The sequence below is a fragment of the Pseudomonas sp. GD03875 genome, from assembly GCF_029840585.1.
Lineage (GTDB): Bacteria > Pseudomonadota > Gammaproteobacteria > Pseudomonadales > Pseudomonadaceae > Aquipseudomonas > Aquipseudomonas paralcaligenes.
The window spans coordinates 55,530-111,006 of sequence record NZ_JAOCCV010000015.1 but is presented as its reverse complement, the minus strand read 5'-3'; the positions used below and the strand labels follow the sequence as shown (position 1 = coordinate 111,006).

General features: G+C 57.0%; 55 protein-coding genes and 8 pseudogenes (2 of these 63 only partly in view). 43 read left to right on the top strand and 20 right to left on the bottom strand.

The features are described 5' to 3' along the window. From N5D30_RS15065 to N5D30_RS15055, 3 genes are all read left to right on the top strand, one after another. Nucleotides 1-779: the 3' portion of an ABC transporter permease gene (locus N5D30_RS15065; protein WP_279909611.1), read on the top strand. Its footprint begins 25 nt before the window's first position; 779 of the gene's 804 nt are visible here — the last part of the coding sequence; its start codon lies beyond the left edge, outside the window; its stop codon occupies nt 777-779. A 17-nt stretch (nt 780-796) separates the two neighbouring features. Continuing rightward, on the top strand, nt 797-1,600 hold the full coding sequence (locus N5D30_RS15060) for an ABC transporter ATP-binding protein (RefSeq protein WP_279909619.1): 804 nt from the start codon (nt 797-799) through the stop codon (nt 1,598-1,600). A 115-nt stretch (nt 1,601-1,715) separates the two neighbouring features. After that, on the top strand, nt 1,716-3,353 hold the full coding sequence (locus tag N5D30_RS15055) for a GMC family oxidoreductase N-terminal domain-containing protein (RefSeq protein WP_279909610.1): 1,638 nt from the start codon (nt 1,716-1,718) through the stop codon (nt 3,351-3,353). Here N5D30_RS15055 and N5D30_RS15050 read toward each other — a convergent pair. The 3 genes from N5D30_RS15050 to phoB form a co-directional block, all read right to left on the bottom strand. Further along, nucleotides 3,340-4,680: a hemolysin family protein gene (locus tag N5D30_RS15050; protein ID WP_220812561.1), complete on the bottom strand. Its 1,341-nt coding sequence runs from the start codon at nt 4,678-4,680 to the stop codon at nt 3,340-3,342. The genes N5D30_RS15055 and N5D30_RS15050 overlap by 14 nt on opposite strands. Nucleotides 4,681-4,752: 72 nt before the next feature. Continuing rightward, on the bottom strand, nt 4,753-6,006 hold the full coding sequence (phoR, locus tag N5D30_RS15045; RefSeq protein WP_262880311.1) for a phosphate regulon sensor histidine kinase PhoR: 1,254 nt from the start codon (nt 6,004-6,006) through the stop codon (nt 4,753-4,755). A 72-nt stretch (nt 6,007-6,078) separates the two neighbouring features. Next, nucleotides 6,079-6,768, bottom strand: coding sequence for a phosphate regulon transcriptional regulator PhoB (gene phoB / locus N5D30_RS15040; protein ID WP_043307681.1), 690 nt, complete (start codon nt 6,766-6,768; stop codon nt 6,079-6,081). Between the two features lie 293 nt (nt 6,769-7,061). Here phoB and N5D30_RS15035 point away from each other — a divergent pair, with 293 nt between their 5' ends. After that, nucleotides 7,062-7,361, top strand: coding sequence for a hypothetical protein (locus N5D30_RS15035; protein ID WP_279909609.1), 300 nt, complete (start codon nt 7,062-7,064; stop codon nt 7,359-7,361). Here N5D30_RS15035 and ubiA read toward each other — a convergent pair. Both ubiA and N5D30_RS15025 read right to left on the bottom strand, forming a co-directional pair. After that, on the bottom strand, nt 7,358-8,251 hold the full coding sequence (ubiA, locus tag N5D30_RS15030) for a 4-hydroxybenzoate octaprenyltransferase (RefSeq protein WP_279909608.1): 894 nt from the start codon (nt 8,249-8,251) through the stop codon (nt 7,358-7,360). The two genes, N5D30_RS15035 and ubiA, sit on opposite strands and share 4 nt — an antisense overlap. A 235-nt stretch (nt 8,252-8,486) precedes the next feature. Then, nucleotides 8,487-9,038, bottom strand: coding sequence for a chorismate lyase (locus N5D30_RS15025; protein ID WP_279909607.1), 552 nt, complete (start codon nt 9,036-9,038; stop codon nt 8,487-8,489). A 299-nt stretch (nt 9,039-9,337) separates the two neighbouring features. Between N5D30_RS15025 and N5D30_RS15020 the strand changes: the two genes are divergently transcribed. From N5D30_RS15020 to N5D30_RS14995, 6 genes are all read left to right on the top strand, one after another. Beyond that, nucleotides 9,338-9,505, top strand: coding sequence for a rubredoxin (locus N5D30_RS15020; RefSeq protein ID WP_220812555.1), 168 nt, complete (start codon nt 9,338-9,340; stop codon nt 9,503-9,505). 277 nt (nt 9,506-9,782) lie between these two features. Further along, complete coding sequence (locus N5D30_RS15015) at nt 9,783-10,055, top strand: HU family DNA-binding protein (protein ID WP_043307679.1); 273 nt, start codon at nt 9,783-9,785, stop codon at nt 10,053-10,055. Between the two features lie 278 nt (nt 10,056-10,333). Continuing rightward, nucleotides 10,334-11,485, top strand: a complete 1,152-nt coding sequence (locus N5D30_RS15010; protein WP_143481290.1) for a tyrosine-type recombinase/integrase — start codon at nt 10,334-10,336, stop codon at nt 11,483-11,485. Next, entirely contained in the window at nt 11,482-13,086 is a 1,605-nt protein-coding gene (locus N5D30_RS15005) for a hypothetical protein (RefSeq protein ID WP_021702154.1), read from the top strand. Before N5D30_RS15010 ends, N5D30_RS15005 begins: the two co-directional genes overlap by 4 nt. Beyond that, a complete protein-coding gene (locus tag N5D30_RS15000) occupies nt 13,086-15,743 on the top strand; it encodes a hypothetical protein (protein WP_052716963.1) in 2,658 nt (885 codons plus the stop codon). Before N5D30_RS15005 ends, N5D30_RS15000 begins: the two co-directional genes overlap by 1 nt. A gap of 98 nt (nt 15,744-15,841) precedes the next feature. Continuing rightward, complete coding sequence (locus N5D30_RS14995) at nt 15,842-16,201, top strand: hypothetical protein (protein ID WP_021218871.1); 360 nt, start codon at nt 15,842-15,844, stop codon at nt 16,199-16,201. A 30-nt stretch (nt 16,202-16,231) separates the two neighbouring features. On the opposite strand, the gene N5D30_RS14990 is transcribed toward N5D30_RS14995, so the two are convergent. Further along, a complete protein-coding gene (locus tag N5D30_RS14990) occupies nt 16,232-16,447 on the bottom strand; it encodes a helix-turn-helix transcriptional regulator (RefSeq protein ID WP_021702156.1) in 216 nt (71 codons plus the stop codon). A 110-nt stretch (nt 16,448-16,557) separates the two neighbouring features. Between N5D30_RS14990 and N5D30_RS14985 the strand changes: the two genes are divergently transcribed. The 4 genes from N5D30_RS14985 to N5D30_RS14970 all read left to right on the top strand — a co-directional run bounded on the left by N5D30_RS14985 (nt 16,558) and on the right by N5D30_RS14970 (nt 19,873). After that, nucleotides 16,558-17,142, top strand: coding sequence for a hypothetical protein (locus N5D30_RS14985; protein WP_021218872.1), 585 nt, complete (start codon nt 16,558-16,560; stop codon nt 17,140-17,142). Further along, nucleotides 17,139-18,527, top strand: coding sequence for a DEAD/DEAH box helicase family protein (locus N5D30_RS14980; protein ID WP_031287506.1), 1,389 nt, complete (start codon nt 17,139-17,141; stop codon nt 18,525-18,527). Before N5D30_RS14985 ends, N5D30_RS14980 begins: the two co-directional genes overlap by 4 nt. A gap of 51 nt (nt 18,528-18,578) precedes the next feature. Then, on the top strand, nt 18,579-19,379 hold the full coding sequence (locus N5D30_RS14975) for an inositol monophosphatase family protein (RefSeq protein ID WP_081672160.1): 801 nt from the start codon (nt 18,579-18,581) through the stop codon (nt 19,377-19,379). 128 nt (nt 19,380-19,507) lie between these two features. Continuing rightward, entirely contained in the window at nt 19,508-19,873 is a 366-nt protein-coding gene (locus tag N5D30_RS14970; RefSeq protein ID WP_021703201.1) for a histone-like nucleoid-structuring protein, MvaT/MvaU family, read from the top strand. 149 nt (nt 19,874-20,022) lie between these two features. Here N5D30_RS14970 and N5D30_RS14965 read toward each other — a convergent pair whose 3' ends face one another. From N5D30_RS14965 to N5D30_RS14955, 3 genes are all read right to left on the bottom strand, one after another. Further along, nucleotides 20,023-20,511, bottom strand: a complete 489-nt coding sequence (locus N5D30_RS14965) for a hypothetical protein (protein WP_021703200.1) — start codon at nt 20,509-20,511, stop codon at nt 20,023-20,025. Then, nucleotides 20,486-20,971, bottom strand: coding sequence for a type II toxin-antitoxin system antitoxin SocA domain-containing protein (locus N5D30_RS14960; RefSeq protein ID WP_021218875.1), 486 nt, complete (start codon nt 20,969-20,971; stop codon nt 20,486-20,488). The genes N5D30_RS14965 and N5D30_RS14960 overlap by 26 nt, the downstream gene beginning before the upstream one ends. A gap of 560 nt (nt 20,972-21,531) precedes the next feature. Beyond that, on the bottom strand, nt 21,532-21,966 hold the full coding sequence (locus tag N5D30_RS14955; RefSeq protein WP_021218876.1) for a hypothetical protein: 435 nt from the start codon (nt 21,964-21,966) through the stop codon (nt 21,532-21,534). 105 nt (nt 21,967-22,071) lie between these two features. Between N5D30_RS14955 and N5D30_RS14950 the strand changes: the two genes are divergently transcribed. After that, nucleotides 22,072-22,281, top strand: a complete 210-nt coding sequence (locus N5D30_RS14950; RefSeq protein ID WP_021218877.1) for a carbon storage regulator — start codon at nt 22,072-22,074, stop codon at nt 22,279-22,281. A gap of 134 nt (nt 22,282-22,415) precedes the next feature. After that, a pseudogene (locus N5D30_RS14945) lies at nt 22,416-23,473 on the top strand (IS3 family transposase); the annotation flags it as partial. A 21-nt stretch (nt 23,474-23,494) separates the two neighbouring features. Here N5D30_RS14945 and N5D30_RS14940 read toward each other — a convergent pair. From N5D30_RS14940 to N5D30_RS14925, 4 genes and pseudogenes are all read right to left on the bottom strand, one after another. Beyond that, a pseudogene (locus tag N5D30_RS14940) lies at nt 23,495-23,899 on the bottom strand (IS66 family transposase); the annotation flags it as partial. Nucleotides 23,900-23,960: 61 nt separating this feature from the next. Beyond that, entirely contained in the window at nt 23,961-24,296 is a 336-nt protein-coding gene (gene tnpB / locus N5D30_RS14935) for an IS66 family insertion sequence element accessory protein TnpB (protein ID WP_003282984.1), read from the bottom strand. Continuing rightward, on the bottom strand, nt 24,293-24,610 hold the full coding sequence (locus N5D30_RS14930) for a transposase (RefSeq protein ID WP_003282986.1): 318 nt from the start codon (nt 24,608-24,610) through the stop codon (nt 24,293-24,295). The genes tnpB and N5D30_RS14930 overlap by 4 nt, the downstream gene beginning before the upstream one ends. A 199-nt stretch (nt 24,611-24,809) precedes the next feature. Further along, entirely contained in the window at nt 24,810-26,414 is a 1,605-nt protein-coding gene (locus N5D30_RS14925; protein ID WP_031287511.1) for a phosphoethanolamine--lipid A transferase, read from the bottom strand. A 650-nt stretch (nt 26,415-27,064) separates the two neighbouring features. Between N5D30_RS14925 and N5D30_RS14920 the strand changes: the two genes are divergently transcribed. The 5 genes and pseudogenes from N5D30_RS14920 (at nt 27,065) to N5D30_RS14900 (ending at nt 31,141) form a co-directional block, all read left to right on the top strand. Further along, the gene (locus tag N5D30_RS14920; protein WP_021218881.1) at nt 27,065-28,342 is read left to right on the top strand and encodes a HAMP domain-containing sensor histidine kinase; all 1,278 of its coding nucleotides are present in this window, start codon (nt 27,065-27,067) and stop codon (nt 28,340-28,342) included. Nucleotides 28,343-28,426: 84 nt separating this feature from the next. After that, nucleotides 28,427-29,098, top strand: coding sequence for a methyltransferase domain-containing protein (locus N5D30_RS14915; RefSeq protein ID WP_021703120.1), 672 nt, complete (start codon nt 28,427-28,429; stop codon nt 29,096-29,098). Nucleotides 29,099-29,399: 301 nt separating this feature from the next. Continuing rightward, the gene (locus N5D30_RS14910) at nt 29,400-30,086 is read left to right on the top strand and encodes a hypothetical protein (protein ID WP_255209949.1); all 687 of its coding nucleotides are present in this window, start codon (nt 29,400-29,402) and stop codon (nt 30,084-30,086) included. Nucleotides 30,087-30,246: 160 nt separating this feature from the next. After that, nucleotides 30,247-30,696: pseudogene (locus tag N5D30_RS14905) on the top strand (EamA family transporter). Nucleotides 30,697-30,868: 172 nt separating this feature from the next. Beyond that, nucleotides 30,869-31,141 carry a response regulator gene (locus tag N5D30_RS14900; RefSeq protein WP_021703118.1) on the top strand — a complete coding sequence of 91 codons (273 nt, stop codon included), beginning with the start codon at nt 30,869-30,871 and terminating at the stop codon, nt 31,139-31,141. Here N5D30_RS14900 and N5D30_RS14895 read toward each other — a convergent pair. Both N5D30_RS14895 and N5D30_RS14890 read right to left on the bottom strand, forming a co-directional pair. After that, nucleotides 31,138-34,104: a Tn3-like element ISPa40 family transposase gene (locus N5D30_RS14895; protein ID WP_003117273.1), complete on the bottom strand. Its 2,967-nt coding sequence runs from the start codon at nt 34,102-34,104 to the stop codon at nt 31,138-31,140. The two genes, N5D30_RS14900 and N5D30_RS14895, sit on opposite strands and share 4 nt — an antisense overlap. Nucleotides 34,105-34,107: 3 nt before the next feature. Then, entirely contained in the window at nt 34,108-34,668 is a 561-nt protein-coding gene (locus N5D30_RS14890) for a recombinase family protein (RefSeq protein ID WP_003117272.1), read from the bottom strand. Between the two features lie 316 nt (nt 34,669-34,984). Between N5D30_RS14890 and N5D30_RS14885 the strand changes: the two genes are divergently transcribed. The 10 genes and pseudogenes from N5D30_RS14885 (at nt 34,985) to N5D30_RS14840 (ending at nt 43,488) form a co-directional block, all read left to right on the top strand. Further along, nucleotides 34,985-36,289, top strand: a complete 1,305-nt coding sequence (locus N5D30_RS14885) for a PAS domain-containing methyl-accepting chemotaxis protein (protein WP_016486921.1) — start codon at nt 34,985-34,987, stop codon at nt 36,287-36,289. Nucleotides 36,290-36,303: 14 nt separating this feature from the next. Further along, nucleotides 36,304-36,568: pseudogene (locus tag N5D30_RS14880) on the top strand (Tn3 family transposase); the annotation flags it as partial. A 68-nt stretch (nt 36,569-36,636) separates the two neighbouring features. Next, a pseudogene (locus N5D30_RS14875) lies at nt 36,637-37,179 on the top strand (cation transporter); the annotation flags it as partial. A gap of 476 nt (nt 37,180-37,655) precedes the next feature. Next, nucleotides 37,656-37,976 (top strand): annotated as a pseudogene (locus N5D30_RS14870) (DNA polymerase V subunit UmuC); the annotation flags it as partial. 168 nt (nt 37,977-38,144) lie between these two features. Then, nucleotides 38,145-39,377 (top strand): annotated as a pseudogene (istA, locus tag N5D30_RS14865) (IS21 family transposase); the annotation flags it as partial. Then, on the top strand, nt 39,370-40,173 hold the full coding sequence (istB, locus tag N5D30_RS14860) for an IS21-like element ISPst3 family helper ATPase IstB (protein WP_011911830.1): 804 nt from the start codon (nt 39,370-39,372) through the stop codon (nt 40,171-40,173). The pseudogene istA and the gene istB, both read left to right, overlap by 8 nt. Nucleotides 40,174-40,693: 520 nt before the next feature. Continuing rightward, the gene (gene msrB / locus N5D30_RS14855; protein WP_003464965.1) at nt 40,694-41,137 is read left to right on the top strand and encodes a peptide-methionine (R)-S-oxide reductase MsrB; all 444 of its coding nucleotides are present in this window, start codon (nt 40,694-40,696) and stop codon (nt 41,135-41,137) included. Nucleotide 41,138: 1 nt separating this feature from the next. After that, entirely contained in the window at nt 41,139-41,678 is a 540-nt protein-coding gene (msrA, locus tag N5D30_RS14850; RefSeq protein ID WP_003464967.1) for a peptide-methionine (S)-S-oxide reductase MsrA, read from the top strand. A 140-nt stretch (nt 41,679-41,818) separates the two neighbouring features. Continuing rightward, nucleotides 41,819-42,523: a glutathione S-transferase N-terminal domain-containing protein gene (locus N5D30_RS14845; protein ID WP_003464969.1), complete on the top strand. Its 705-nt coding sequence runs from the start codon at nt 41,819-41,821 to the stop codon at nt 42,521-42,523. After that, nucleotides 42,520-43,488: a magnesium and cobalt transport protein CorA gene (locus N5D30_RS14840; RefSeq protein WP_011979111.1), complete on the top strand. Its 969-nt coding sequence runs from the start codon at nt 42,520-42,522 to the stop codon at nt 43,486-43,488. The genes N5D30_RS14845 and N5D30_RS14840 overlap by 4 nt, the downstream gene beginning before the upstream one ends. 204 nt (nt 43,489-43,692) lie before the next feature. On the opposite strand, the gene N5D30_RS14835 is transcribed toward N5D30_RS14840, so the two are convergent. Continuing rightward, complete coding sequence (locus tag N5D30_RS14835; protein WP_016487060.1) at nt 43,693-43,860, bottom strand: hypothetical protein; 168 nt, start codon at nt 43,858-43,860, stop codon at nt 43,693-43,695. Between the two features lie 75 nt (nt 43,861-43,935). Between N5D30_RS14835 and N5D30_RS14830 the strand changes: the two genes are divergently transcribed. The 3 genes from N5D30_RS14830 to N5D30_RS14820 all read left to right on the top strand — a co-directional run bounded on the left by N5D30_RS14830 (nt 43,936) and on the right by N5D30_RS14820 (nt 45,805). Continuing rightward, complete coding sequence (locus tag N5D30_RS14830) at nt 43,936-44,949, top strand: zinc-binding alcohol dehydrogenase family protein (protein ID WP_263101885.1); 1,014 nt, start codon at nt 43,936-43,938, stop codon at nt 44,947-44,949. Nucleotides 44,950-45,021: 72 nt separating this feature from the next. Beyond that, nucleotides 45,022-45,453, top strand: coding sequence for a heme-binding protein (locus tag N5D30_RS14825; RefSeq protein WP_005006001.1), 432 nt, complete (start codon nt 45,022-45,024; stop codon nt 45,451-45,453). Nucleotides 45,454-45,511: 58 nt separating this feature from the next. Then, entirely contained in the window at nt 45,512-45,805 is a 294-nt protein-coding gene (locus N5D30_RS14820; RefSeq protein ID WP_003464978.1) for a DUF1330 domain-containing protein, read from the top strand. A 325-nt stretch (nt 45,806-46,130) separates the two neighbouring features. Here the strand turns inward: N5D30_RS14820 and N5D30_RS14815 are convergent, their stop codons facing one another. Then, on the bottom strand, nt 46,131-46,601 hold the full coding sequence (locus N5D30_RS14815) for a hypothetical protein (RefSeq protein ID WP_003464979.1): 471 nt from the start codon (nt 46,599-46,601) through the stop codon (nt 46,131-46,133). A gap of 467 nt (nt 46,602-47,068) precedes the next feature. On the opposite strand from N5D30_RS14815, the gene N5D30_RS14810 reads away from it, so the two are divergent. From N5D30_RS14810 to N5D30_RS14790, 5 genes are all read left to right on the top strand, one after another. Then, on the top strand, nt 47,069-47,671 hold the full coding sequence (locus N5D30_RS14810; RefSeq protein ID WP_003464980.1) for a sulfite oxidase-like oxidoreductase: 603 nt from the start codon (nt 47,069-47,071) through the stop codon (nt 47,669-47,671). Then, nucleotides 47,664-48,410, top strand: coding sequence for a ferredoxin reductase (locus tag N5D30_RS14805; protein ID WP_002118292.1), 747 nt, complete (start codon nt 47,664-47,666; stop codon nt 48,408-48,410). The genes N5D30_RS14810 and N5D30_RS14805 overlap by 8 nt, the downstream gene beginning before the upstream one ends. Before the next feature lie 453 nt (nt 48,411-48,863). Further along, entirely contained in the window at nt 48,864-49,136 is a 273-nt protein-coding gene (gene grxC, locus N5D30_RS14800; protein ID WP_005005995.1) for a glutaredoxin 3, read from the top strand. Between the two features lie 67 nt (nt 49,137-49,203). Further along, the gene (locus N5D30_RS14795; RefSeq protein WP_003464986.1) at nt 49,204-49,485 is read left to right on the top strand and encodes a DUF427 domain-containing protein; all 282 of its coding nucleotides are present in this window, start codon (nt 49,204-49,206) and stop codon (nt 49,483-49,485) included. A gap of 169 nt (nt 49,486-49,654) precedes the next feature. Beyond that, on the top strand, nt 49,655-49,921 hold the full coding sequence (locus N5D30_RS14790; RefSeq protein WP_003464988.1) for a hypothetical protein: 267 nt from the start codon (nt 49,655-49,657) through the stop codon (nt 49,919-49,921). Between the two features lie 860 nt (nt 49,922-50,781). Here N5D30_RS14790 and sdhC read toward each other — a convergent pair. Continuing rightward, complete coding sequence (gene sdhC, locus N5D30_RS14785; protein WP_005005993.1) at nt 50,782-51,156, bottom strand: succinate dehydrogenase, cytochrome b556 subunit; 375 nt, start codon at nt 51,154-51,156, stop codon at nt 50,782-50,784. A 730-nt stretch (nt 51,157-51,886) separates the two neighbouring features. Here sdhC and N5D30_RS14780 point away from each other — a divergent pair. Continuing rightward, nucleotides 51,887-52,405, top strand: coding sequence for a DUF417 family protein (locus tag N5D30_RS14780; RefSeq protein ID WP_003464991.1), 519 nt, complete (start codon nt 51,887-51,889; stop codon nt 52,403-52,405). 29 nt (nt 52,406-52,434) lie between these two features. Here the strand turns inward: N5D30_RS14780 and N5D30_RS14775 are convergent, their stop codons facing one another. After that, complete coding sequence (locus N5D30_RS14775; RefSeq protein WP_003464995.1) at nt 52,435-53,280, bottom strand: AraC family transcriptional regulator; 846 nt, start codon at nt 53,278-53,280, stop codon at nt 52,435-52,437. Nucleotides 53,281-53,531: 251 nt separating this feature from the next. Further along, nucleotides 53,532-54,461, bottom strand: a complete 930-nt coding sequence (locus N5D30_RS14770; protein WP_003150544.1) for a recombinase family protein — start codon at nt 54,459-54,461, stop codon at nt 53,532-53,534. 201 nt (nt 54,462-54,662) lie between these two features. Between N5D30_RS14770 and N5D30_RS14765 the strand changes: the two genes are divergently transcribed. The 3 genes and pseudogenes from N5D30_RS14765 to N5D30_RS14755 form a co-directional block, all read left to right on the top strand. After that, nucleotides 54,663-54,902, top strand: a complete 240-nt coding sequence (locus tag N5D30_RS14765; protein WP_003089107.1) for a ribbon-helix-helix domain-containing protein — start codon at nt 54,663-54,665, stop codon at nt 54,900-54,902. Beyond that, nucleotides 54,902-55,312: a putative toxin-antitoxin system toxin component, PIN family gene (locus N5D30_RS14760; protein WP_003150546.1), complete on the top strand. Its 411-nt coding sequence runs from the start codon at nt 54,902-54,904 to the stop codon at nt 55,310-55,312. The genes N5D30_RS14765 and N5D30_RS14760 overlap by 1 nt, the downstream gene beginning before the upstream one ends. 3 nt (nt 55,313-55,315) lie before the next feature. Then, nucleotides 55,316-55,477, top strand: a pseudogene (locus tag N5D30_RS14755) (Tn3 family transposase) (it continues 2,832 nt past the right edge of the window).

Genomic DNA, 55,477 nt, shown 5'->3' with positions numbered 1-55,477 from the left:
AGCGCTGCCTGACCCCCAAGGTCGAGCTGCCCGGCCGACTCATTGTGGGCGCCAGCACCCTGTGCTGGCTGCTGGTGATCGGCCTGTGGGCCGGTCTGTCCTACGGCGGCGTGGTGCAGTCGATGTTCCTGCCGACGCCCGGCGCGGTGGTCGACGCCGCCGTGCGCCTGGGCTCCGATGGCACCCTGGGCAAACACGTGTGGGCAAGCATCGAGGTGGTGATGATCGGCTTCATCGTCTCCTCCCTGGTGTCGGTGCCGCTGGGCCTGCTGATGGGCAGCTTCCGCATCGTCCAGGCCTTCATCGAACCGCTGGTGAACTTCATCCGCTACCTGCCGGTGACCAGCTTCGTGCCGCTGTTCATCCTGTGGATCGGCATCGGCCTGGAACAGCGCGTGGCGGTGATCATCTTCGGCGTGTTCTTCCAGCAACTGGTGATGATCGCCGACGTCTCCAAGGGCGTGTCCAAGGACCTGATCAACGCCAGCTACACCCTCGGCGCCAGCCGCCGCGACGTGGTCCTCCATGTGCTCGGCCCGGCCTCGCTGCCCGGCGTGCTCGACACCCTGCGCGTGACCATGGGCTGGGCCTGGACCTACCTGGTGGTGGCCGAGCTGGTCGCCGCCAGCAGCGGCCTGGGTTACATCAGCCTGAAGGCCATGCGCGGCTTCCAGGTCGACGTGATCTTCCTCGCCATCGCCATCATCGGCCTGCTCGGGCTGATCACCGACCAGCTGTTCCGTCTGCTTCGACTGAGGATTGCCGCATGGGCGCAGTAGCCACCAAACCCTACATCATGCCGGCGCTGGACCAGTACGCCGACGTCACCGCGCGGCTCAAGGTCGAGAACGTCAGCCTGCGTTACCAGTCGCCCAAGGGCGAGACCTTCACCGCGCTGGACAACGTGTCCTTCGAGGTGCCGGACCAGCAGTTCGCGGTCATCGTCGGCCCGTCCGGCTGTGGCAAGTCGAGCCTGCTGTACCTCACCGCCGGGCTCGCCGAGCCGAGTGACGGCGCCATCTACGTCGGCGGGCAGAAGGTCGACGGCCCCGGTGCCGATCGCGGCATGGTGTTCCAGAGCTACACCCTGTTCCCCTGGCTGACGGTGCGGCAGAACATCGAGTTCGGCCTCAAGCGCCGTGGCCTGCCGCAGGACGAGATCCGCACCATCGTCGAGTTCTATCTGGGTGAAGTGGGTCTGGCCAAGTTCGCCGAGCATTATCCCAAGCAGCTCTCCGGCGGCATGATGCAGCGCGTGGCGATTGCCCGTGCGCTGGCCAACGACCCGCAGATCCTGCTGATGGACGAGCCGTTCGGCGCGCTGGACAGTCAGACCCGCCTGCAGATGCAGCAGCTGCTGTTGCAGGTGTGGGGCAACAGCAAGAAGACCGTGGTGTTCGTCACCCACGACATCGACGAGGCCATCCTGCTGGCCGACCGCATCTACGTGATGGGCGCGCGCCCGGGGCGAATCAAGGAAATCCTCCAGGTGCCGATCGAGCGTCCGCGCAGCCTGGAGGTGGTGATGGAGCCGGAATTCATCCGCATGAAGCGGCACATCCTCGAACTGCTCCACGACGACCTCGAAGAGGTGCACTGAGGGGCCACGCAGCGCGTAGGGCGGGTGAAACCCGCGTCGGGGCCCTCCGGTGCACGCGGGTTTCACCCGCCCTACCTTGATCCCCGCGCAGACGGGAGCGTCCATGGAGGTTGCCATGACAGAAAACCAATACGACTACCTGATCGTCGGCGCCGGCTCGGCCGGCTGCGTGCTGGCCAACCGCCTGAGCGCCGACCCCGCCGTGCGCGTGTGCCTGATCGAGGCCGGCGGCAGCGACGCCAGCCCGCGGGTGCAGGTGCCGGCCGGCACCATCACCCTGTACAAGAGCAAGGTGTTCAGCTGGAACTATTTCTCCGCGCCGCAGAAGCACCTGGCCGGGCGCCGTCTGCATACCCCGCGCGGGCGGGCGCTGGGCGGCTCCAGCTCGATGAACAGCATGATCTACATCCGCGGCGACGCCAGCGACTACGACCGCTGGGAGGCCGCCGGCTGCCCCGGCTGGGGCTGGAGCGACGTGCTGCCTTATTTCAAAAAGTCCGAAGGCAACCGCCTCGGCCAGTCGCTGCAGTACCACGGCACTCAGGGCGAGCTGCTGGTGGACAGGCCGCGCGACCCCAACCCGCTGTCCGAGCGCTATATCCGCGCCGCCGAGCACATCGGCCTCAGGCGCAACGACGACTTCAACGGCGGCACCCTGGAAGGCGTGGGCCTGTACAACGTCACCCAGAAGGACGCCAGACGCCTGTCCAGCTACCGCGCCTTCGTCGCGCCAGTGCGTCAGCGTGAGAACCTCACCGTGCTGACCGGCTGCGAGGTGGAGCGCCTGCTGCTCGACGGCGGGCGCGTCACCGGCGTGGAACTGCGCGAGAACGGCCAGTGGCGCACCCTGCGGTGCGGCCGCGAGACCATCCTCTGCGCGGGCTCGCTGGGCTCGCCGCACCTCCTGCTCAAGTCCGGCATCGGCCCCAGGGCCGAGCTGGAGGCCGCCGGCGTGGCCTGCAAGGTCGACTTGCCCGGGGTGGGCAAGAACCTCCAGGACCACATCGACGGGCTGGTCACCGTGCGCTCGAAGAGTCCGCTGTCGCTGGGCTTCTCCCTCGGCGCGCTGCCGAAGATCATCGCCTCGCCGTTCAAGTACCTGGCGCAGAAGATGGGCTGGCTGACCACCAACTACGTCGAGGCCGGCGGCTTCGCCCGCACGCCGCTGGCCGACGGCCTGCCCGACGTGCAGATGCACTTCGTACCCGGCTATCGCAGCCATCGCGGACGCCTGTTCGAGTGGGGCCACGGCTACGCCATCCACACCTGCGTGCTGCGGCCGAAGAGCATCGGCGAGGTGCGCCTGGGCGAGGGCAGGAGCCTGGCCATCGACTTCAACTTCTTCAGCGACGAGGCCGATGCCCGGGTGCTGGTGGAGGGGGTCAAGCTGGCGCGCAGCATCCTCGCCCAGCCGGAGTTCGACGCCATTCGCGGCGAGGAAATGCTGCCGGGGCCGCAGGTGCGCAGCGACGAGCAGCTGCTGGCGCACCTGCGCGACTGCGCCGCCACCGTGTTCCACCCGGTGGGCACCTGCAAGATGGGCACGGACGACGCGGCGGTGGTGACGCCGGAGCTGAAGGTGCGCGGCCTGGACAACCTGCGCGTGGCGGACGCCTCGATCATGCCGACGCTGATCAGCGGCAACACCAACGCGCCGTGCATCATGATCGGCGAGAAGGCCGCCGACCTCATCCGCGCCACTGCCGCGCCGCGCGAGGCGGCGGGTCGGGTGGCCGTGCTCAGTCCAGCTTGAGCACCTTGGCCAGGACGATCTTGGGCCCCTTCATCTTCTTCACTGTGATGCGCAGGCCCTCGGTCTCCAGTACCTCGTCCTCTTCCGGGACGCGGCTCAGGCTCTCGTAGACCAGGCCGGCCAGGGTCTCGGCCTCGATATGGTCGAGGTCGATGCCCAGCAGGCGCTCGATCTTGAACAGCGGGGTGTCGCCGCGCACCAGCAGCTTGCCCGGCTGGTAGGCGAGCAGGCCGCGCTCGGCCTTGTGGTGCTCGTCCTGGATGTCGCCGACCAGCACCTCCAGCACGTCTTCCATGGTCAGGAAACCGACCACCTTGCCGTCGGCCTCCTCGACCAGGGCGAAGTGCGCGCCGCCCTTGCGGAACTGCTCCAGCAGGGCGGACAGCGGCATGTGCTTGGTGACCCGCTCCAGCGGGCGCATCAGTTCGGCCAGGTTGAACTTCGACGGCAGCATCTCGAACAGCGACAGCTGCAGCAGCAGGTCCTTGATGTGCAGCACGCCGACGAAGCTGGCGCTGTCCTCGTCGTACACCGGGTAGCGGCTGAACTTGTGCCGGCGGAACAGGGTGAACACCTCGTCCAGCCGGGCGCCCAGGTCGAGGTAGACCAGGTCCTCGCGGGAGTTGGCCCAGTCCACCACCTCCAGCTCGCCCATCTCCACGGCCGAGGCCAGCACGCGCATGTCCTGGTCGCTGGGGTCGCGGGCGCGGCTGGAGTGGAGGATCAGCTTCAGCTCGTCACGGCTGTAGTGGTGCTCGTGGTGCGGTCCCGGCTCGCCCTGGCCGGCGACGCGCAGGATGGCGTTGGCGCTGGCGTTGAGCAGGTAGATGGCCGGGTACATCAGCCAGTAGAAGGTGTACAGCGGCGCGGCGGTCCACAGCGACAGCAGCTCCGGCTTGCGGATCGCCCAGGACTTGGGCGCCAGCTCGCCGACCACGATGTGCAGGTAGGAAATGATGAAGAAGGCGATGAAGAAGGCGATGCCGTGGATCAGCTTCTCCGACTCGATGCCGATCATGCCCAGCAGCGGCGTGAGCAGCTCGGCGAAGGCCGGCTCGCCGACCCAGCCCAGGCCCAGGGAGGCCAGGGTGATGCCCAGCTGGCAGGCGGAGAGGTAGGCGTCCAGCTGGTTGTGCACGGTGCGCAGGATGTTGCCGCGCCAGCCGTGCTGCTCGGCGATGGCTTCCACCTTGGTCGCGCGCAGCTTGACCATGGCGAACTCGGCGGCCACGAAGAAGCCGTTGAGCAGAACGAGGAAGAGGGCGAACAGGACGAGGCCGATGTCGGCGAACAACGCGGAGGTGGAAAGACTCGAGGAAGGGTCCATGGTGGTCGGGGCTGGCGGAAGATCGCTACAGGTTGGCGGCTGGCAAGGGCGATTGCAAGCCGCCGCCGAGCATCAGCCGCGTCGGCTTACCTGCTGGGCCGGGAAATGGCAGGTGAAGGTGCTGCCCTTGCCCGGCACGCTGGCGATGTCCAGCCGGGCCCGGTGGCGCAGCAGCACGTGCTTGACGATGGCCAGGCCGAGGCCGGTGCCGCCGGTGTTGGAGGCGCGGCTGGAGTCGACCCGGTAGAAGCGCTCGGTCAGGCGCGGCAGGTGCTTGGCCTCGATGCCGATGCCGCTGTCGGCCACGCTGAAGTGGGCGCCCTGTTCGTCGCCCCACCAGCGGATGCGGATCTCGCTCTCGTCGGGGCTGTACTTCACCGCGTTGAAGATCAGGTTGGAGAAGGCGCTGCGCAGTTCCGCCTCGCTGCCCTTGAGGCGGATCTGGTTGTCCGCCTCCAGGCTGATCCGGTGGCTGCGCGCGCCGGAGAGCGCCTGGGCGTCGTTGCGGATGCTCAGCAGCAGCAGGTCGACGGCCACCGGCTGGTTGTCCGACGGGTAGTCGGTGGCCTCCAGCTTGGCCAGCAGGAGCAGGTCGTTGAGCAGGTTCTGCATGCGCGCGCCCTGCTGCTGCATCTGCTGCAGGGCACGCAGCCAGCGCGGATTCACGTCCTCGACGTTGTCGAGCAGGGTCTCCAGATAACCGGTGATCACCGTCAGCGGGGTGCGCAGCTCGTGGGACACGTTGGCGACGAAGTCCTTGCGCATCTGTTCCAGCTGGTAGAGACGGGTGACGTCGCGGACCAGCATCAGGTGTTCGTGGTTGCCGTACTGGGTGATCTGCAGCTGCAGGCGCTGGCGGTCGTTGACCGGCGAGGGCAGCTCCAGCGCCTCCTGGTACTGGCCGGCCTCGAAGTAGTCCTTGAAGCGCGGGTGGCGCACCAGGTTGGTGATCGACTGGCCGCTGTCCTGGGGCGTCTTCAGGCCCAGCAACTGCTCGGCGGCGAGGTTCCACCACTCCAGATTGCCTTCGGCGTCGAGCATGATCACCGCGTCGCGCAGGGCCGCGGTGGACTCCTGCACCCGGTCGATCACCGCCTGCAGGCGGCCGCGCACGCGCTGGTCGCGGCGCTGCAGGTGGTAGATGTTGTCGAACACCTCGCCCCACAGACCGTATCCTTCGGGCGGCGCCTCGTCCGGCTGGCGCTCGCGCAGCCACTTGTGCAGGCGCAGCAGCTGCTTGAGGTGCCACAGCAGGTAGCCGCCGATACCGACGACCAGGGCCCAGGCGTACTCGCCGGTGATCAGGCCGAGCAGGCCGCAGGCCATCAGCAGCAGCAACAGATGGCGGCCGATGGCGCCACGCCAGTTCTGGTTCAACGCAGGGCGTCCTTGATCGGGTCAGCTCTTGGTGGAGAAACGATAGCCGGTGCCGCGCACCGTCTGCACCAGATTCTCGTAGGCCTCGCCGAGCGCCTTGCGCAGGCGGCGGATATGCACGTCGACGGTGCGCTCCTCGACGTAGACGTTGCCGCCCCAGACCTGGTCGAGCAGCTGGCCGCGGGTGTAGGCGCGCTCCTGGTGGGTCATGAAGAACTGCAGCAGGCGGTATTCGGTGGGGCCCATCTCGGCCGGCTTGCCGTCGATGGTGACGCGGTGGCTGATCGGGTCGAGCAGCAGGCCGCCGACCTCGATCGGCGCCTCGCCGTCGCTCGGGCCGGTGCGGCGCAGCACGGCCTTGAGGCGGGCCACCAGCTCGCGTGGCGAGAAGGGCTTGGTGATGTAGTCGTCGGCGCCGACTTCCAGGCCCTGGATCTTGTTGTCCTCTTCGCCCTTGGCGGTGAGCATGATGATCGGGATGTCGTCGGTCAGCTCGTCACGCTTGAGGCGGCGCGCCAGCTCGATGCCGCTGGTGCCCGGCAGCATCCAGTCGAGCAGGATCAGGTCCGGCTTGCGGTCCACGATCAGGGCGTGGGCCTGCTGGGTGTTCTCCGCCTCCAGGCAATCGTAGCCGGCCATCTCCAGGGCCACCGCGATCATCTCTCGGATGGGCGCTTCGTCGTCAACGATCAGGATGTTCTTGCCAACCATGGGTCGAGCCTCGGGTCGTCTGTCTTGCGCCGCATTAGATAACAGAATTATTGCAGCGATGTGACAGGTATGAGGACTGTACTGGCGCCATACGAACGCGAACTTCGAAGGCTTGGTTTCCGGAACAGGGGCGTGTTCGACGGTTTTGCCGGAGGCTGGCAGGTACGCTTCGAAAAGGACTTTTCGATGGACAAGGAGCCCTGGCGATGAAGCTGTCCGGATACTAATGAAAGACGAAGTCGATAGCCTATGCGACGGCCTACCTGCTCGCCTCGGTCGGCGTGTATTCGCTGATGCGCTGGCTGGGGCCTCCGAACAACCTTGCCTATGCCGAGCTATCTGCCTTCTGGTTCGGCTTCGTCTTCGCCGCCTACTGGGCGCCGAACCTGGGCGCGATCCTGCTGAGCGCGGTGATGTTCAGCGTGCTGTTCGTCGTAGACACCCATGGCGGCTTCTTCTGGCTGAGTGGCCCGAAGTCCGCCGAATCCTACTGGCTGATTCCCCTGGCGGGCATCGGCTGGGTGATCCCGCTCGGGATCACCTGGCTGGGCCGGCGGCTCTGGCGAAAGGCCGCGAGGCTCGGCGGCGCCTAGCGCACGGCGTAGTCCACCACGATGCCGGCGAAGATCGCCAGCCCGGCCCAGTGGTTGTGCAGGAAGGCGGCGAAGCACTTCTGCGGGTCGCGGTCGCGGGTGCTCCAGAACTCCCAGGCGAAGCAGGCGGCGGCGGCGAACAGGCCGAACAGGAACCAGGTGCCCAGGCTGAAGCGCGCGCCGGCCATGGCCAGGCACAGCAGGGCCAGGCCCTGCAGGGTGAGGATGATGATGCGGTCGGCGTCGCCGAACAGGATGGCGGTGGACTTCACCCCGATCTTCAGGTCGTCCTCGCGGTCGGTCATCGCGTAGTAGGTGTCGTAGGCCACCGTCCACAGCAGGTTGGCGATGTACAGCAGCCAGGCCTCGGCCGGCGGCAGTTCGCCGGTCACCGCGCTGAAGGCCATCGGCATGCCCCAGGAGAAGGCCGCGCCCAGCACCACCTGGGGGTAGTAGGTGTAGCGCTTCATGAAGGGGTAGCACGCCGCCAGGGCCAGGCCGCCGAAGGACAGCAGGAAGGTGGTCAGGTTGGTGAACAGCACCAGCACGAAGCTCATGCCCACCAGCACGGCGAACAGGATCAGCGCCTCGCGCGGTGTCACCCGGCCGTCAGCCAGTGGCCGCGCCTTGGTGCGTGCCACGTGGCCGTCGAAGTTGCGGTCGGCGTAGTCGTTGATCACGCAGCCGGCGGCGCGCATGAACAGGGTGCCGAGGACGAAGATCAGCAGCAGCTTGAGGCTCGGCACGCCCTTGCTGGCCACCCACAGGGCCCAGAGGGTCGGCCACAGCAGCAGGTAGATGCCGATGGGCTTGTCCAGGCGCATCAGCTGGACGAAGTCCCAGGTGCGCGGGTGCAGGCGGTTGAGGGCGAGCAGGAAGGATTGATACATCGGCGGGTCTCCGTGCCAGGAGCGCCGATTATACGAGCAGTGGCACGGCCCGTAGCGAGGGCGGCGTCTGGTTTCGGGACGCGCGCTCCCAGGGCGAACGGGTGGGGCGATGGCGGTGTGCACATCCCCATGCCCCGTCGTCCCCGCGCATGCGGGGACCCAGGAACGCGGTGTTTCGATCTGAGTATGGATTCCCGCCTGCGCGGGAATGACGGGGTTTTGTCCGGGTAGGGGCTTATCCGATGGCCTGCGCACGCTCCCAGAGCGCCGGCAGGAACACCTCGGCTACCAGCACGCCGAGACCGTCGCGGCGGAAGCAGGAGCGCCGTCCCCAGAGCTGCTCGGCGCGCACCTCGGCCGGCAGCCAGGCCGCCGGGTAGCGGCAGGCCTGCAGCTCGCCGCGGGCGAAGGCGCGGTCGCTGAACAGCAGCTCGCCCAGGGAGCGGCTGCCCAGCTTGCCCAGTTCGAAGCCGGAGCCTTCCAGCGCGTGGCGCGCCGCCACGCTGCGGGCGAACACCCAGGGCTGGCCGGCGCCGAGCAGGAACACCTCGCGCACCCAGCCCAGGCTGCCGGCCGGCACCTGCAGGGCGGCGCATTCGTCGGCGCGCAGCACCTGCCAGCCCTGCTCCAGCGGTTGCACGGCGAAGTGGTCCGCACTGAGGGCGGTGAGGCGGCGGGTCAGCGAGCCCTGGTCGAACAGCCAGTCGCGCAGCAGCGGCGCCGGCACCGGGTGCAATTGGGCGGCGTTGAGCCAGCGGGGAGGGTGGGCGAGGGCGGAGGTGGGCACGACAACGGCTTCGGCTAACCTGTGGAAGGCGGCGAGCTTAACACGACGGACGCCCGTGCCAGGCACTTGCACGGAGCCCCGCATACCAGTACAAAGCCTGCTGATTTTTTAGAACCTGCCCACGATCTCCTGGCTGTCGGCCATACGGCGTTAAAAACAGTTTCGGAATGCTCATTTACAAGTCGTAAACTGCGCTTCCTCAACTGTTTTTGCCTTGTCTGGCTCTAATCCAGAAGAGCGTGAACAGGTTCTTAGCCAGGGTAGCGTCCACCAGAAGACGGCCCGCGATGAGGTAGACGATGAAGAAGTGGCAATGTGTGGTCTGTGGCCTGATCTACGACGAGAGCCTGGGTTGGCCCGATGACGACATCGCGCCCGGCACCCGTTGGGAAGACGTGCCGGCGGACTGGCTGTGCCCGGACTGCGGCGTGGGCAAGGCCGACTTCGAGATGATCGAGATCGGCTGATCCAAGGCGTTATCCACCGGCAACGGCGGCCTGCGGGCCGCCGTTTGCATTTGTGGGCCGTTTGCCGGAGGTGCCCGGTCGATGGCTGAAATGGCGGCTGCTCTGTCCGTTTCGTCCTGTGATCGACCCGGCAAACTGGCGGGCAGTACTGGCGCGGTGCCGGATGGCATGCCATTCTCCCCGGGTCTGCCGCAGCGCAGAGCCGTTGCGGCGCCTTTGGCGCTGTTCTGGACGGACAGCACGGACACAACAACAACAAACCGTCAAAGAGGCATCTATGCGCAAACCTGAACTCGCCGCGGCCATCGCCGAAAAGGCCGATCTGACCAAAGACCAGGCCAATCGCGTACTCAACGCCGTGCTCGAAGAAATCACCAGTGCGCTGAACCGCAAGGACAGTGTCACCCTGGTCGGCTTCGGCACCTTCCTCCAACGCCATCGCGGTGCCCGTACCGGCAAGAACCCGCAGACCGGCGCCCCGGTCAAGATCAAGGCCAGCAACACCGTGGCCTTCAAGCCGGGCAAGTCCCTGAAGGATGCGGTGAATTAAATAGAGATTATCTCATTTTCTGTGGATAACTCTCTGTAAGCCCCGCTAGTCGGGGCTTTTCATTTTATGCATTCTCTACAGCGGCTTGAAACGTGTTTCATTTTTTTCATCTCGGAAAAAATGATCGTATAGCTGTTAATTCGTTTCATTATTGACTCCTCATCTAGCTGCCTCTAGGCTGCCGCGCTCGTTCTTGTGCGGTGTGTCATTTGAAGCCCTCTCGATATTCATTAGTCCAAGTTGAGTTCACTAAGTTAGGTGGGCTCAAACTCCAGCTCGTGGCTGAAAACGATCAAATTGATCTATTTGCCGGAGCATATGCACTACAACGATTCGATAATGGTGCGAAACCTAACACAATAAGGGTGGACCAGAATTCAATTCTGGCCCTGTATAGGTTCTGCGAGAGCAAGAATATTAATTTGATTCAGCGGATAGTGGATCTTGTGCCGTTCACTATCGGTGAGATTGAGTCATTCTCCTCATATTGTGGATACGGCCTACAATCCGGGGAGCGAGTGGGCGAGAACTGGTATAGCGCTAGAATGCGGGGAGCAAGAAAATTTTTAGAATACCTTTGGCTCTTTTACGAGGGGCAGTATTCGCGAAATATACAGCAGCTAAAGGCAGCAAAGCGTTTATATGAACGAATGGACGCAGGATTTAAGCTGTACCTTAAGTCTCCTTACAAGGGCGACAGGAAAGACAAGATTGGCCTTACTCCTGAGCTGCAGGTGAAGTTCATAACTATCATCGACCCTGATTATAGTAATAAGAGTAATCCTTGGAAGTCGTCAAAGGTGAAGTGGCGGAACTATATATTTCTGCTGCTTCTGATGCTTGCGGGGAATAGAAAGGGTGAGACGCTACTATTAAAGCTGAACGATTTTCAGCTTACGGGTAGGAGGAAGTATTTCGATATATTGAAGAACACTGATGTAATCAACTATCCGCGCGCAGAGTCTCCGTCCGTAAAAACCTATGGTCGGCAAGTTGAGTTACACGATGATTTCGCATCCCTGATTGAGCATTACATAGTCCATGTAAGAAAAGAGTTCGAAGGCTGGCAGAGATCTAGCTATTTATTTCTTTCATGCCGTGATGGAAATCCATTGTCGGTCCAAACGCCAAACTCGATATTGAATGAACTTATCCTGCGGCACCCTGAGTTTTCTGGATTGTTAAGCCCCCACCGCCTACGTAACACATTTCATGATCTTCTGAATCAAGCGCTGGATAAGAAATTCAAAGGAGCTAGTGGATTAAGCCGCAAGATAATGAAGGCGCCTATTCAGGAGGCAGCGGGAGGCTGGGCTAGAAACAGTGATATGCCTGACCGTTATTCTAGAGGGTCAATACAAGCCAAAGTTGCAGGCCTGCAAGTTCTTCTACAGGAGGAGATACTTCGTTCGCAGGAAAATAAGCAATGATTTCAGCTAAGGATGTACGCCTTTCACCTACTGCTGAAATTATTTCAGATATCCAAGAGAATGAGAGATTCGTAAGCAGTCGTCTAGGTTACCGAGTTGAGCTACTTGATTCTAAGGGTGACTTTCGAAACGTAATAATAGTTCCCGATGATACTAGTGAGTTCACATATCTCAGGTCTGAGTATATAAATTATCTGGATTATGACTTAAAGGGAATCGTTGCAAGCTATTTGCGATATATTTTAGAGCGGAATCTTTCTTCAACTGTCCGGCATAAATTCAAATTCATCGACAGGCTTGCTAAAGAGTTGACTAGAGGGACTAGTCTAAATGACTTCCTTGATGAGGTTTCTGCGTTAAACGGAAGACATAGGCAGCAGTTTATTTCGACTTGCAAAGAATTCTTGCGGTTCGCTCTCTTGCATGAATATGAATGGTTGTGTCTAGATAAGTACGAAGATTTTATGAGGCTTCGTGACTACTCGGGAAGAAAAAATTCGTATTTGTCTCTCTTTATGATGGATGAGGAAAGAGGTCCATTTAGCAAAGAAGAGATCACCATACTATCTGCTCAAGTAGACAACGAATCGCTCCCGCTAGCTTTTCGTCTGATCTTGGACCTCTGTTTGTGTTTCGGCTTGAGGCCTATTCAGCTTTCTATGCTGAAGCGAAAAGACTTCATCAAAGACGTTGTAACTGGCGTTCGATACTTGAACGTTCCGCGTGTGAAACAGCGATCTGCTAAAAGAAGAAGTAAGTTCAGCTCCAGGCTTCTCTCAGAAAGAACAGCCAATCTACTAGAATTTTATATTAATTCTTCCGATACCCCGATTGGTTTCGATCCTGGGGAGTTACCCATATTTATTTCGCCTAAGGCTATAGATCTAGAGGCCGACGGTAATTCCCGAGGGAGTCACTATTGGGAAGATGACGAGAGAATTTCGAGTGATTATTTCGCGGATGAAGCGAAGATGTCCGTGCAGTATCATAAATCTTCATGCCGAATTAATTATATGCTTTGGGGTAATGAGCATAGACTGCCTCTGTCGCCTAGAACCGGTAAGAGATTCAACTTGTGTGCTTATAGATTTCGATACACGGTAGGGACCCAGGCTGTTATGTCTGGTTGCACCCCTGAAGAAGTAGCTGATCTTTTGGATCATGAAGGCACAAGTAGTATTAAGCATTATTTTCGCTTTACTCACGAAATGTGGGAAATTCTTGAGGCTGCGACGCTGAACCGCATTGAGCAGAAACACTTTACGGCTGCATGGATGAAGGAAGGTGAGCTCAAGGGTAATGTATATAGCCAGGTTTGTGAGCCCAGAAATTTCAATGTTATTGGGAAGTGTGCATCAAAGTCGATTTGCTTTGAGGAGCCAGCCATTACTTGCTACTCCTGCAGTAGATTTTGTCCGAACAAAAGTACTGTAGCGCATGAGGCCGCATTGGAGGGACTAATAGAGAGAAAGGAACAATTACTTATGATTAGTACAGCCAATGTCGTGTCAGTAATTGACCAGGCAATTGCCGGTTGTCATGCCGCCATAGCGTATTCAGAAGGCAATGAAGTTTTGCTGATTAATTCTAAGGAATTCTAATGCAGGTTAAAGTGGTTAGAGATATCCTGCATGAAGAGTTGCTGCTAAAGCTAAAGAAACTTGCAAGCAGTGCTGAGGTGCAATTTTCAAAGCTTGTTGTCTTTAAAGGCTCTACCTGGCAGGAGGATGTTTGGAGATATAAGGGGCGGGAAAAATTAAACTTATTTGCTAGAGGCTCATGCAGCCAAGAGCTGACGCTATTGAATAAGGTCTTTATTGTAAATTATTTATGGGAAAGACGAGCCTCAAGCAAGCAAGTTTCTTTCTCGCGCGTGCGCGATTTGATTTCACCCATTAAAAATTTCGTATCGCAAGGCTCCACTTCCCTGGTAGACCTAGATCAGGACTATTACTTTCGCACCTTTGGCTTTTTGCAGTCGAGGTACAAATATCCCGCAGGTCCTTGTAGAGCGATTAACTACTTTGTTCGTTTCTTATTCGACTCCGGGTTGGCACCGCAGAACTTCGATCTGATTGGTGCACACGACCTTGAGGAGAGAGATAAATATGGCCGCTTGGAGGCTGGTGACAAACTGCCCCTTCCAGAGCTTATTAAGGCAATAATCGCGTTAAAATGGGCTATCAAGACGCAGTGGGATGGGAGCCTTAGAGCGCAAATTGATTATCTTGCAGTTTTAACTCAGGTCTTTCAGTTTGGATTGGGTCTGAGAATAGGTGAAATTCTTCGTCTCCCCAAAAATTGTTTGGTTGAGATAGGCGGAGAAATGTATTGCCGGGTCTGGACCGAAAAAGGGTCTGAGCCCATTGCTAGATATGTCCCTACCATATGGCGGTCTGCATTCAGCGATGCGGTTGATAGCATCAATAATATTTGCCAGCCCTACAGAGCTCGGGCTTTGAGCATTGAGAACGGCTCCTTTGCTGACGAGTTGAAAGAGCGATTCCACGCAAGAGCAAATAAAATTGAGTCCGAAGTGCAGAACGCTCTCGAGAGGTTGCACTGCAAGGTCCGCTCGAATGTCGCCGACACAAAATCTCGTCTGCATCTTTTGAAAAGCGTTTCAGACGATGAAATGATTGAGCTGAAGAATCTTGCTGAATATCTACCAGTTGCTTCGAGTTCTACGTCTGCTGCTTCGCTTCTGAAATTCTATAGAGCCAATGGCTTCAATTTGATTTCTAAGCCATTAGGCAAGAAAAAATGCGCTCACTATGTGCAAGGTAGGGATCTTAAGAAGCGCATCAAAGAGCTTGTCGAGTTAAGGCGCGGCTTTTTGCTTTACGATGAGGTTTTCGAAATCCTCCATGGCCGTCAGCCGGCTAAGAACGGGTCTAAAGATCGTTTCGCATTCAAAGATAAATTGAAACTCTGGATCATGTCATCCTTTGAATGTTTTGCATTCACCGGGGAGCCCTCTTTACACGGGCGTCGAACTGTCTATCTAAGTCGCGCGGACGCCCTACTTGCAGTGCGTACGGTTGTGGGTGGCGGATATGATAAAGCCAAGTACATTCCTGTGCTTGATGCTGAGCAGTTATTCCCTGAGTTTTTTAACCAGAAGACACTGACCTCAGTGGCACTCGATTCAGAGAGAAGCTTTTACTCATTTTTAAAGCTTTCTAGTGCGCGAAAAAATTTCTATAGACCATCACCTCTGCCATCAGAGCTTAGATATCGTGCTGCGTATGGCTTTCTAATTGATCAAAGCAGTATTATTGATGCTGTGGAGAGCTCTTTTGTTTCAATTAACTCTAGAGTTTCTGCGGCGCTAGTTGAGGATATTAAGGAAGAATTCTTGGCGGATGGGATGCAAATAAGCTCTGCATCCTTTGGAATAAATCAGCAGGTATCTGATTACCTGTTCTTGGTTCCGGCCTCTCTGGGTGGCGTGTATAATGAATACTTACCTTCCATCTTTGATTATCATGCTGTACTGCATGTAATAAAGCCGACCAATATTGCCCGCTCGGCGTTCTTCCGCTATGGCATTGCTGCAGATGAGAAGCTGATTAAGTCTTTTCAAAGCCACAAGGGAAGGCATTGGCAAACCAATTCTCTTTTTCGCGCGGGCTTAGCTGCAAGTATCGTGAATAAATGGATGGGTAGAACTGACAGTCAAGGCGATCATTATGATCATCAGACTCCACGAGAGCGGGCCGCTAAAGTAAGTGAATTGATGCTCTCTGAGCAGTCTAGGTTCATTGGTGAGCTAGCCAATAAGGTCAAGTCTTGGTCTGGGACTAATGTTTCAGATGAGCATATCCAAGGCTACCTCAACAACACTCTGCAAACTGTTCATTATGGCCCCCTCGGTCATTGTTTTCGCGACATCAACCTCAAGCCCTGTGAGTTTCACCTAAAATGCTTAACCGGAAATGCTGGGAAAGGTTGTCGGGAATTTGTAGTGGATATGTCTGATCCAATACAAGTAAAGCAGATCGAGGCGGAGCGCAGTCGCGCAGAGAATGAGCTTTCCAGGTTATTCGAAGCAATTAATAGGCCGGACGTTCCGGTTGAGTCTGTTGAGATGCATATTGAGCATCAAATGACGGTTTTCAGAAATGCAAGTTACATACTGGATCGTTCTGATATTGTTCTCACTCAGGAGCAGGTTGAACAAAGTCAAGACTATCAACCATTTGTTCATGAGGGTTCTATCCCGAGTGACTGTGTCTTTCAGTGCGGGGCGACTTGATAGTGACTATATCTGCTAATCAATGGGATGTTGCTTTCTCTACTCTCCAGCAGTTTGAGAGGCAATTGATTTCACCAGAGCTCTTCTGCTGGAATTACATGGTGGAGAAATGCGGTATATCCAAGCCTACTCTCTGGCGAAACAAGGATTTTGTCCGCGAGTTTCAGCGTGTTAAAAGCCTGACAAAGAACTACGCAGGAGGAGAGCAGTACTTTGATCAGGTAGTTTCTTTGGAAACTGCCAGGATCCGCGAATACGACCAACAGATCGTTAAGCTGAAGGCGCAGGTCGAAGAATTAACCCGGCAGCTGAGCAGGGAGCGGGAAAGAGTGCTCTACGCCTCGATGATTGCTAGGAGAAAGAATATCGACCCTGCTGAGTTCTTGGAGGAGACCCCGCTGTTCAGGAAAGCAGGCAAAGCAGCCAAGGTGATCAAGCTTCCATCAAAGGAAACCTAATAGGCTCACTGTAGGGCGTTAGGTGGTGAGTCAGAAGACTGCGGGAAGTAGTGCCGCTGGCTCGCACTGAAGTATTTCTGCAATTTTGTACAGCTTTTCAACAGTGAGGTTTACCTCGCCTCGCTCGATACGTCCCATGTAGCTCCGATCAATTTTGCATGCCAACGCTAGGGCATCCTGTGGAATGCCCTTGGCTTTCCTATGTGCTCGGATTGACTTGCCCAATGCGATCGCAAGCTGACCCATGGCCGCCTCGGCTCTTGTGAGCCGGCACTATCCTGTGTTTGCGGACTATTCGGCCACGGACTATAATCCGTATTTTCGGCTGTTCCGCGCGACCCGTTCCAGGTACCCGCATGAAATCGGATTCATTCACTTTCGATAGTCGGCTGTACCAGCTGCTGCAGCAGGATAGGTTCGCGAAATTTACGACTCGTGATCTGCGTGACGCCTACGCCCAGTGCTTAGGCAGCGTGAGCTTTGACATCACGGAAGTTCGTTATTACGTGTATGAGCAGATTCGACGGATGCTGCGCGTGGGCTGGGTTACCTACGACGAAGTGCGACGAAAGCGCGGTCAGGTCTACCATCTAGGACCAATCCCTTCAGGTCTTGATCTTGAGCTTGTGGATGGCAGATTCACTTCGACTTCTCCTCCACTGCTGGAGTTACCACAGGTTGGGAGTTCAGCTTCGGTGTCCCCTTCCGTCACGGAGGCAGACGTACTAGAGCATTTGGAATCACTGCAGAAGGAAATTCGCCTCGACTTTCTGACGTCGATGGGCGAAACGGAGCGGTACAAGCAACTCCTTGATGACATGCCCCACCTAAAGCCTAGGGTTGAAGTGGAATATTTCGACGCGCGAGATCGAAGCTCTCGGCTTCTTGGGCACCTTCGAGCGGTCGAGAAAACTCTAAAGACCTTCGCACCCAAAGCATGAAGTCGACGCTAAGAGAATGGCAGCGTCGATGCATTGATGCTGCCCTAGAACGGTACGCTGTTGCGCCGCACTTCTTCTGTCAGGCTACGCCTGGGGCTGGAAAGACTTGGATGGCTGCAGAGCTTGCCAATCGCTTGCTCCAGCTGGACAAGATCGATCTTGTGCTCTGTTTCGCACCCTCGTGCCAAGTCGTCGAAGGTTTCCGATCTACCTTTTCCAAGGTCTTGGGTAGGCGCCTTGATGGTCTCATTGGTGCTGTGGGAGCTGCTTGTACCTATCAGGCAATGGACTACCAGGATGAAGCTTTCTGGGCGCTCCTAGAAAACTATCGAGTGTTGGCTATTTTCGATGAGATTCATCATTGCGCCGGTCATGATCTCCTTCTGAGCAATGCTTGGGGCCAGCAAATCATCCAGAACGTCCAGGATCAGGCAGCCTTCACCTTGGCGCTCTCAGGGACGCCTTGGCGTTCCGATGATAAGGGCATTGCACTGGCTCGCTATTCGACAGCAGAAGGTCGATTAGTCTGCGACTACCGCTACGGGCTCCGCGAGGCCATTTCAGATAATGTTTGTCGCGCCCCTCGCATCGTGCTGCTGGACAATCACTCTGTGAAGCTGACGGAGGAGTCCAGTGGTGACAACCCAGTACGACTTTTCCCTAGTTTTAATCAGTTGCTCTGTGAGTCCCCGGTTTCCTATGAGGAGCTGCTTCGGAACCCTGAAATCATCAGTCAGATGCTCGGTCTTGCGATCGCAAAACTCGATGACCTCAGAAAGGTTAAGCCGGATGCAGGCGGTCTGGTGGTTGCCACTGATGTTGAGCATGCGCACCAAGTAGCGCTGGCACTTGAGGCTAGGGGTGAATCATGCCGAATCGTGACCAACAGAGATAAACGTGCTCAGGATGGAATTAACGAGTTCAGGCATGGCGCTTCTCGTTGGATCGTAGCTGTGGGGATGATCAGCGAAGGGACAGATATCCCCCGATTGCAGGTTTGTTGCTACCTCAGCCGTATTCGCACGGAGTTGCATTACCGCCAGGTGTTAGGGCGTGTTTTGCGTCGAACTGGAGCGGCTGATGACCAGGCTTGGTTGTATGTGTTGGCAGAGTCGACCCTTGAAGGGTTCTCTCAACGAGTGGCTGATGACCTGCCCGAAGATTTAGCCATTCTCAGTCGGGTGCATGCTCCGCCTGACATAGTCGAAGATCTGATCAGCGAGCTGGCACCAAGCTACGAGTTGAGGTGCCCGTCGAGCGATGATGCTGCGCCATCAATTTGCGGGTTCTCGTTGGGGCTTTCCCCGAGCGACTCCGATTCCACTTCGCTCTACCGACTGAGTTTCTCACAGCGCTATCACTATCAGTTGTTAGCGCTTTTCTAAGTCTTCATCTGAGGCTTGTGGGGCACTAACTTCTTGCTTTTGGAGGCTTGTATGAGCTGCGTCGAGTTACTAGCCCCAGTTACCAAGTGCGTGCAGTTGGCTGGCAAACTGCTGGCTGCTGAGTGGAAGCGCTCAGGTGGGCCCAGGGGCTCGGGGGATAAAGCAAGCGTGGACACAGAGATCGAAGTACTTCTACGCAAAAGCTTGCTTGAACTGCTGGGCTGCGATTTCTGGGGAGAGGAAACCGGCTATCACCTTTCTGGGCATGAATACTGTTGGGTTGTTGATCCCAACGACGGGACTAGAGATTTCCTGCTCGGGCGACAGGGATCAGCTATTTCTGTCGGGCTACTGCGTGGTTCTAGGCCGGTTCTTGGCGTGGTCTATGCGCCGATCACGGTCGACCGTGGTCCTGATTGCATTGCTTGGGCGGAAGGATGCTCCCGCGTCATTCGCAATGGGGAGGAAGTTCTTTCAGGGTTGCAACGTGGGCCACTAACGTCTGGTAGCCAGGTTCTGATGAGTACAGCTGCAGGTAGTAAAGCTGACCTGAATGCAGAGTTATGTTCGCCCGCTAATTGTTGTCCCATGCCAAGCATTGCCTATCGGTTAGCACGAGTTGCCGTCGGTGATGCAATCGCAGGTGCGTCCCTTGTATCGGTGGGCGCGCATGATGTCGTAGCCGGCCATGCTCTTTTGACAGGCGCAAATGGTGTGCTTCTGAACCAGGATGGATTACCGGTCACATACCACTCCGTGGCGCAAATGATGAGCGTATCGAGGCGATGCTTTGGTGGCGCCCCTGAAGTGTGTAGAGAGCTCGCTAACAGGGACTGGCAACGCCTTTTCTGAACTCCTCGAGCGCTCTCGCGGGATGGCTCTTGGCGGCAACGCTAGGTCTGACCTTATGACATCTTTCACCAAAACCAGCCTCCAAGTAGAGTGGTGCTCCCCAGCCATTCCTTAGAAAAGGCCGATGTATGTCCAAACTTGCTGAATTCAAGGCACTTGAAGCCCAACTCGCCGCCCAACTTAAACAGCTAAATGAGCTGAAAAATGACGATGGACTTAAGCGAGAGATTGAGTTTGAGGAGAAGCTTCGCGAATTGATGGCTGAATATGGATTTGGCCTGAAGGGAATCATTGCTCTGCTCGATCCGCAGGCCTGCTCTCTTGGAGCAACACCTGTTCCTACCACTAGAGGAAACCGCCGTCAGCGCCAGCTCAAAGTTTACAAAAACGAAGAAACTGGCGAGATTGTAGAAACCAAAGGCGGCAACAATAAAGTGCTGAAGGCTTGGAAAGACAAGTACGGGGCTGCGAAGGTTCAAGGCTGGTTGCAGTAGGGCCTATCTCGTTGGATGAAAAAGCCAGGTATTGCCTGGCTTTTTACTAGCTGCTGCGAGCGGCGGTTGGTCAGAACGAATGCTATACCGATAGAACTCTACGCTTAGAGAAAGCGTGGTAGAGAAAACCTGCCACTTGGCGGTTTGGCTCAGGAAGGAAAAACTCGATGCTCGCGATCCAGTAGAACTAAAAAGAATGCGGCTTTTGCTCGAAAACCATGAACGCGCATTTTTTGGTTCACTCGTAGTTCGAAGAATGTGATGTCGTCTCCGATCTGCTTTCGCACTCTCTTCAGATGTTCTTCGGCGCCATTTTTTATAGTGGCTATATCGTACTGCGTATAGGCTAAACCGGCTTTGTTATCGCCTTTCCCGCTGGTTTCTAAAACCTGGCGCCAGGTTCGATCGCGAAGCGCAGAAATAAAGTCGCTGAAACTTTTGAGCTCATCTTTCTCCCATGCAGAAAAGCACTCAAAGGCGTTGCAAAAATATTTTAGTGTGACAAATGGGTTTTCATTGTCAGCCGAGCCGCCGTTCATTGTGTTATTAAGAGAAAAGACTTTCTCTTCAATGGGAGATAGCTTGCTAGCGGACTGTGCTTGCTGGTGTATTTTATCCTTGGGTAGTTTCTTCACCATCTTCCAACTCCCCGTAAACCTCCTTATAGAAGCTAAGAATTGAGTCCTTTGAAATCACTTCCTCGCAACGCTCCTCAGGGTCGCGGCCGCCGCGGGCGCTGATCCAAGGACGCTCGGAGTGAGTCATAGCTTCAAGCTTCTTGGCAGCAAATGAGCCGTAAGCATCGCGAACCTGCTCCAATATATTAAGAGAGTCCGCATCAATACCTTCGGATGCGCCACCAGGTACGATCGGTTGCCAGCCGTAGCGCTTAAATTCGTGCCAAACGGAAGGTACTACCGGACCATGAGGCCATGCTTGCATGTCTTCATCAAACAATGGCCGATCTAAGGCCATCAAATGCCAAGCTTGCGCGAAGTAGAGAAGCTTCTGCACCTGCAGATGCGTTACGACCTCGCCAGCCGCATGGTCGCTTAGGTTGTTCACAAACCAGTTTGCGACGGCAACAGGCTTTGTCATCCCAATCTCCAATGTTCTAAATGGTCGCCCAGCTTGTCAGACGGATTCATTCGGAAGTGAGTCTCCTGACCAACTGCCTTTAGGCGACTATAGCTGATGCGCTCAACGGCTGAGCCTTCAGTGATCCTGCTCTCACTAGAGACGCTCAGATTAATCGAGCTCGAGCCGTTGCAAGGGGCGATAGAGTACTCGGCGAAATCGAGAAGGGACAATCTCAGCTTTAACCGACAGCCGGTAGCTGCCGCGTGGCATCGCCCCGCATTAGCTCTCTCCACACAACATGATCCGCCATGGGCAAGGCCGATAGGTGATCAACCGGTTGCCCCAGCCTTTTATAGAGAATTATTCCAGGCCAATAATTATCGCCCTGGAATAATTCTCTATAAAGTCGCAGGAGGACAGGAACGAGCGCATAACCAGGAGAATCGACAATTAATCACCGCGCAAGCCAGGAGTCCTGGCAATCGAAGCCTCATCATGAGAATTATGTGGAATTATGCGAAAATTCATAATGTCACTGACTGCCCAGTCACCTTGTCGCTCGGAGCGATACCCAAGGGCTAGCAGCTACCTGCGAGAAGCGGCCATCGATCATGAATCCAGGTGTACTCAGCCGGTGCGTTGGTAGTCACGATATACACCCGGCGCTGCTCGCCCTCCCCAATGACCAAGCACTCCAAAGCGGAGCCCTCCGGCACATCGAACCAGTGGGACTGTCGGTTCTTGTCGCCCGGATGACCGTCCTTCTCCATGAAGCGCTGCACCATTGCCAGCCCTTGCCGCGGCCGATACTTGGCCCACCCGCCGGCCTGCACAGTGCTGAGCCTTGCCCAGCCACCAGGTGGACCTTCGCCAGGCTCTTCCTTGCGCCGGCCCCACTGAATCCAATCGAGCTGGCCGGAGCCTTCCAGAAGCACTGGTAGGGCTGCCTTGGGATTGGGGAAGTAGATTTTCCAGACCTTCTCAGCCTCGCGGGCCTCAACACCTCCGCACATCGACTACCTCCTCGAACTGCGCGCAGCTGCACATTTGGTGCTCGTCTTCCTGTTCTAGACTGCTCGCGCAGGACGCACATTCCCCAACCGGAAAAGGATTTCGCCATGGGATTTCTGACCGTCACTCGCCGCGAAGGCGAGACCATCCGCCTCACCATCGACCCCGGCGTCGACACTGAGAAACTACTCGCGCTGCTACTGCGCGATGGCATCACCATCCACATGCATCGAGGTCAGCACAACGGGCATATCCGCGTGGGCATCGAGGCGCCGAAGCAGATCCAGATCAGCCGCGCTGAGTTGGTCGAGGACTGAGACCGTCCACTCCACCTGTCGGCGTCTCTTCCGGTTCTGATTGACCGGCGTCGGATCATCTCAAATACTGTTTGTTCATACAGTATCGTTTTAGGTGTTCCGATGCCATCTCTCTCCATACTCCCCCGAGGTGAGTAGGTGTGTCCGCACATAGCCTGTACGCCTGGGTAAAGCGCTACAGCAAGCCCCAAGTACAGCGGCAGCAGGTAGATGATCAGCAAGCCGAACTGCGTCGTTTGCGCGCTGAACTCAAGCGAGTGACCGAAGAGCGAGACATCCTAAAAAAGGCCGCCGCGTACTTTGCCAAGGAGTCCGGCTGAAGTACGCCGTTATCAGCAAGCTGTCGGTGGAGTACCCGGTGCGGCGCCTCTGCCAGACCCTCCAGGTACATCCCAGCGGTTACTACGCCTGGCTGGCCGAGCCGAAATCTGCACGCGCCAAGGAGGATCAGCGTCTGCTCGGATTGATCAAGCATGCCTGGTTGGAAAGCGGCGGGGTCTACGGCTACCGCAAGATCCACGACGACCTGCGTGAGCTGGGCGAGTCTTGTGGTCGGCACCGCGTGGCTCGCCTGATGCGGGGAGAGGGACTGCGCTCGCAGACCGGTTATCGTCGGCGCCCCGGGTACTATGGTGGCAAGCCGACTGTGACCTCGCCCAACCGTCTGGAGCGGAAGTTCAACGTCAGTGAACCGAACAAGGTCTGGGTCACCGACATCACTTACATCCGCACCTATGAGGGTTGGTTGTACTTGGCGGTGGTACTGGATCTGTTTTCGCGCCAAGTGATTGGCTGGTCGATGAAGCCACGGATGTGCAGCGACCTGGCCATTGATGCCCTGTTGATGGCGGTGTGGCGGCGAAAGCCCAAGCAGGAAGTGATGATCCACTCCGACCAGGGCAGCCAGTTCAGCAGCTCGGACTGGCAGAGTTTCCTCAAGGCCAACAACCTGATCAGCAGCATGAGTCGACGCGGCAACTGCCACGACAACGCGGTCGCGGAAAGCTTTTTCCAGTTGCTGAAGCGGGAACGCATCCGACGGAAAACCTACGGCACCCGCGAAGAAGCCCGCAGTGATGTGTTCGATTACATCGAGATGTTTTATAACCCCAAGCGCCGGCACAGCAGCGCTATGCAGCTATCGCCAGTGGAGTTTGAAAAGCGCTATTTCCAGAGCTTGGAGAGTGTCTAGAAAACCTGGGGCGATTCAGCCTTCACCGATGCGTTGCAGCTGGCAGCCGCAGGCGCATTGGGTGTTCTCCGGTTCGTGGCGGATCACGGTGCGCGGAAATTGTGCCGGCAGCGGTGTGCGCTTGGGCTGTTGGCGGGGTTCGGCTGGAGCAACCGGGGGATTGACAGCTTTCAGCTCCGCCTCGATGGCGGCGATGTCAGTGTCGAGCAGGTCGTCCAGCAAGCTACCCTGGTCAGGGCTCAGTTGCTCGCTACGCTTGGCAAACTTGTGCCGTTTGTACCAAGCGATTTCGTGTGTGAGCTGCTCAATGATGGTTTGATCACGGTGGATTTTCTTGCCCATCACGTCGACCTGCGTCAGCAACTGCGCGGCCAGTGTGCGCAGTTGCTCAGCTGTCAGTTGGTCGAGATTGGGCGAGGAGTTCATGCTGCTGATTGTGCCAGAGCAGACGCTCTGCGCAGATACACCGATGGGCTAATAGCCGGTGCTACAGCACTGTGATCGCGCCGCCCGCACCGACCCGCTGCCAGGGCAGCCCCAGTACCAACGCCTGAAGTTGCTCGGTGTCGAGTTCAACTTCCGAGCCGTGGCGGATGCCTGGCCAGTGAAACTTGCCCTGGTTCAATCGCCGCGCGGCCAGCCAGATACCCACGCCGTCATGCACCAGGACTTTCATGCGGTTGGCGCGGCGATTGGCGAACAGATAGGCGCAGTGCGGCTTCGCCGCACCGAACACCGCCACCACGCGGGCCAACGCGGTTTCAGTGCCCGCGCGCATATCCATGGGTTCGGTGGCGAGCCAGATACTATCGATACGGATCACTGGGCGAGCCCCCGGACAAAGCGGGCGCATCCTTCAGGATCGGAAGCTGGCCATTTCACTGTGATCGATTGCTCGCCCAGCGGTAGCTCGATAATCACAGCTGGTTCAACTGGTCGTTTTGGCGTAACTCTCGCAGGAACGAACGCCGGCAACGCCGCTGGCAGTTGATCTCGATAAAGCGGTAGCCACTTGCGAATGACGTTGGCATTGATGCCGTGGCGGATGGCAACGCTGGAAACGGTCGCACCGGGTTGCAGGCACTCCTGAACAACCTGGGCCTTGAACGGTTTGGGGTAAGAGCTTCGTTGGCGCATGGAAATCCCGGCGATAAGGGCTATCGCGTCCGCTTAAAAATACGCGGACACCATCGTCCTTAATGCTGGAGTTCGGAAGGTGAGTTGGCCGGACGGATACGCTGCAAAGCATCACCCTCGAACAACTCTGTCCTTGATCTCTAGCGTGGTATCGGAACAACCGACTACCCCTACCTGCCCCTTTGGATGCCAGCCTCAGTTAATCAGCTTGAGCTGTGCGCTCAGCCTGGCAGGGAAGAAACAGATCTAGATCTCGCTGGTATGCAGAGGTCTTCACCTGCATCAAGCTGAGCACCGAGTGGAACAGATAGTCCTGGGACACCTCCGTCTCAGCATGCTGCTTCATGCACTGACTGCTCACCCCACTACTCTCTTCCATGCCGCTGGACAACCACAGAACCATTGGGACATGGGTCTGCTCGCTAGGCGCCATCGCATAAGGTAGACCGTGCAGGTAGATCCCACCCTCCCCCAAGGACTCACCATGGTCAGAGACATAAAGCATGGCGGTGTCCAAGCGCTTCGAGTTGCTTTGCAGTAGATCGATGGCCGCGGACAACACGTAGTCCGTGTAGGTAATACTGTTGTCGTATGCATTCACAATGCTTTCTCGAGAGCATTGGTCTAGCTGGTTGCTCTCGCACACCGGAGTGAACGTCTCAAAAGCCTTGGGATAGCGCTTGTAGTAAGCAGGCCCATGGCTGCCCTTCATATGCAATACGATTACCGCGTCCTTATTCAACTGATCAAGGTAGCGTTGTAGGTCATACAGCAAGATCTCATCCTGACACTCTCCCTCGGCACATAGCGTTGGAACGTCCAGATTCGATAGATCTTCATGGGGTACTCGATCACAGGCACCCTTGCACCCGGAATTGTTGTCACGCCAAAGCACTTCGACCCCGGCTCTCTGCAACACATCCAGCAGCCCCTCACGGTTCCCCGCCATGCTGTCCTTGTAGTTGTCATGCCCCACGTCGAGGAACATGCACGGCACAGAAACGGCTGTTGAGGTACCGCACGAAGTAGTCTTAGGGAAATTCACCACGCCACGCAGCCCTAGCTCCGGGTTGGTCTCACGGGCGTAGCCATTAAGGGAAAAGTTGGCAGCGCGCGCCGTTTCACCAACCACGACCACAGTCACACGAGGCTTCCCACCAGAGCCTGCTCGGGCAACGCGATGGGCATCCTCGCCGACGAGCTCCAATTTAGTTGGGCTTGCTAACTCACGTTTGAGATAGCCATGTGCTGCCGCCACCACATTCGATGGGACAAGCAACAAACGAACCTCGCGGTGATTGCGGATTAGTGAGGCGTAAGGTTGGTAAAAAGCGAAGGCGACCGCTAGCAGGCAAACGGTCGCTACACCCATACCACCTAATTTGGCAGAGACCTCACGCTTCCAACCACGCGAGGTCAGCTGAGTGCGCAGAATTAGTAGCGCTGGAACCACGCCAAAACATGCAATCCAGGCAATCAGGCGCCCATTGACCAGGTCAAGCGCCTCTGCCTGATCGGTCTGTACCACATTGGTCAGCATCGAATAATCAATCACGATGCCGTAGGTATTCATGAAATAGCCCGCACCTGCAGAAACCAGAACCAACATGCAGAGTACCGGCTTACTTAACCGCCCCCATGCCAGCAGGCTGAGCAATAGGTAAAGCCAGCACAGCACGAAGATTGGCAGGCTGGCCAGAAACAGGATGTTCCCGTTACCCCAGCCACTAACCCCATCCCAGACAACACGCCAGAAAGACCAGTTTGCCGTCAGCATTAGCCACGCTGCGACTATCAAAACCAGCTTGCTGGGCGTCGCCCTGAAGCGCCAACTGCTAAGGCGTTGGGTAAGAGAATGTAGCGGAGAAGTAGACACTTAGGTCCCCCAGGAACTGCACTTGAAAGTTGGAGCGCAGCCTAGGGACGGGGATGTGAAGACAACGTCTGGAGTTTGTGAAGAATTCGTTGGTTTAACAGTCTGCTGAGCGTTCTATACACAGCAAATATCCAGAACCAAATAAGCATCAAACCAGAGGATTATCCGCTCTAGATCAATGCTTTCGAGCGACCTAGAGCGAAGCCAGGGAGAGTTATCGCACTCATCTCCAGCAGGGTCAGAAGTCGCTGATATCACGCTTATTTTAGGTTTTTTTCACGATTCTTTTATAAATGGCAGCCTAAAGTCTCAATTTATTCTGCCTAGCCCTCTCCTCCCACAGATGCTCAAAGTGCACACAGCCTTCCACCCGCAGCTTGTCGGTCCGTAAATGCTGCGCTCTGCATCACGAGCTTCGTCAGCGCATCCCCGAAGAATTTGCGAAGGTAGGCCAATGGCTTGCCATGAGGCGGAACCTTCACCGTGCTCTCCTGCTATAGGAAGTATGTCCATCAGACCAATCAGGGTCTGTGAGTGCCAAGCGGCACTAACCCACGACCGCAAACATGGAGCGCCGCATGCAGTCGCCAAATAAGCAGCCTCTTGAGCGCCGAATTGTCATTGCCTTTGCGCTGATGACATTGATCGTCAGTGGCACCTTCTCTCTAGGCATCGTGGCGATCGTGCACTTTATAGAAGAGCATCTTGTCTCCGAGGAGCTCAGCCACGAGCTCGAGTTCGCCATGCGCCAGGAGGCCAAGGGCATTGAGCCCGCCTGGATCGACGCCAGTACGAAGTACTACAGCTCTAGGAACAAGAACCTACCCGCTCAGTACGCGCACCTACCCGATGGATTTTCAGAGGTAGTGGCTACCAACAGTGAGGCCTACTACGTATTCAAACGTAGCCATGAGGGGCATCAGGACATTCTTGAACAGGAGCAGCATGAGTTTGAAGCTCGCGAGCAAGCACTGTTCGATGTCGTGCTGGGCGGTTTCCTGTTAAGCGTCGTTGGAGCCTGGGGGCTGGGACGCCTGCTGGCAAGGCGAGTAATGACGCCTGTGCGGCGACTTGCTCAACAAGTACGCCACAGGGACCAGTTGCTACCGATGGCCCCCAAGCTTGCCCCCGACTACCCGGATGATGAGGTTGGCCGATTGGCCGCGGCCTTCGATGAGACACTCGGGCAACTGCGACACTCACTCGAGCGAGAACGCCTCTTCACCAGTGACGTCAGCCATGAATTGCGCACTCCGCTGATGGTGATCTCTAGCTCCTGCGAGCTGTTATCCACTTCCCCTAGACTGACCGAGCATGAGCAGTCCCAGGTTGACCGGATTAGTCGTGCCGGCACAGACATGAAAGATCTGGTGCAGACTTTTCTGCAACTGGCGCGTGCCGGCCTTGGGCAGACCAGCCTGACCGAGGAGAAATCACTTAGTGAGTTGGCGGTTGAGCAGGCACGTCAATGGGGACCTCACTTCGAAGAGAAAGGCCTCTCCTTCCATCTGCTGGGTGAGCTTGATAACAACGAGCTCTACGACTCAGCCCTGCTACGCACAGTAATGTCCAACCTGCTACGCAATGCACTGCATTACACAGAAACAGGTGAAGTGCGTTTGATCGTGGAGGCAGGGGGCTTTCGTGTCGAAGATACTGGCCCGGGGATTTCGCAAAACGACCGTGAGAGGATCTTCAACTCATTTGTTCGAGGCGAATCGGCAAGGGGCGAAGGTCTTGGACTTGGCCTGTCTATAGTCAGACGAATCTGTCAGCAAAAAGGCTGGAAGATCCTGGTTGAGTCACAAGAAAAAATAGGGAGCCGCTTCTCGATTGTTCTATCAGAGAAGGCTTGACACTTTTTTCACGGCCTTTTAACGCCCCGCCGACAACTACCTCCGTAGATTGGCACCATCTTGCCAATCTCGGAGCTAGAGCTCATGTCGCAAACAAGTTCGAAACTAGTCGAGTTGGATCTCTCACACCAACGCGATCCACTCCATCAGCCTAATCACCAACTACCTGACATTGGTGTCGCTGACCGCTTCGTGCTGTGGCGCAAGAACAGGATGGCTCGTCGAGCACTCCGCGCCGCCGGCGACCCCAATCTTGTCCTCGATCTATCCAGCTGTGTGGGCACTTATTGGGCGCTGCTAACCAGTCACCCAAATCGATTGGTGCTCGCAGCCTACAGCTCGGCAGAGCAGCTGGCTCAAGCGCAGGAAAATCACTCAGTAGGCATCCCTGAACAAGTCTGCGCACTGCAGTCCACTGCATCAGCTATCCAGCTGGGAGAAAACGCCGTCGACTCTATTTTCTGCATGCATCTACTGCAGCAGGTTGAATCGGCCGACCAACGCCTGGCTCTGCTCCGAGAGCTCCATCGTGTTACACGCGACACGGTAATCCTGTCGCTTTGGATAGATGGGAAAGCCGCTTGGAAACCACTGCGCTTTCTATTACGCGCAGGCCACGGCATGTGCCGCCAGGTAGTTGCAAAAGAGCAGATAGAAACTGAGTTTCGCAGTGTCGGCTTCCAAATTTTGACCCACATGGACCTAGCACCAGGTTACGCAACCTGGCGTATCTATGTGCTCCGCAAGGAGTCCTGAGCATGTGGGAATGCACCTATAGGAGCTACGTATGAGCCCTGAAACTCCCTCCATCGCACACCGCCCGATATTGCCCTGGGCGAATGCAGAGCATCTACTGCGACCACTCACCTGGATCTGGTCACATCGAATATCAATAGCCCTGCTCCTGCTTCTCGCCGTCGCTGCGCTCCCCGCATGGCGACACCTGTACCCCGTGACCGCAGCCTCAGGCTGGGACTACAGCGTACGGCTAGATGCCGTTGAACGGGTTAGTGCATTGGTTGCTGACGACAAAAGAGGGCTCTACATAAGCCAAGAGATGCAGAACGGTGAAGGCCGCATACTGCGACTGGCTCCAGACCAGAAACTAAGTGCGGTAGAGCTAGGACTGTCTAAGCCTGATGGAATGGTCCGCTATCAAGGAGGCGTCGCCCTCAGCCAAGAGCAAGGTGAGCACCCTGTCCTTCTGATGGATAACCACGGAACACATGAGCTATTCAGCGCAAACAGCGTTGAAGGCTTGGCTACAGATGGCCACTACCTTTATGCCGTAGAGGATCTCCACGGCGACGGTCGACTGCTGCGCTACGACCCTCAAACGGAACGCGTCATTACCCTGCGTACCGGCCTCGATGAGGCCGAAGGCATTACCTCTTGTCCTGATGGGCGCATTTTCTACACCGAGAAGCAATTGGGGCACATCAAACAGCTTCAGGCAGAAGGGCGCGACACTATCGTTGCACGGGGGCTGCGCGAGCCGGGCTTCCTGCTCTGCAATAACGAAGGTCTCTGGGTGACCGAGGATGCCACTCATATGGCCAGAGTGCTGAGACTCGACTCCGCCGGAGCTCTTCACACTGTACTGACCCACCTGCGCTCCCCACAGTCCATCATAGAGACCGCTCCAGGTCGTTATCTGGTCGCAGAGCAAGGCCGTAACCGCATCCTGGAGCTTCAACGCGAGGTAGGCCCTATCAAGCTGCCAAGCTTGGCGTGGGAGCTGTAACGAGGATCCGTGAAGATCGACGCCTAGTACCTTACGAAACTCAGATTCAAGCCACTCAAGAGACATGGACAGTGGGTCAGAGGAGGAATGGCCCACCAAACCAGCAACCTGCTCAGCTACGCTTCTGCTGGCCTCCAGTCCACTCACTAGGCGCCATATCATGTCCTCAATCGGCGGTTGGTTCTTCTGGGCAATCCTGTAAGCAGTTTTCGCTGCATTGACGGCAATCTTCACCAAGATTGGAGTCAAAGATGTCGACCCCGATCTCGCCACACTCATACGCACTGCGGTCGTACTCCTGGTCCTGCTACCGATCGTATGGCTAAGTGGGAAATGGACCAGTCCTTGGGAATTGCCCCCGAAGGCGGTCGCATTTCTGGCGCTATCGGCACTTGCGACAGGCGCTTCATGGGTCTGCTATTTCAGGGCCCTACAGCTTGGTGATGCCTCCTTGGTCGCACCGATCGATAAGCTCAGCGTCGTCCTGGTCGTGCTTTTTGCCGTGATTTTTCTTGGCGAGCGCCCCTCTGGCCAAGCGTGGTTTGGTATCTCGTTGATCGGCGCTGGGGTAATCGTCCTTGCGCTATCAAGCGCACGTAACGGTGCATAGGCAAACTCAGGCACCAAGCACTGCGACACTCCCCCTCTCAAAATGCATATGCATGCATGGTGCATGTGTCTCGCTGACCGGTCATGAAATAAGTGATCGCTTTCAGCTACCCTTACAGCTTCTGAAATAACGCTCTCAGTCTGGCTTGGCCAAAAGTCAAAGGACACACCTAATGCGTATTCTCTTGGTCGAAGATAACCGCGATATCCTGACCAACATGGCTGACTACCTGCAGATCAAAGGCTACACCGTAGACTGCGCTCAAGATGGGCTGTCCGGCTTACGCTTAGCTAGCAGCGAGCACTACGACCTGCTTGTACTGGACATCATGCTGCCTGGCATCGATGGGTATACCGTGTGCCAGCGTTTACGCCAGGAGGCGAGACGGGACACCCCAGTGATCATGCTGGGGAGCCCGCAGAACTCGGAAAAAATCGTACGCTAAGGTTTTCCGAGCTGCCGCAGCGGCCTGAATTTCCCGTCTTCCAGCTTGCGGCTTTGCCGCCAAACGTAATCGCCGGTCAGGTTGATGTGCTCCCAGCCCAATGGCGAAAGGTATTGCAGTAACTCAGGATTAACTGGCTTGCCTGCCTCTTCTCGGGCCTGGGTCGCGCGCTCCAAGTACACGGTGTTCCACAACACGATGGCGGCCGTCACCAGGTTGAGGCCGCTGGCCCGGTAGCGCTGCTGCTCGAAACTCCGATCCCTGATCTCGCCGAGGCGGTTGAAGAACACCGCCCTGGCCAGGGAGTTACGCGCCTCGCCCTTGTTCAATCCGGCATGCACGCGGCGACGCAGTTCCACGCTTTGCAGCCAATCGAGGATGAACAGCGTGCGCTCGATCCGACCCAGCTCGCGCAGAGCCACGGCCAGGCCGTTCTGGCGCGGGTAGCTGCCAAGCTTGCGCAGCATCAGCGATGCGGTGACGGTGCCCTGCTTGATCGACGCGGCCAGCCGCAGAATCTCGTCCCAGTGAGCGCAGACGTGCTTGATGTTCAGGGTTCCGCCGAGCATTGGACGCAGCGTCGGGTAGTCTTGGACGCTATTGGGCACATACAACTTGGTTTCACCGAGGTCGCGGATGCGCGGCGCAAAGCGGAAGCCCAGCAGGTGCATCAGGGCGAAGACGTGATCGGTGAAGCCAGCGGTGTCGGTGTAGTGCTCCTCGATCCGCAGATCGGACTCGTGGTACAGCAGACCGTCGAGCACGTAGGTGGAATCACGCACGCCTACATTCACCACGCGGGTGCTGAACGGCGCGTACTGGTCAGAGATGTGGGTGTAGAACAGCCGTCCTGGCTCGCTACCGTACTTCGGGTTGACGTGGCCGGTGCTCTCGCCTTTACCGCCGGCACGGAAACGCTGGCCATCGGAGGATGAGGTGGTGCCGTCACCCCAGTTGGCGGCGAAGGCATGCCGGAACTGGCTGTTGACCAGCTCGGCCAGGGCCGTCGAGTAGGTTTCGTCACGGATGTGCCAGGCTTGCAACCAGGACAGCTTGGCGTAGGTCATGCCCGGACTCGACTCGGCCATTTTGGTCAGGCCGAGGTTGATGGCATCGCCCAGGATCGCCGTTAGCAGTAGCGTCCGGTCTTTCGCCTGTGCGCCATCCTTCAGGTGCGTGAAGTGGCGGGTGAAGCCCGTCCATTCATCCACATCCATCAGCAGCTCGGTGATCTTGATGCGCGGCAGTAGCTGGCTGGTCTGGTCGATCAGCGCCTGCGCGGTGTTGGGCACCGCGGAATCCAGCGGGGTGATTTTTAGCCCGGACTCGGTGAGGATGGCATCGGGTAGTTCGTTGTCCTTTGCCAGTCGGGTGACAGTGGCCAGCTGCTCGTCCAGCAGCTGCAAACGCTCTTCCAGGTACTGGTCGCTGTTCGGGTTGATCGCGAGTGGCAGCGCCTGTTCCCGCTTGAGTGCGGCGAATTTCTCGGGAGGCAGTAGGTAGTCATCGAAGTCGCGGAACTGCCGCGAGCCTTTGACCCAGATGTCGCCGGAGCGCAGCGCGTTCTTCAACTCGGACAAGGCGCAGATTTCGTAGAAGCGCCGGTCGATGCCTTCCGGGGTGATCACCAGCGGTTTCCAGCGCGGCTTGATGAAGGCGGTCGGTGCGTCGGAGGGCACCTTGCGCAGATTATCGGCATTCATCTCGCGTAGGGTCTGAACGGCATCCAGCACGGCTTGCGCTGCCGTCGCGGCTCGGAGCTGAAGCACCTCCAGAAAGGCTGGGGTGTAGCGGCGTAGCGTAGCGAAGTTCTCGCTGACCAGGTGCAGGTGGTCGAAGGCTTCCGGCCGGGCCAGCAGCTCGGCCTCAGTGACACTCTGGGTGAACTCGTCCCAGGGAATGACCGCCTCGATGGCGGCGAACGGATCGTCACCGGACTCTTTAGCGTCCAGCAGGGCCTGGCCGATCTTCGAGTACAGGCGCACCTTGTCATTGATCGCTTTGCCCTGCTTCTGGAACTGCTGCTGATGCTTGTGTTTCGCGCCACTGAACAGCTTGACCAGGATGCGGTCGTGCAGATCAACCAGTTCATCGATCACGGTCGCGGTGCTTTCCAGTACCACGGCGACCAGCGTGGCATAGCGCCTCTCCGGTTCGAACTTGCCGAGGTCTTGTGGCGTCATCTGCCCGCCCTCGCGGGCGAGCTTCAGCAATCGGTTCTGGTGGATGTGCCGGCCGAGGCTGTCGGGAAGGCCCACCAGTTGGAAAATCTTCAGCCGCTCGATGTGCTCGATCATGTGCCGCGAGTTCGGCTTCAGCGGTGATTGCCGCAACCAGGTCAACCAAGTGCTGTTGCTGCCGGCCTTAATGGTGAGCAGTTCGTCGAGCTTGGCGTGATGCGATGGGTTCAACGGCTCGATCAGGGCGCGATAGACCCGCCGATTGGCGCGTGCAATGGCCTCCGAACACGCCCGGTCAATAACGCTCAGCGTCGGCAGGATGCGCCGCTTCTGGCGCAAGCTCTCCAGCGCCTGCCCGGCCAGCAGCAAGCCCTTGTCGGTCTGCTGGGCCAGCTCGGTCAACTCGCGCACCAGGGCGCGGAAGTCCGACAGACCGAACGGGGCCAGTTGCAGGTAGGTGCGCAGTTCCAGAGCGTGCTCGCGGCGGGTCACGTCGCGCTCACCGTACTTCGCCCAACTCGCGGGGTCGGCTTGGACTTGCTTGGCCACCCACTGGATCACGGGCTCGGGTAGCGCCGTGTCGTTGCCCAGCGCATAACCAGGGTAGCGCAGCAGGCAGAGCTGCACGGCGAAGCCGAGGCGGTTGCCATCGCCCCGCCGTTGACGGATCAGGGATAGGTCGGAGTCGTTGAAGGTGTAGTAGCGGATCAGGTCATCCTGGCTTTCTGGCAGCGCAAGCAGGGTGTCGCGCTCCGTAGCCGAGAGAATCGAGCGACGCGGCATGGTTCAGTCGTCCGTGCGAAGGTACTGGTAGAGGGTTTCACGGCTGATGCCGAACTCGCGTGCGAGCTGAGCCTTCGGCTCGCCGGCAGCGGCCCGCTGCCGCAACGTGATGGCTTGATCGTCGGAGAGAGCTTTCTTGCGGCCCCGGTAAGCACCGCGCTGCTTGGCCAGGGCGATGCCCTCGCGCTGCCGCTCGCGGATCAGGGCGCGCTCGAACTCGGCAAAGGCCCCCATGACCGACAACATGAGGTTGGCCATGGGCGAGTCCTCGCCGGTGAACACCAACCCCTCCTTCAAGAACTCGATGCGCACGCCGCGCTTGGTCAGCCTTTGCACCAGACGGCGCAGATCGTCGAGGTTGCGCGCCAGGCGATCCATGCTGTGCACCACCACGGTATCGCCTTCGCGGACGAATCCGAGCATGGCTTCCAGCTGCGGGCGCTGGGTGTCCTTGCCCGAGGCCTTGTCGGTGAACAGCTTGCCGATCTCGACCTGCTCAAGTTGGCGTTCCGGGTTCTGGTCGTAACTGCTGACCCGAACGTAACCGATGCGTTGTCCCTGCAAGATGCCTCCATAGGCTGGATGGGCGGTAGGGCTTACGTTGGTTTTTGGTTCCATTGCGCCCTAAGCCTTGAATTTGTCAGGTTGGAATCTATGACCTTGGCAAGCATGTGTCAAAGAATGTGAAAGCAGACTCTATTCTGACGGCGCAGCGTGGCCATTCCTGACATCCAGTTAGGGTATAGCTCAATATGACACATGGCTGCAAATCGCTAATTTACCAACTATAAAGAGCTATGCTCTCAAGAAGCGGTTGCGCTAACCGATACAGTATAAATTAGGCCCCAAGTATTATTTTATTTGCACAAAGGTAATGATTATGTTTTTCAATAAAAACAAACAACTGCTGGACACAGAAAATAAGCTCTCAGAACTACAGTGGCAGCTTGATTCAATAAATCGAAATGTCGCGGAAATCAGATTCAGGCCAGACGGGAGCGTAATCTATGCGAGCAATATCTTTCTAGAGATGCTTGGTTACAAACTCGAAGAAATAGCAGGGCAGCACCACAGAATTTTCTGCGAAAAGAATTATGCTAGCACAGCTGATTATTCGCGCTTCTGGCAGAAATTGGCTGACGGCCATCCTCTATCAGGTTTATTTAGGCGGCTGCGCAAAGACGGTAACTTAATATTGATTGAGGCTACTTATATTCCAGTTCAAAATCAAGATGGAAAAGTTATTGAAATCATTAAGATTGGCTCAGATGTCACTCAGAGAGAAAACGAGTTACTCTCACTAAGAGCCGTCCATGCAGCCATCTCCCGCTCGATGGCGGAGATCGAGTTCACACCTAACGGTGACATTCTGCATGCAAATGAGAATTTCCTCCGTGCTATGGGTTATCGCCTCAGCGATATCAAGGGTCGACACCACCGAATGTTCTGTTTCGATAATTTTTATCAAGAAAATACAAATTTTTGGCAGAGTTTAAAGGGAGGAACTTTTTTCAGCGGGCAATTTGAGCGCAAGACCGCATCGGGAGAGACCATCTATCTTGAGGCCACCTACAACCCCGTCGTTGATGAAGCCGGCCAGGTTGTGAAAGTGTTAAAATTTGCCACCGACGTCAGCTCGCAGAAGCATAAGGCTGATGAAATCCGTCAAGCCGCAGAGCTTTCCTTCACCACCGCCGAGGAGACATCTCAAATTTCCGTGCGGGGCATGGAGTCCCTTGCTAGTTCAATTGAATTATCTCAGAGCACACTTAATTTAATAAACGGTGCGGTTATTTTGATTACACAGCTAAATGCTCAGGCTAAAGATATCGAGAAAATTGTTACCACCATCCAAGGCGTGGCAGAACAAACTAACTTACTAGCACTTAACGCCGCAATTGAAGCTGCCCGAGCGGGTGAAATGGGCCGAGGCTTTGCTGTAGTAGCCGACGAGGTTCGTCAGTTGGCAGCTCGAACTAGCAGTGCCACCGTGGAAATCCAGAATGTGGTAACTGCTAACGGAAAGCTTACTCAGCAACTGAATATAGATATGAACAGCATCGCTAGAAGCGCCGAAGAAAACAACGATCAGATCGCAACTGTAACAACTATTATGCGTGAAATCAGTGACGGTGCAGACCATGTTGCCCGTACCGTATCGACGTTGTTCAAAGACAATAGCTAGTGTCCAGTTTTAGGCAAAATCAGGATCGGAACTTCGAGCCGCAGCGCTACAGAGCCAGAAGCCCAAACTTGGTGACGGCCATCGTGCTATGGAACACGATGTATCTGGAGCGCATCACTTGGGGCTGGTCGAGGCAAGTCGGTGGGCGGCGAGCTGCTGCAATACCTGTTGCCGCTGGGCTGGGAGCACATCAACCTGACTGGCGATTACGTCTGGCGGCAGAGCCGCAGGCTGGAGGTCGGGAAGTTCAGGCCGCTACGATTGCCCGGAAAACCTTAGCGTACGATTTTTTCCGAATTCTGCGGGCACCCCAGAGAGGGAAAGCTGACGCCCAGGAGGCTCTAGACGAGTCCAGAGTGCTTAAAGCTTTGTTGGGTATCAACGCTCTTATGTTTGTAGCCGAGTTGGTTCTTGGGGTTATTGCTGAGTCCACAGGGTTGATTGCGGATTCACTGGATATGTTCGCCGATGCCGCTGTTTATGGCCTTGCCTTCTATGCCGCTGGACGGAGCAAGGGTCTACAGCTTAAGGCCGCACATCTGTCGGGCTTTCTACAAATAGCGCTCGCGTTAGGCGTTTTATTGGAAGTTGTGCGCAGATTTATTTTCGGCAGCGAACCTGAGTCATTGTTGATGATGGGGGTTGGCCTGGTCGCCCTTGTGGCCAATGTTGGCTGTTTGCTCTTGATATCAAAACACCGGAATGGTGGCGCTCACATGCGAGCAAGCTGGATATTCTCAGCAAACGATGTATTGGCCAACCTAGGGGTTATTGTTGCTGGCTTACTGGTTATGCTTACGGGTTCGCCTTATCCCGACCTTGCCATTGGTTTTGCTGTCGGGCTGCTTGTCCTCAACGGTGGTCGGCGAATTCTTGCCATGAAGGCTTGATGATCGTGCTCAAACCTCCGCCCATTAAGCAACGTGGAGGTTTAACCGGGAGGAAATTAATCTTTCTTTTTTCGATCTACCTAAAGGACGTGCTCACGCGCTTGCCAACCCTGAAAGCCAGCGCCTTGATCGAGCTGTTGCTGCACAGCTGGGCTCCCCGGCAGGGCGTGATGCCCCGTTCGCCTAGCTAGATGTATGCGTCCGGTTGATTTCTGTACGTCGGCACGATGGTGCCCACTTACCGTGAGCAAACGCTCTTTTCTGCCACCTCAATCAGATCGGCCTTGCCAGCTTGCGGGCGACTGTACGCATGACCTGCTGGGATGACGATGGTTGCGTTGGCGTTCGAACAGTGGTCGTGAAGGGTTTCAAGAGGCCTCGAAAAATTGAAAAATTGTTAGTCTTGTAAAATGCTTATAAAACAGTATGTTACAATCTACTAACTGTTAGAGTCATTCAGATACAACGATGGCTGTGTGGTGAGCCGCAGCAATGAAGCCAAGGCGCTGGGCATCAAGATGGGCGAACCATTCTTCCAGGTGCGCCATCACGTCCACGAAAGCGGGCTGGAGGTGTGCAGCTCGAACTACGCGCTGTACGCCAACCTATCGGCCCGCGTGATGCGCCTGCTGCGGGGCATGGCTCCGCGCATCGAGGTCTATTCCATCGACGAGGCCTTCCTCGATCTGCGTGGCATGCAGATCGACCTGGAGCAGCTCGGCAGAGACATACGCGCTCGGGTGCTGCGCGAGGTCGGCATCCCGGTTGGGGTCGGGATCGCGCCCACTAAGACTCTCTCGAAACTCGCTAACTGGGGGGCGAAGAAGTGGCCGGCAACGGGCGGGGTCGTTGATCTTCGCCCGCTCGCGCGTCAGCGCCGCCTGATGGCCTTGGCCGAGGTTGGCGAGGTCTGGGGGATCGGTCGGCGGCTGAGTGCCAGGCTGGGCGCGATGGGCATTACCACCGCGCTCCAGCTGGCTGACTATGACCACAAGACGCTGCGTCGTCTGTTCAGCATCAACGTCGAGCGAACGGCACGCGAGCTGACCGGGGAGGGGTGTTTTGCCCTGGATGAGGCGTTTCAGTTTGACTGGAGCGAGGAAGGCTTGCTGGTCGGCGGCATTTACCGGCGTATGCAGGTGGCACATCTGAAGCTGTGTGCCAGCCGTGCGTTCTGGCTTGTGGCGTATCCGAGCCAGGGCCATGAGATGTTATTTGACGCCCATACACGCTCGTTCGGCTCCTTGGGCGGCGTGCCGCGCCGGGGCATCTACGACAACATGAAGACCGCCGTCGACAAGGTCAATAAGGGCAAAGGCCGGGCGGTGAATGCGCGCTTTGCGGTGATGTGCGCGCATTACCTGTTCGATCCGGACTTCTGCAACGTCGCCGCTGGTTGGGAAAAGGGCATCGTTGAAAAGAACGTGCAAGACAGCCGCAGGCGTATCTGGCTAGACGCCCAGGACTGCCAGTTTCACTCCTTCGAGGAACTCAATGCCTGGCTGGGCCAGCGCTGCCGCGCGCTTTGGAACGAGCTGACGCACCCTCAATACAGCGGGCTGAGTGTGGCCGAAGTGCTGGAGTTGGAGCGCGCTGAACTGATGCCTGTGCCAGCGCCATTCGACGGTTACGTCGAGCGGCCTGCGCGGGTCTCCAGCACCTGCCTGGTCAGCGTCGGGCGCAACCGCTACTCGGTGCCGTGTGAGTATGCGGGTAAGTGGGTCAGCAGCCGTTTGTATCCGACGCGAATCGAGGTGGTGGCTGACGACGCGCTGATCGCCAGCCATGTCCGCTTGCTGGATCGCGACCAGGTCAGCTATGACTGGCAGCACTACCTCCCGCTGATCGAACGCAAGCCCGGTGCGCTGCGCAACGGCGCGCCCTTTGCTGATCTGCCGGCGCCGCTGCGTCAGCTTAAGCACGGTCTGGGGCGTCATGCCGGCGGTGACCGGATCATGGCGCAAGTTCTGGCTGCCGTACCGGTCGCCGGGCTCGATGCGGTGCTGGTGGCTGTTGAGCTGGTACTGGAAAGCGGCAGCCTGAGCGCCGAACACATCCTCAATGTCGTGGCACGGCTGACAGCATCCGAACCGCCGCCCAGCGTCGAAACCCACTTGTCGCTCAAGGAAGCCCCCGTCGCCAACACGGCGCGCTACGACCGCCTGCGTGGCCAGACCAAGGAGATCGGTCATGCGTGATTTGATGGCGGAACTCAAGGAACTGCGCCTGCACGGCATGGCCACGGCCTGGGCGGAGTTAACTGCACAGGGTGAGTCGAACACAGCCTCATCCAAGTGGCTGCTCGAACACCTGCTGGAACAAGAGCACACAGATCGCGCCATGCGCTCGGTGAGCCACCAGATGAACATGGCCAAGCTGCCGATGCACCGCGATCTGGCCAGCTTCGATTTCAACGCCTCTAGCGCCGACGCACGCCTGATCAGCGAGCTGGCCAGCCTGGCCTTTACCGACACCGCGCAGAACGTGGTGCTGATCGGTGGGCCAGGCACCGGTAAAACCCACCTAGCCACCGCGCTGGCCGTGTCCGGCATCACCCGGCACGGTAAGCGCGTGCGCTTCTACTCCACGGTCGATCTGGTCAATCTGCTGGAGCGCGAAAAACACGACGGCAAAGCCGGGCGGATCGCCCAGGCACTGCTGCGCATGGATCTGGTCATCCTCGACGAACTGGGTTATCTGCCGTTCAGCCAGGCTGGCGGTGCGTTGCTGTTTCACCTGCTGTCCAAGCTGTACGAACACACCAGCGTGGTGATCACCACCAACCTGAGCTTCGCCGAATGGTCGAGCGTGTTCGGCGACGCCAAGATGACCACCGCCCTGCTGGATCGGCTGACCCACCACTGCCACATCGTCGAAACCGGTAACGAGTCCTATCGCCTGCAACACAGTAGCTTGGCGGCCCAGGCCAAGATCAAATCACGGGAGCGAAAGCGTAAGGGCGGCCAGGAACCGGAGGACGATGAGCCGTTCTGATTTCATGGCGACGACGGCCTGCTACATGGCTGCGTGTGGCAGGTCTTAAACAACTGAACTGGGCTAGCGAAGGAGTGGGGGCAACAGCAGCTGCGCTGGTAGACTTATCCACAGTTGCTGGTAACAAAATCAGCAATCCGCCCTGGGTCAAATTTCAATCGGCAGGGTGGGTCAATTTTCCATCAGCGCCAACACACTAAGCAACCATCAGAAAATTTTGACTGTACGCCAAAAAATTCGCATCTACCAGCATCTAAACAGGCGTTGTTGATTATCATAAAACACTGACACTGTATTATATAATCGTGCTTTTGTGTTATTTTTTTAATATTTACTGATTACGTACTTGCTTAACCACTCAGTTGCGCTAGAATTAATAGACGCGAAATTTAAATCTCTAATTTTCCAACACTTAGTAAAACCTCGTTTGCCATCCCACTACCATTGTAGGAGCAAATCAGGAGACATAAAAAATTAGCGGTAGCGTGCCTGGCCCTCTAGATAAGTATTGGAGACTGTAATGAAGTTTGAAAAGTCACAGACAGCAATCGACCACCTGACTCCCGAGCAACACCGAATTACCCAGGAGGCGGGCACCGAAAGGCCCTTCACGGGCGAGTACAACGACAACAAGGAGCCTGGCATCTACGTCGACATAGTGTCGGGAGAGCCACTGTTCGCTTCGACGGACAAGTTCGATTCGGGTACTGGCTGGCCCAGCTTCACCAAGCCGATCGTTTCGGCAAACGTGAACGAGGTGCGGGACAGCGCACACGGCATGGTCCGGACGGAGGTCAGGTCAGTACACGCAGACAGTCATCTCGGCCATGTGTTCCCCGATGGTCCTTCCGACCGCGGCGGTCTGCGGTACTGCATCAACTCAGCGTCCCTTCGCTTCATCCCGCGCGACGAGATGGAGTCCGAGGGATACGGTGAATATCTCGATCAAGTAGAGGAGGCTTAACATGCATCAGCGCGCTGTTCTCGCAGGAGGATGTTTCTGGGGCATGCAGGATCTGATCCGCAAGCGGCCCGGCATCATCTCGACCCGTGTGGGTTACACGGGCGGCGATATTCCGAACGCCACGTATCGTAATCACGGCACGCATGCCGAGGGGATCGAGATTGTCTTCGACCCGACAGTGACGAGCTACCGGAACATCCTGGAATTCTTCTTCCAGATCCACGATCCGACGACGCTGAACCGCCAGGGCAATGATCGTGGGCTCTCCTACCGGTCGGGCATCTATTATGTCGACGAGGAGCAGAAGCGCGTCGCCGAGGATACGATCGCCGATGTGGATGCCTCGGGGCTGTGGGATGGCAAAGTGGTGACCGAGGTCCAGCCGGTCGGCGAGTTCTGGGAGGCCGAGCCCGATCACCAGGATTATCTGGAGAAGCGCCCGGGCGGCTACACCTGCCACTTCGTCCGTCCCGGCTGGGTGCTTCCGAAGCGCCAAAAGGTTGACGACGTACAGCCAGCGGCCGGGACCGCGGCGGAATAGGCTTCACTGCCGTTGCCACTGCGCCGGTCCGGTCCGCAATCTTCGTGACCGCGTCGTTCAGCGACGCGGTCATCGAACCCTACTTCAGAGTGACGGCTCGTTCCAGTCAGTCGCCATCGCAACACCAGGATCGCAGATTTATGCCAGACCTCTCGTCCTTTCCGATCACGCAGCGCTGGCCGGCATCTCATCCCGATCGCCTGCAACTCTACGCAGCCCCTACGCCCAATGGCGTCAAGGTCTCGATCATGCTTGAGGAGACTGGCCTGGCGTACGAGCCCCACCTGATCGACATCTCGAACAACGAGTCGAAGGATCCGGCGTTCGTGTCGCTGAACCCGAACGGACGCATACCGGCGATCATCGATCCGGCTGGCCCTGACGGTAGACCCATCGCCTTATGGGAATCCGGTGCGATCCTCCTCTATCTGGCCGACAAGACGGGTCAGTTCATCTCCACCGAACCAGGCCAGCGTTACGAGACCCTAGCGTGGGTGTTCTTTCAGATGTCGGCCATCGGGCCGATGTTCGGTCAGCTCGGCTTCTTCCTGCGATTTGGCGGCAAGGACTATGAGGACAAGCGGCCGCAACAGCGCTTTATCGACGAATCCACGCGTCTGCTGGGGATTCTGGATCGCCGGCTGGAAGGCCGCGACTGGATCGTCGACGACTATTCGATCGCGGACATCGCGACGCTCGGCTGGGTGAATGCGCTGGTGGAATTCTACGCTGCGGGTGACATCCTTGGCCTCAGCAGCTTTTCGAACGTCCGCGCATGGCTTGGACGCGGGCTGGCTCGACCGGCCGTCCAGCGTGGCCTCCACATTCCCGCGAGGCCAGCATGAGCATCATCGCCGCCTATTATTACAACGAAGGCAAGCGAGTTCGCGAAATCGCGCTCGATGAGCACGTCAAGTTGGGCGAGAGTCGCTCGGGCTTCTGCTGGATCGCGCTTAGCGAACCCACCCCCGAGGAACTACTCGCGATCCAAAGGACATATAATCTTCATCCGTTGGCGATCGACAACGCGATGCACCCGCTGTGCCCGCCCAAGCTCGAGGTCTACAACGATGAGTTGTACGTCGTCGCGCAGACCGCCGAGCTGGTCGGCGACCGGATCAGCTACGGCAAGATGGCGATCTTCACCGGTCACAATCACCTTATCACCGTGCGGCACGGCAATGCCGGAGCGCTGGGCAAACTTCGGGAGCAACTCGAGGCATCGCCGACGCAGTTCGGCAAGGGTGTCGACTATGTGCTGCACGCGATCTTGCATCGCGTGGTCGACCAGTATCTGCCCATCTTCGAAATGATCGAGGACGACGTCCTGGCGATGGAGCGACGGTCGCTGCACGATTTCCTCGGGCCAGAAGAGGTGGCGCGAATCTTCGAACTAAGGTCCGAACTCACGCGGTTCCAGCGCACGCTCAGGGCTATGGCCGAGCTGGTGCGAAAGCTCGTTCGCGGCCACTTTCCCTGCATCAGCGCCGAAATGACACCATATTTCCACGACGTCGCGGACCATGTCCACCGCGTGCAGTCCATGGTCGACGGCCTCCTGCTTGTCCTGTCCACGGTCTTTGAGGCCAGCAGCCTTCTGGAAGCGCAAAGGATCGGTGTGGTCACCCGCCAGCTCGCGGCCTGGGCGGCAATACTGGCAGTCCCGACGGCGATCGCTGGAATATACGGCATGAACTTTAAGCACATGCCGGAGCTGGACACGGCCTACGGATACTTTGTCGTGCTCGGAGTGATAGCGATATCGTGCGTTTTCCTATTTGTGCGCTTCAAGAAGGCTAAGTGGCTGTGAATACTGCCCATCGTTTTCTTCGCCGTCATCTGACGGTTACAGCGGGCCTTATACGGAAGCTTGTCCAATCCAACTCAAGATGAAGGTGCGTCCATGACATAGCAGCTGACCGACGCTCTACAAGCAGTTCAGTCCTTCATCGCCAAGGGCTAAGACCGCGAATAGCGCGTCAAGGACAGCAATCTCGTCGATCTCGAGCCAGGATCAACCATCGGTCCGTGCGGCATCTGCGTCGACGCGGCGTTTCGCCTCGGAAGCGGTGATGATGGCGATAACGCCTCCACCCTCTACGCGATCACCGATCCGGCGACCGAGCATAAGGGCCTGTTGATCGACGTGTTCGATGAAATCTGCTACCGCGACCCAGTTCAAGAGTCGGGACCTCAATGTAGAAGAAGTTGACTAACGAGCATTCGCGTCATCCGATCAAGCAAGCTGGAGACATTTATGAAAGCCATTGGTTACAAGGTTCCGCGACCCATCGCCGCGGATGCCGCGCTGGTCGACATCAATCTGCCTCGGCCTGTCGCTGCAGGATACGATATCCTGGTTGAGGTGAAGGCCGTCTCGGTCAACCCGGTCGACTACAAGGTCCGCAACAGCACGCCGCCGGCAGATGGCGATTGGAAGGTGCTGGGATGGGATGCCGCCGGGATTGTGCGCGAGGTCGGCCCCGACGTCACGCAGTTCGAGTTAGGCGACGAGGTCTATTATGCCGGATCGATCACACGGCCCGGTACCAATGCGGAGTTCCATCTCGTCGACGCCCGGATTGTCGGTCACAAACCTGCGTCGCTCTCCTGGGCGGAAGCGGCGGCGCTGCCGCTGACGACGTTGACGGCCTGGGAGGCGATGTTCGACCGCCTGGACGTGGCGAAGCCCGTACCCGGTGCGGCGGAGGCGATCCTCATCATCGGTGGCGCGGGCGGGGTTGGGTCGATCGCCGTCCAGATCGCGCGACAGCGCACGGACCTCACCGTCATCGCCACAGCCTCTCGACCGGAAACCCAAGAGTGGGTAAGAGGGCTTGGAGCTCACCACGTCATCGACCATTCTCGTCCGCTCGCGCCACAGATCGCCGAACTCGGCATCGGTGCTCCCGCTTTCGTCTTTTCGACCACACATACCGAGCAACATGTCGCCGACATCGCCGAACTGATCGCCCCACAAGGACGGTTCGGACTGATCGACGATCCCAAGGCATTCGATATCATGGTTTTCAAGCGCAAGGCGGTGTCGATCCACCACGAGCTGATGTTCACGCGGTCGATCTACGGCACGCCCGACATGAATGAGCAGGGCGAGATTCTGGATGCGATGGCAGCGCTGGTTGACGACGGCAAAATCCGCACGACGCTGACCCGGCGACTGTCGCCGATCAATGCCGCCAATCTGAAGACGGTGCATGCACTGATCGAAAGTGGCGCGGCTAAAGGCAAGATCGTCCTCGAAGGCTTCTAACGACCGCGATCGCCAAACATCTTGTCCAACCTCAAAAAGCCGAACGGGTTATGCCCCAGCGATGAGAATCCCATGACCAAATCTATTGCCACCGCCTCGATCAACCGCGAAACCGCAGTCGCCCTCATCGACGCGGCGCTCGCTGCGGCCCGTGCCATCGGCATCCCGGCTGCCGTCGCCGTCGTCGACGCCACCGGTAACCTGCGCGCGTTCGAGCGCACCGACGATGCGCCGTTCCTTACCGTCGATGTTGCCATCGACAAGGCCTGGAGTTCCGCCTCGTTTGGGTTCCCGACCCATGTCTGGAACGACTATGTGACCAACGATCCAAAAGTGGCGCCGCTAGCCTATCGCCCTCGGATGGTCGCTGTCGGCGGCGGTTATCCGATTCTGGAGGATGGGAAGTTGATCGGCGGCATAGGCATCTCCGGAGGCAACTATCAGCAGGATCAGGATGCGTGCGTCGAGGCACTCATGAAAATCGGGTTCCAGTTGCCAGCCTGACGACTGTGAGGCCATCACCGGTGGTAATGGCCAACAGATCCAACCTTTGAGAGGCCTAATGATGGAAGCGTTCGTCGTCTTTACGCGGGAAGAAACCAGCGACCCACATGCACTCGCAACCTATTCTGCAGGCGTCGGACCATCGTTCGATGGTCACGACGTTACCTTTCTCGCCGCTTATGGCGCGATCCAGCATTTGGAGGGGCCGCCCATCGAAGGGGCCGTAATCTTGCGTTTCCCGACGATGCAGGCCGCTCGCGACTGGTATGACAGTCCCGCCTACCAAACCATCGCTGCTCATCGCTTTGCCGGTTCCCGTTACCGCGCCTTTATCATTGAAGGGCGGCGGTGACATACCGACAGAAGCACTTCGGCGCTGACCACGAGGTATCGGCGTGTGAACTCGCATCTTGGGAATCTGTGGGGGGGACCAAGACAGCGGCGCTAGGGGCTCATATCGTCGATCGGATCAGAGAGTTGCTCGGCGAGAATGGGTTATCTATTGCCGAGCTGACGGAGCGGAGCCGCCCTCTCCCAACGGATTGATTCAATCGTTGACGCTCCTCCTATCCGGATCCGGGTTTTCGCACGCTGATCAACAGAGTTACAGCGCGCAACGCCTGTAGTGGGCATCAGGGGATGGGTGGCAATCAGGATGATTGCCCACCTTCCAACGATTAACCTTGCTCAAGTTGCTTCACTAGTCGCTCCGCGTCGAGATGGAAGTCCGAGAAAACAATGCTACCGCCAGCGTCGATAACCGTAAACCACGGAGTTCCTCGTGTGCGGTAGTCTTCCATGAAGGTTGGAAACGGCGAGCCGGTCGGTTGCTCGTCGTGACCGAAAACGATAGGAAGCTCATACTTGAGCTGGTTCACGCGCAACTTCTCGAAGGTATTCTCATGCGTTCCTTCGAAGACGGTCTGGATCACTGCGAACCCCACGTCTTTTGAGCTCAACGCTGCATGCAACTTTTGTAGCGTCGGAAACCCATGCAAATGGCAACCTTGGCACCAATGCTGGAAGGCAAACAAGATTTTCGGGCCGGGCCCGATATCTGACAGTTTGAACGGCGCGATACTTTCCCCATCTTTGCCAATCCATTTTTGCACCCGCAGCTCAGGCGCTTGTCGTTCGATCTCGTTCATCTGATCCTCCAACCCCGATACAGAAGCTTAGTGGATGATCGCGCGTCGCGACGGTGCGCGAACGTCCGACCTTATTTTCCCTATTTCCTGAAGCCAGAATAGATCAGATCGACATTTCGTCCTTAATATACTCAAGCTGCCGGCGAGCGCGAACTGGGCAACCATGCGCTGGTGAGCCTTGAGCTTTGCACGCTGCCCATCCGTTTGAGAGCGAACCTGCAACTTCCGCTCCGCATACCGCAGATCAGCGTACGCAGCCTTGGGGTTATCTACCCTATAGCCATTGGGTATTGGGAATCATGCTGGCCTGACGCTATGTTCGATACGCGATTTTTTACGATGATAGAGCATCTGTATCTGATTTTTAGTCGATTGGCTTATTCGGCGGATGTGCGGGCAAATGCTTTACGCAGAGTACTGAAATGAAGGCCGGCTTCGGTCTGCCGTATCGAGCAAGAGGGGTCACTATGGTCACCAGAGGTTTCACCGGTCGCGGTTCAGGCGACCAGTCCGATCGGATTCCGCCAGGTCAGCATCTGGTGGAGGATTTCCCTGTTCTGTCGGCCGGCCCTACGCCGAGGGTAGAGCCCTCCGACTGGAAATTCACAGTCAAAATTGGTCCGAAGCCCGTCAAAACGTGGAATTGGGGCGAATTCAACACTCTACCAAAGACCCAGGTGACAAAGGATATTCACTGCGTCACCTCTTGGTCCAAACTGGATACCGTTTGGGAGGGTGTACTCATTGAAGACATCCTTGCAGATGCAGAGCTTGATCGGCCTACCGATTTCGTCTTGGCGCACTGCTACGATAATTATTCGACAAACGTCCCTCTGACGGATCTGCTTTCCGGGAAAGCGATGGTCGCCCTCAGTTATGCGGGCAAGCCACTTTCCCGCGATCATGGGGGGCCGGCGCGTCTTCTAGTGCCGCACCTTTACTTCTGGAAATCCGCCAAATGGGTGAATGCGCTGCAATTCACGACGCGTGACGAGGCCGGCTTTTGGGAGCTGCACGGCTATCACATCTACGGCGATCCGTGGCGCGAACAACGATACACCCATGACTGAAAACGAAGCGCAAGTCCGTTCGTGGCAATCATGCGTGATCGACGACATCATCCAGCAAACACCGAGTATCAAGAGCTTCTTCCTTCGGTTGAGCAAGCCGTTCGCGCACACCGCAGGTCAGCACGTCGATATCCGGCTGACCGCGCCCGACGGCTACAGTGCAATGCGCAGCTACTCGATCGCGTCATCGGCAGTTTCGACCCCGATCGTCGAGATAGCTATCGAGCGCATGCCGGATGCCGAAGTTTCGCCGTTTTTTCACGACATCGCGGCGATTGGTGACGAAATCGAAGTTCGCGGTCCGCTCGGTGGCCATTTCCTTTGGCCTGAGCCTGCCATAGATCCGGTTCTGTTGATCGGGGGAGGCTCCGGCCTCGTGCCGTTGATGGCAATGATCCGGCAGCGCCGCGCATTGGCCCAAGCCGTTCCGACAGCGTTGCTCCTGTCCGCACGAACCGCCGAGGACGTTCTCTTCTCAGAAGAACTTCATTGCATCGAAATCAGCGATCCGGCGTTCGTCCTGGCGCTCGCGATTACGCGCGAGAAACCGGTTCGCGCATCGGACTTTGCGCGACGGATCGACGGCATGATGGTCCAAGAAATTCTAACCAGGCTTCAGGGAAAGCCGACGCAAGTGTTCGTCTGCGGGTCTAACGGATTCGTCAACATCGCAACCGATAGCGCGCTGCTGGCGGGCTTGGACGCCTCCATCATCAAGACGGAGCGCTACGGGGGCTAGCGGCGCGAGCTATCTCACGTCGCGCCGATCGTAGACGTGCGCCCTGGGAAGCTTTGGCGATCAACGTGAACCGTTTTGCCGAACACAGTCTTCGTACCCCCCGGCCTCTAGAACGCCTTCGCTCGCGATACCTGGCTCGACATCAAGCTCAATTTGAAAGTTCCTGCACTATCCGTCGTCCTGATATGCTCGACCAGCATGATGGGCGATTCGAGCGGGACCGCTTCCGTCCCAATCGAGGCTCGGTTACCTTAGAGCATCGGCTCGGCGCTACAGGAGGCGCGTGCGGCCTCTGCCTGGCGGTGAAAGCACTTTGGGCCATGTCGCCTGGATAGCGGCCAATCGTCAGCATCTGCTCCGATGTCGGCCAAGGTGCAGTCGCCATCTTTGAACGCCGCGAATTGGAGATCAACGCCATGACAGCGATCCGCGTGCAACTGCCGGAGATGCAATATGACAACTGATGTATTGCTGTACACCACGAATTGGTGCCCGTTCTGCCGCCGAGCGAAGGCGCTCCTCAAGGAAAAGGGCGTGCGATGGAAGGAGCTCGATATTGAGGCGGATCCGGCTCACCGGCAGGCCATGGCGGAAGCGTCGGGGCGAAGCTCCGTGCCGCAGATCTTCATCAATGGCACCCTTATCGGTGGCTCCGATGAGCTATTCGCGCTCGATGTCAGAGGCGAGCTCGACAAACTTCTCGGGCGCAACCCGCCTGCCACCTGAGGAGGTGCGGCTTGGGGCAGCCAGCCCGCGAGCCTTCGCCGGTTGATGAATACAAAAGGAGAGTCCGTTGGTCTCAGCCATCTGGAAAGACACTACTATCGCCACAAGCGACGAAACAGTCATCGTCGAGGGAAATCACTACTTCCCACCGTCAGGAGTCGACCTGAGCCTGCTTGAGATGAGCCCGCACACATCTGTCTGTCCGATCAAAGGCGCCGCGCGCTTCTTTCATGTTCGCGCGGGTGACGCGCTCAACGTGAACGCCGCTTGGACCTATCCCGCCCCCACTCCGGATGCCGAGGGTATCCGGGATTACATCGCTTTCTGGAAAGGCGTGGACGTTGCCTAGCAGACTGGACGGACGACTTCGCTGATAGCCATGCGGGCGCCGACATCTCAATTATCCTGCCCACCCCGGGCCTCGTCGGCTGCAGGAATCTGCCCGGCACCTTAGCGCGACCCGGCACTGGCGGTCTCGCACCCGCCGCGCCTCTGTTCTATCAATAAGGATGGATGACATGGAGCATTCCGAGTTCGATGCCGCTTTCGCGAAGCTTGCGGAGGGATACAGAGAAGGGACTTATGAAGGCCGGCGTTTCAGCTTGATCGTCCGGCGATCTGGGGACGGACGTCGCAACAGTCTGTTCGCCAGGGAGTTGGACGGGACTGACATTGTCAGCTTCAACCTCTTCCGCGTTACATCAGATAGGACATTGTTGAAGCCGTGCGAAATGTCCGCCGAAAAGGTCGTAGCGTTCGTGCTGGAGTTCCGACCGGACACCTGACGGGCAGAAGAAGATCCCGGCCAACCGGCGCGCCTGCGACGGCCGGCTATCTAAGGCTGCGCAAGCCTATAGCCGCAGCTCATTGCACTTCGTCTGGCGAGGAATTCAACATCGATACGTCGCCATCCGCGGGGATATCGGTACAGGCGCCCGTGTAAGCCAGATTGAGAAATCCTAAGCGATGACTAACACCAATGACGCCACCCTTCCGACACATTCTATTCTTGAGGAATGCACAGCGATGGCTGTCGTCAACGCTCTGAAGATTATTCTGAAGAACAGCTACGCGATCTACCTTAAGACAAAAAATGCCACTCGGGCGCATCCCGCCCCTACTTCAGGGACTTTCACTTGCTTCTCGCTCTGTCACTCACAGCATCGGCACGCCCATGACGCATGGTATCCAGGCCTCATAATTTTCCCATATAACCTTCTTGTCTTTTGCGCACCCAGAAAGACTCGAGGCTTTAACTGGACAGATGAGCCCTCGAGGGTAGTGTTCACCTGATTGGCTTTCTCATATCTGATGTTGATTCGCACAGTGTGCCAACCAGGTGATAGTTTCAAAAAACCTGCGCTTCAGAGCGAATTAGACGATCTTCGATAAGAGCGATCCGCCTCAAAATCCAAAACATCTAACATTGTCCTAGAGCCATATTTGTACCTAGTACTATGGCGCTCCCATTAACACATTTGATGATGCACAGAAAACTTAGCTCATGATAGCTTTCAGCTAACAGCTATTCGGAAGCCCGAAAGGATTCAACCGTTTAAGCGTGAACCGTCGATTATAAATACTTTCGTAAGTTAGCTTTAAAGGACGCTTTTAGTCCTTGTAAATACGCATTACGACTCCACAGCTACCAAATCCATACGGCGCCAGCAACCATTAAAACACCCGACACTACTAAAACAATAGTAGAGGCGCGATTGCTGCCTTTCAAAGTATGACCAACACCCACATCCATAACTAGGTGTCGAATTCCGGCTACGAGATGATAAATAAATGAAGAGTATACCAACCAGAAACTAACTTTGCCGAAAGGTGAAGAAAAAATCTCCTTGACTTCATTAAAACCCTTTTCTGACTCCAACGATTTGCTCAGCATATACAGTATCAGTCCCAGAAAAATAAAGAGCATAATTCCTGAAATCCGGTGCAGAATCGATGTAAGCGCCGTGAGAGGAAGCTGAATGGTTCGAATATCAAGATTAACCGGCCGCTTTTTATTCATTTTGACTCCAGTCAACAATTCTAGTGGGGGATTTCAGTTTTCGATCTCATTCATCATAGCAGCTGTAACTAAGGCTGGCGGCGACAATAATGGAGATATTCGGGGCTTACGTTGCATTTTGAGGTCGCAAGTGCATGTGCGTAAATTGAAGCAAATTGCAAGGTTATGCCCAATAGGTAGCTAGCTTATTAATTTAACAAAAGTGACGTGTGTCGTTCTGCAGGGCATGCTGTTCCCCAACCCTGGAAAACCTATCCTCTTTAACACGTCAAAGTCGATTGATAGGCTTGCTGCAACAGCTATCTGCCCGGTTGAAGTCGAAGATCGATGTATCTGTAGGGTTTGGAAATAAATGCGGGCGCCCACCGCACTCACGGCTCAGTTACCATTCTTTGTGCATCGCGGCCGCGCGGCTAGTTGGTAGCTGTTCTAAGCCTAGTCAGTGCCGCCCTTCGCCCCAAGCCCCATAGTCAGATTTGAGAAATGACAGTAGGCGATGCCGCAACGCGCTTCATCGACCTATGTAAAACGACTCCTTTATCGAAATAGTGCACTCATCGCTCTCCACGGCGATCCCTTCATCGCGAATTGCACCGCCCAAGACGATCTGCACTGAAATCAATACTTTCTGATGCCTCTTGATTAGAGATGCCAGCCATAATCATCTCATCGCCAACGCATACGGCGTTCGGCAGCCAACACACTCTCACTCACTACTGGAAGCTCAGACATGAAAACCATAGGCATTGAAAACTCGAAGTCCAGCGTACAGGCCCACTTAACGCTTGGAACCAAAACTATGGGGCTAGGTATCTATGGCGCGTACTTGGCTCTCGCTATTATTTACTTCTGGTTCGGCGGCATGAAATTTACCCACTACGAGGCCGAGGGCCTGGTTCCACTGGTGAGCAACAGCCCGCTTTTGGGATGGGTGTATAGCATTTTTTCGGTCGACATGTTCTCCAGCCTGCTCGGCATACTAGAGATTTCGATCGGCACTCTGATCGCAGGCCGCATGCTGTCGCCCAAACTATCCGTGGTAGGAGGCGCTCTGTCTGCAGGCCTGTTCTTCACAACCCTTAGCTTTATGTTTTCCACTCCGGGCGTCATTGAGCCTAGTTTAGGGTTTCCGGCGATTTCCGTTGCGCCAGGTCAGTTTCTGCTTAAAGACTTAGGGTTGCTTGCTGTTTCGATATTTGTGGCAGGCCATTCGCTGGTTGAACTGGAAAAACGTAAAATTAATGCATAATTTTTTCAATGGCTTAAGGCAGTAATGCCTTAGGCCTTTTTGCCATCATTTTCCCCCGCCAGATCTTTCAACCAGTCACGAGGGCTCAACCCCGTCTTGCGTCTAAATGCGCGAGACAGCGCCGAAGGACTTTCGTAGCCGACTTGAGCTGCAATCAGCGTAATCGAGCGCCCTTCTCGCATCAGCTTCTGAGCCAGGCTAACTCGCCAACTCAACAAATAATCAGCAGGCGTCTGTCCGATGACACTCTTGAAATGCACGGCATACGCAGCGCGTGACATATTTGACTCACTGGCCAGCTCTGCTATTGACCAGGCATGTTCCGGGGAGTTGTGCATCTGTAAAAGCGATCGGGCAAGCCGCATGTCGGCCAGTCCAGCCATCATTCCGGTGCGCAACTGGTGATGATCGAGCAGGTAACGGAGCAACAGAATGATTAGGAGCTCAAATAAGCGCTCAAGCGCGGCTTCCCTTCCACAATGCACATTTGCCGCCTCGGCAAACATCCACTCCAACGTGTCTGCCAGCATGGGCAGATCATCGAGTGCGAGCACCAAACAGTCCGGTAATGAAGCCGACAAAGGATTATCAATTCCGCCCTCAAACTCCATGGAAGCACACAACAACTTTGCGCCATCGGACTCACCCGCAAACAATTGATGCTTGGCGGGGCGTGGCATAAAAATCAAGCTAGGGCGAGTGAGCTGCAAATCCTTGCGATCGGGACCAAGCAACGTCACGCTGCCGGCCTGAAGCAGATGGATATAACCTCGCCGCTCGGCGCCATCGTAAGATGCAGAGCCGCATAGGTCGCCGTCATAGAACAGATTGGCCCGCACGCCGAACCGCGAGAGCAAATTAGACAAACGATCCATTGGCCGATCCTTGACGAGTCAGAACGCACAGACCATACCATCTGCGTTGTCGTTCAGTGCCTGTAGCGAACATGCCGGCGTAAATCAGCCAACGGATAAAGTGATCACTGAGCAGCTCAGCCTCCCTTTCCAGTTCGGCTGTTAAAAAAACAACACCGTTGTTTGAAAGCACCAGCAAATCAAGTGCTCACTCTTCTATTCTACAGTACCTGGGGTTTGGGGAGCAATGGAACCAAAAACCAACGTAAGCCCTACCAACGCTTTTCGGTGTCTTCTTCCCAGGCGCCCATCTCGACAAAACAGTTGCGCATGTCGGCCTCCTGGCTGATCTCGGTCAGCAGGTCATGCACGCTCTTGTCCAGCTCATCGTCGCTCCGATACGGAATGGTCAACTCATAGTGGCCGGCATCCAGCCGCTTCATGCCATAGGGCTCCAGGCAGTAGCGCTCAATGTTCTCCGTGGCCCGCTTCCGGCCGCGCACGAACTTGCTGTTATTCACCACCGCGAGGCGCAGGGTGACGGTGGCCACCCGCTCGGCGGCGGGCGGCTCTGCCGGCGACGCGGCCGAAGGCTGCTGGTCGCGTGACCTGGCGCTCTTCTGGTACGCGCCGATCTCGACACCACGGTGGCGCAGGTAGCTGTACAGCGTGCTCTTGGAGATGTGCAGCTTCTCGCCGATCGCGCTGACGCTCAGGCGACCTTCGCGGTAGAGGGTTTCGGCCGCCATGGCGGTGGCCTCAGCCTTGGCTGGCAGGCCCTTGGGACGGCCACCGATCCGGCCACGCGCCCGTGCGGCCGACAGACCCGCCTGAGTCCGCTCGCGGATCAGCTCGCGCTCGAACTCCGCCAGCGAGGCGAACAGGTTGAACACCAGGCGGCCTTGGGCGTGGGTGGTGTCGATGGGGTCATTCAGGCTCTGTAAGCCGACCTTGCGCTCTGCCAGCTCGCCGACCAACTCGACCAGGTGCTTGAGGGAACGCCCAAGGCGATCCAGCTTCCAGATCACCACGGCATCACCCGGCCGCACGTTGGCCAGCAGTTTGTCCAACTCCGGCCGGGCGCTTTTCGCGCCGCTGGCGATGTCTTGGTAGATGCGTTCGCACCCGGCCTGTTTCAGGGCATCGACTTGTAGGTCGGCTTTCTGATCCCGAGTGCTCACTCGCGCATAACCGATCTTCATCAAAAGTACTGTTTACTCGACTACGTTAGTAATAGTTGAACTTTGATTAAGCGTACCAGTTATTTGAACCGTAGCGCGGGGAGCTTAACGAACCGAGCCATTCCTCGATAGAGTTCGGCAAAACCTTCGTTTTGTCGAACCATTGCATCGCCCTTTGTGATTGGCGTATAAACACACAAACACCTATTAGCGGAGAACGCTATGAATACCATTCGCTGGAATGTCGCCGTCTCGGCCGACACCGACCAGTCGCTTCGGATGTTTCTGGCCAGCCAGGGCGGCGGCCGTAAGGGCGACCTGTCGCGCTTCATCGAAGAAGCGGTACGGGCACACATCCTGGAGCTGAGCGCTGAGCAGGCCAAGGCCGCTAACGCCCATCTGAGTGAGGCAGAATTGACCAACGCGGTTGACGAAGCGCTCGACTGGGCACGTAAGCGCTGATGCGGGTCGTGTTGGATACCAACATCCTGTTCAGCGCCCTGATCTCGCCACATGGCGCGCCCGATGCGATCTACCGTGCCTGGCGGGCGGCGCGTTTCGAGGTGGTGACCTCGCGGATGCAACTCGATGAAATTCGTCGAGCCAGCCGCTATCCCAAGCTTCAGGCCATCCTACAGCCCGCCAAGGTGGGCGCCATGATCAATAACCTGCAACGGGCTGTGGTACTGGAGCGCCTGACCATCGAGGTCGAAGCCGATGATCCGGATGACTCGTTTTTGCTGGCCATGGCCTTGGCGGGCGATGCGGACTACCTGGTAACCGGTGATCGCCGCGCCGGCCTGCTGCAACGCGGGCACATCGAACGCACGCGGATCGTCACGCCCGCCGTGTTCTGCGTCGAGGTGCTGTGATCAATGCCGGTCGGTTTTCTGACTCAAGAGCAACGCGACGGTTTTGGCCGCTATGTTGATTCGCCCAGCCGTGAAGAGCTGGAACGTTACTTCCACCTGAGCGATGAAGACCGTGAAGCCATCCAGGTGCTGCGGGGTAACCATAACCGTCTGGGTTATGCCGTT

Excerpts from the sequence above, each read along its gene's own strand:
- N5D30_RS15060 (WP_279909619.1), top strand. The coding sequence starts at position 797 with ATGCCGGCGCTGGACCAGTACGCCGACGTCACCGCGCGGCTCAAGGTC.
- N5D30_RS15055 (WP_279909610.1), top strand. The coding sequence starts at position 1,716 with ATGACAGAAAACCAATACGACTACCTGATCGTCGGCGCCGGCTCGGCC.
- N5D30_RS15050 (WP_220812561.1), bottom strand. The coding sequence starts at position 4,680 with ATGGACCCTTCCTCGAGTCTTTCCACCTCCGCGTTGTTCGCCGACATC.
- phoR (WP_262880311.1), bottom strand. The coding sequence starts at position 6,006 with ATGGCCTGCGGCCTGCTCGGCCTGATCACCGGCGAGTACGCCTGGGCC.
- phoB (WP_043307681.1), bottom strand. The coding sequence starts at position 6,768 with ATGGTTGGCAAGAACATCCTGATCGTTGACGACGAAGCGCCCATCCGA.
- N5D30_RS15035 (WP_279909609.1), top strand. The coding sequence starts at position 7,062 with ATGCGCTGGCTGGGGCCTCCGAACAACCTTGCCTATGCCGAGCTATCT.
- ubiA (WP_279909608.1), bottom strand. The coding sequence starts at position 8,251 with ATGTATCAATCCTTCCTGCTCGCCCTCAACCGCCTGCACCCGCGCACC.
- N5D30_RS15020 (WP_220812555.1), top strand. The coding sequence starts at position 9,338 with ATGAAGAAGTGGCAATGTGTGGTCTGTGGCCTGATCTACGACGAGAGC.
- N5D30_RS15015 (WP_043307679.1), top strand. The coding sequence starts at position 9,783 with ATGCGCAAACCTGAACTCGCCGCGGCCATCGCCGAAAAGGCCGATCTG.
- N5D30_RS15005 (WP_021702154.1), top strand. The coding sequence starts at position 11,482 with ATGATTTCAGCTAAGGATGTACGCCTTTCACCTACTGCTGAAATTATT.
- N5D30_RS15000 (WP_052716963.1), top strand. The coding sequence starts at position 13,086 with ATGCAGGTTAAAGTGGTTAGAGATATCCTGCATGAAGAGTTGCTGCTA.
- N5D30_RS14995 (WP_021218871.1), top strand. The coding sequence starts at position 15,842 with ATGGTGGAGAAATGCGGTATATCCAAGCCTACTCTCTGGCGAAACAAG.
- N5D30_RS14990 (WP_021702156.1), bottom strand. The coding sequence starts at position 16,447 with ATGGGTCAGCTTGCGATCGCATTGGGCAAGTCAATCCGAGCACATAGG.
- N5D30_RS14985 (WP_021218872.1), top strand. The coding sequence starts at position 16,558 with ATGAAATCGGATTCATTCACTTTCGATAGTCGGCTGTACCAGCTGCTG.
- N5D30_RS14980 (WP_031287506.1), top strand. The coding sequence starts at position 17,139 with ATGAAGTCGACGCTAAGAGAATGGCAGCGTCGATGCATTGATGCTGCC.
- N5D30_RS14975 (WP_081672160.1), top strand. The coding sequence starts at position 18,579 with ATGAGCTGCGTCGAGTTACTAGCCCCAGTTACCAAGTGCGTGCAGTTG.
- N5D30_RS14970 (WP_021703201.1), top strand. The coding sequence starts at position 19,508 with ATGTCCAAACTTGCTGAATTCAAGGCACTTGAAGCCCAACTCGCCGCC.
- N5D30_RS14965 (WP_021703200.1), bottom strand. The coding sequence starts at position 20,511 with ATGGTGAAGAAACTACCCAAGGATAAAATACACCAGCAAGCACAGTCC.
- N5D30_RS14960 (WP_021218875.1), bottom strand. The coding sequence starts at position 20,971 with ATGACAAAGCCTGTTGCCGTCGCAAACTGGTTTGTGAACAACCTAAGC.
- N5D30_RS14955 (WP_021218876.1), bottom strand. The coding sequence starts at position 21,966 with ATGTGCGGAGGTGTTGAGGCCCGCGAGGCTGAGAAGGTCTGGAAAATC.
- N5D30_RS14950 (WP_021218877.1), top strand. The coding sequence starts at position 22,072 with ATGGGATTTCTGACCGTCACTCGCCGCGAAGGCGAGACCATCCGCCTC.
- N5D30_RS14930 (WP_003282986.1), bottom strand. The coding sequence starts at position 24,610 with ATGCGCCAACGAAGCTCTTACCCCAAACCGTTCAAGGCCCAGGTTGTT.
- N5D30_RS14920 (WP_021218881.1), top strand. The coding sequence starts at position 27,065 with ATGCAGTCGCCAAATAAGCAGCCTCTTGAGCGCCGAATTGTCATTGCC.
- N5D30_RS14915 (WP_021703120.1), top strand. The coding sequence starts at position 28,427 with ATGTCGCAAACAAGTTCGAAACTAGTCGAGTTGGATCTCTCACACCAA.
- N5D30_RS14910 (WP_255209949.1), top strand. The coding sequence starts at position 29,400 with ATGCAGAACGGTGAAGGCCGCATACTGCGACTGGCTCCAGACCAGAAA.
- N5D30_RS14900 (WP_021703118.1), top strand. The coding sequence starts at position 30,869 with ATGCGTATTCTCTTGGTCGAAGATAACCGCGATATCCTGACCAACATG.
- N5D30_RS14895 (WP_003117273.1), bottom strand. The coding sequence starts at position 34,104 with ATGCCGCGTCGCTCGATTCTCTCGGCTACGGAGCGCGACACCCTGCTT.
- N5D30_RS14885 (WP_016486921.1), top strand. The coding sequence starts at position 34,985 with ATGTTTTTCAATAAAAACAAACAACTGCTGGACACAGAAAATAAGCTC.
- istB (WP_011911830.1), top strand. The coding sequence starts at position 39,370 with ATGCGTGATTTGATGGCGGAACTCAAGGAACTGCGCCTGCACGGCATG.
- msrB (WP_003464965.1), top strand. The coding sequence starts at position 40,694 with ATGAAGTTTGAAAAGTCACAGACAGCAATCGACCACCTGACTCCCGAG.
- msrA (WP_003464967.1), top strand. The coding sequence starts at position 41,139 with ATGCATCAGCGCGCTGTTCTCGCAGGAGGATGTTTCTGGGGCATGCAG.
- N5D30_RS14845 (WP_003464969.1), top strand. The coding sequence starts at position 41,819 with ATGCCAGACCTCTCGTCCTTTCCGATCACGCAGCGCTGGCCGGCATCT.
- N5D30_RS14840 (WP_011979111.1), top strand. The coding sequence starts at position 42,520 with ATGAGCATCATCGCCGCCTATTATTACAACGAAGGCAAGCGAGTTCGC.
- N5D30_RS14830 (WP_263101885.1), top strand. The coding sequence starts at position 43,936 with ATGAAAGCCATTGGTTACAAGGTTCCGCGACCCATCGCCGCGGATGCC.
- N5D30_RS14825 (WP_005006001.1), top strand. The coding sequence starts at position 45,022 with ATGACCAAATCTATTGCCACCGCCTCGATCAACCGCGAAACCGCAGTC.
- N5D30_RS14820 (WP_003464978.1), top strand. The coding sequence starts at position 45,512 with ATGATGGAAGCGTTCGTCGTCTTTACGCGGGAAGAAACCAGCGACCCA.
- N5D30_RS14815 (WP_003464979.1), bottom strand. The coding sequence starts at position 46,601 with ATGAACGAGATCGAACGACAAGCGCCTGAGCTGCGGGTGCAAAAATGG.
- N5D30_RS14810 (WP_003464980.1), top strand. The coding sequence starts at position 47,069 with ATGGTCACCAGAGGTTTCACCGGTCGCGGTTCAGGCGACCAGTCCGAT.
- N5D30_RS14805 (WP_002118292.1), top strand. The coding sequence starts at position 47,664 with ATGACTGAAAACGAAGCGCAAGTCCGTTCGTGGCAATCATGCGTGATC.
- grxC (WP_005005995.1), top strand. The coding sequence starts at position 48,864 with ATGACAACTGATGTATTGCTGTACACCACGAATTGGTGCCCGTTCTGC.
- N5D30_RS14790 (WP_003464988.1), top strand. The coding sequence starts at position 49,655 with ATGGAGCATTCCGAGTTCGATGCCGCTTTCGCGAAGCTTGCGGAGGGA.
- sdhC (WP_005005993.1), bottom strand. The coding sequence starts at position 51,156 with ATGAATAAAAAGCGGCCGGTTAATCTTGATATTCGAACCATTCAGCTT.
- N5D30_RS14780 (WP_003464991.1), top strand. The coding sequence starts at position 51,887 with ATGAAAACCATAGGCATTGAAAACTCGAAGTCCAGCGTACAGGCCCAC.
- N5D30_RS14775 (WP_003464995.1), bottom strand. The coding sequence starts at position 53,280 with ATGGATCGTTTGTCTAATTTGCTCTCGCGGTTCGGCGTGCGGGCCAAT.
- N5D30_RS14770 (WP_003150544.1), bottom strand. The coding sequence starts at position 54,461 with ATGAAGATCGGTTATGCGCGAGTGAGCACTCGGGATCAGAAAGCCGAC.
- N5D30_RS14765 (WP_003089107.1), top strand. The coding sequence starts at position 54,663 with ATGAATACCATTCGCTGGAATGTCGCCGTCTCGGCCGACACCGACCAG.
- N5D30_RS14760 (WP_003150546.1), top strand. The coding sequence starts at position 54,902 with ATGCGGGTCGTGTTGGATACCAACATCCTGTTCAGCGCCCTGATCTCG.